Origin of the sequence: Dethiosulfatarculus sandiegensis, assembly GCF_000931935.2 — a bacterium.
Classification (GTDB): Bacteria; Desulfobacterota; Desulfarculia; order Desulfarculales; family Desulfarculaceae; genus Dethiosulfatarculus; species Dethiosulfatarculus sandiegensis.
Genome location: NZ_AZAC01000011.1, coordinates 346,030 through 401,623, shown reverse-complemented (window position 1 = coordinate 401,623; position 55,594 = coordinate 346,030). Strand labels below are relative to the sequence as shown.

The 55,594-nt window shown below is 51.0% G+C and carries 49 protein-coding genes, 5 pseudogenes and 1 riboswitch (1 of these 55 cut by a window edge); of the genes and pseudogenes, 33 read left to right on the top strand and 21 right to left on the bottom strand.

Features of this window, described 5'->3' with window-relative positions; genetic code table 11:
* Window positions 1-249 precede the first annotated feature (249 nt).
* From X474_RS27235 to X474_RS09330, 5 genes and pseudogenes are all read left to right on the top strand, one after another.
* Window positions 250-465, top strand: a pseudogene (locus X474_RS27235) (4Fe-4S binding protein); the annotation flags it as partial.
* 78 nt (window positions 466-543) lie between these two features.
* Entirely contained in the window at window positions 544-1,416 is an 873-nt protein-coding gene (locus tag X474_RS09345; protein ID WP_231688311.1) for a 4Fe-4S dicluster domain-containing protein, read from the top strand.
* Window positions 1,406-2,170 carry a TorD/DmsD family molecular chaperone gene (locus X474_RS09340; RefSeq protein ID WP_044348336.1) on the top strand — a complete coding sequence of 255 codons (765 nt, stop codon included), beginning with the start codon at window positions 1,406-1,408 and terminating at the stop codon, window positions 2,168-2,170. Before X474_RS09345 ends, X474_RS09340 begins: the two co-directional genes overlap by 11 nt.
* A 46-nt stretch (window positions 2,171-2,216) precedes the next feature.
* Window positions 2,217-4,415: a molybdopterin-containing oxidoreductase family protein gene (locus X474_RS09335; RefSeq protein WP_044348335.1), complete on the top strand. Its 2,199-nt coding sequence runs from the start codon at window positions 2,217-2,219 to the stop codon at window positions 4,413-4,415.
* A 31-nt stretch (window positions 4,416-4,446) separates the two neighbouring features.
* On the top strand, window positions 4,447-5,103 hold the full coding sequence (locus X474_RS09330; RefSeq protein WP_197282041.1) for a 4Fe-4S dicluster domain-containing protein: 657 nt from the start codon (window positions 4,447-4,449) through the stop codon (window positions 5,101-5,103).
* 623 nt (window positions 5,104-5,726) lie between these two features.
* Here X474_RS09330 and X474_RS09325 read toward each other — a convergent pair.
* From X474_RS09325 to X474_RS09300, 6 genes and pseudogenes are all read right to left on the bottom strand, one after another.
* Window positions 5,727-6,026, bottom strand: a complete 300-nt coding sequence (locus X474_RS09325) for a transposase (RefSeq protein ID WP_044348334.1) — start codon at window positions 6,024-6,026, stop codon at window positions 5,727-5,729.
* A gap of 292 nt (window positions 6,027-6,318) precedes the next feature.
* Window positions 6,319-6,642: a transposase gene (locus X474_RS27230; RefSeq protein ID WP_082464261.1), complete on the bottom strand. Its 324-nt coding sequence runs from the start codon at window positions 6,640-6,642 to the stop codon at window positions 6,319-6,321.
* 3 nt (window positions 6,643-6,645) lie between these two features.
* Entirely contained in the window at window positions 6,646-6,927 is a 282-nt protein-coding gene (locus tag X474_RS09315; RefSeq protein ID WP_156360699.1) for a hypothetical protein, read from the bottom strand.
* Window positions 6,893-7,354 (bottom strand): IS110 family transposase, encoded by a 462-nt coding sequence (locus X474_RS09310; RefSeq protein WP_056009599.1) that lies wholly within the window; start codon window positions 7,352-7,354, stop codon window positions 6,893-6,895. The genes X474_RS09315 and X474_RS09310 overlap by 35 nt, the downstream gene beginning before the upstream one ends.
* Window positions 7,355-7,505: 151 nt before the next feature.
* Window positions 7,506-8,072, bottom strand: coding sequence for a hypothetical protein (locus tag X474_RS09305; protein WP_044348326.1), 567 nt, complete (start codon window positions 8,070-8,072; stop codon window positions 7,506-7,508).
* A gap of 253 nt (window positions 8,073-8,325) precedes the next feature.
* Window positions 8,326-8,466, bottom strand: a pseudogene (locus tag X474_RS09300) (tryptophan synthase subunit beta); the annotation flags it as partial.
* Window positions 8,467-8,499: 33 nt separating this feature from the next.
* On the opposite strand from X474_RS09300, the pseudogene X474_RS09290 reads away from it, so the two are divergent.
* From X474_RS09290 to X474_RS09280, 3 genes and pseudogenes are all read left to right on the top strand, one after another.
* Window positions 8,500-9,505 (top strand): annotated as a pseudogene (locus X474_RS09290) (IS3 family transposase).
* A gap of 993 nt (window positions 9,506-10,498) precedes the next feature.
* Window positions 10,499-12,223: an FAD-dependent oxidoreductase gene (locus tag X474_RS09285; RefSeq protein WP_044348320.1), complete on the top strand. Its 1,725-nt coding sequence runs from the start codon at window positions 10,499-10,501 to the stop codon at window positions 12,221-12,223.
* A gap of 84 nt (window positions 12,224-12,307) precedes the next feature.
* Complete coding sequence (locus tag X474_RS09280) at window positions 12,308-12,658, top strand: cytochrome c3 family protein (protein WP_052515044.1); 351 nt, start codon at window positions 12,308-12,310, stop codon at window positions 12,656-12,658.
* A 161-nt stretch (window positions 12,659-12,819) separates the two neighbouring features.
* Here X474_RS09280 and X474_RS09275 read toward each other — a convergent pair whose 3' ends face one another.
* A complete protein-coding gene (locus tag X474_RS09275; protein WP_044348318.1) occupies window positions 12,820-13,287 on the bottom strand; it encodes a hypothetical protein in 468 nt (155 codons plus the stop codon).
* A 230-nt stretch (window positions 13,288-13,517) separates the two neighbouring features.
* Between X474_RS09275 and X474_RS09270 the strand changes: the two are divergent.
* A pseudogene (locus tag X474_RS09270) lies at window positions 13,518-15,045 on the top strand (arylsulfatase).
* A 111-nt stretch (window positions 15,046-15,156) separates the two neighbouring features.
* Window positions 15,157-16,161: an HAD family hydrolase gene (locus X474_RS09265; RefSeq protein WP_044348316.1), complete on the top strand. Its 1,005-nt coding sequence runs from the start codon at window positions 15,157-15,159 to the stop codon at window positions 16,159-16,161.
* Between the two features lie 93 nt (window positions 16,162-16,254).
* Here the strand turns inward: X474_RS09265 and X474_RS09260 are convergent, their stop codons facing one another.
* The 3 genes from X474_RS09260 to X474_RS09250 form a co-directional block, all read right to left on the bottom strand.
* A complete protein-coding gene (locus tag X474_RS09260) occupies window positions 16,255-16,734 on the bottom strand; it encodes a DUF6530 family protein (RefSeq protein ID WP_044348315.1) in 480 nt (159 codons plus the stop codon).
* Window positions 16,735-17,088: 354 nt separating this feature from the next.
* Complete coding sequence (locus X474_RS09255) at window positions 17,089-18,465, bottom strand: sensor histidine kinase (protein ID WP_044348313.1); 1,377 nt, start codon at window positions 18,463-18,465, stop codon at window positions 17,089-17,091.
* Window positions 18,462-19,157: a response regulator gene (locus tag X474_RS09250; protein ID WP_044348312.1), complete on the bottom strand. Its 696-nt coding sequence runs from the start codon at window positions 19,155-19,157 to the stop codon at window positions 18,462-18,464. The genes X474_RS09255 and X474_RS09250 overlap by 4 nt, the downstream gene beginning before the upstream one ends.
* Window positions 19,158-19,338: 181 nt before the next feature.
* Here X474_RS09250 and X474_RS09245 point away from each other — a divergent pair, with 181 nt between their 5' ends.
* The 4 genes from X474_RS09245 to X474_RS09230 all read left to right on the top strand — a co-directional run bounded on the left by X474_RS09245 (window position 19,339) and on the right by X474_RS09230 (window position 22,926).
* A complete protein-coding gene (locus X474_RS09245; protein ID WP_044348311.1) occupies window positions 19,339-19,965 on the top strand; it encodes a tyrosine-type recombinase/integrase in 627 nt (208 codons plus the stop codon).
* 282 nt (window positions 19,966-20,247) lie between these two features.
* On the top strand, window positions 20,248-21,036 hold the full coding sequence (locus X474_RS09240; RefSeq protein WP_044348309.1) for an EF-hand domain-containing protein: 789 nt from the start codon (window positions 20,248-20,250) through the stop codon (window positions 21,034-21,036).
* 419 nt (window positions 21,037-21,455) lie between these two features.
* Complete coding sequence (locus tag X474_RS09235) at window positions 21,456-21,764, top strand: UxaA family hydrolase (protein WP_082464258.1); 309 nt, start codon at window positions 21,456-21,458, stop codon at window positions 21,762-21,764.
* Window position 21,765: 1 nt separating this feature from the next.
* On the top strand, window positions 21,766-22,926 hold the full coding sequence (locus X474_RS09230) for a UxaA family hydrolase (protein WP_044348307.1): 1,161 nt from the start codon (window positions 21,766-21,768) through the stop codon (window positions 22,924-22,926).
* A 116-nt stretch (window positions 22,927-23,042) separates the two neighbouring features.
* On the opposite strand, the gene X474_RS09225 is transcribed toward X474_RS09230, so the two are convergent.
* The 3 genes from X474_RS09225 to X474_RS25570 form a co-directional block, all read right to left on the bottom strand.
* Window positions 23,043-23,228: a hypothetical protein gene (locus tag X474_RS09225; RefSeq protein WP_044348306.1), complete on the bottom strand. Its 186-nt coding sequence runs from the start codon at window positions 23,226-23,228 to the stop codon at window positions 23,043-23,045.
* Between the two features lie 59 nt (window positions 23,229-23,287).
* The gene (locus X474_RS09220) at window positions 23,288-25,675 is read right to left on the bottom strand and encodes a molybdopterin-containing oxidoreductase family protein (RefSeq protein ID WP_044348304.1); all 2,388 of its coding nucleotides are present in this window, start codon (window positions 25,673-25,675) and stop codon (window positions 23,288-23,290) included.
* Between the two features lie 189 nt (window positions 25,676-25,864).
* Window positions 25,865-26,230, bottom strand: coding sequence for a MarR family winged helix-turn-helix transcriptional regulator (locus X474_RS25570; RefSeq protein ID WP_052515043.1), 366 nt, complete (start codon window positions 26,228-26,230; stop codon window positions 25,865-25,867).
* Between the two features lie 263 nt (window positions 26,231-26,493).
* Here X474_RS25570 and X474_RS09210 point away from each other — a divergent pair, with 263 nt between their 5' ends.
* The 11 genes and pseudogenes from X474_RS09210 to X474_RS27035 all read left to right on the top strand — a co-directional run bounded on the left by X474_RS09210 (window position 26,494) and on the right by X474_RS27035 (window position 37,006).
* Window positions 26,494-27,294: an EFR1 family ferrodoxin gene (locus X474_RS09210; protein ID WP_044348300.1), complete on the top strand. Its 801-nt coding sequence runs from the start codon at window positions 26,494-26,496 to the stop codon at window positions 27,292-27,294.
* A 625-nt stretch (window positions 27,295-27,919) separates the two neighbouring features.
* A complete protein-coding gene (locus tag X474_RS09200; protein WP_044348296.1) occupies window positions 27,920-29,545 on the top strand; it encodes a TonB-dependent receptor in 1,626 nt (541 codons plus the stop codon).
* Entirely contained in the window at window positions 29,514-30,005 is a 492-nt protein-coding gene (locus X474_RS27045; RefSeq protein ID WP_044348294.1) for a TonB-dependent receptor domain-containing protein, read from the top strand. Before X474_RS09200 ends, X474_RS27045 begins: the two co-directional genes overlap by 32 nt.
* 101 nt (window positions 30,006-30,106) lie before the next feature.
* The gene (locus tag X474_RS09190) at window positions 30,107-30,988 is read left to right on the top strand and encodes a DUF4198 domain-containing protein (RefSeq protein WP_044348293.1); all 882 of its coding nucleotides are present in this window, start codon (window positions 30,107-30,109) and stop codon (window positions 30,986-30,988) included.
* A 110-nt stretch (window positions 30,989-31,098) separates the two neighbouring features.
* Window positions 31,099-31,698, top strand: a complete 600-nt coding sequence (locus tag X474_RS09185; RefSeq protein ID WP_044348292.1) for a flavodoxin domain-containing protein — start codon at window positions 31,099-31,101, stop codon at window positions 31,696-31,698.
* An 18-nt stretch (window positions 31,699-31,716) separates the two neighbouring features.
* Window positions 31,717-32,169 (top strand): MarR family winged helix-turn-helix transcriptional regulator, encoded by a 453-nt coding sequence (locus X474_RS09180; RefSeq protein WP_052515042.1) that lies wholly within the window; start codon window positions 31,717-31,719, stop codon window positions 32,167-32,169.
* A gap of 421 nt (window positions 32,170-32,590) precedes the next feature.
* Window positions 32,591-33,511: pseudogene (locus X474_RS27225) on the top strand (ABC transporter substrate-binding protein); the annotation flags it as partial.
* Window positions 33,512-33,661: 150 nt separating this feature from the next.
* Window positions 33,662-35,020: a GAF domain-containing sensor histidine kinase gene (locus tag X474_RS26775; RefSeq protein WP_231688310.1), complete on the top strand. Its 1,359-nt coding sequence runs from the start codon at window positions 33,662-33,664 to the stop codon at window positions 35,018-35,020.
* Entirely contained in the window at window positions 35,013-35,675 is a 663-nt protein-coding gene (locus X474_RS09170; RefSeq protein ID WP_044348289.1) for a response regulator, read from the top strand. Before X474_RS26775 ends, X474_RS09170 begins: the two co-directional genes overlap by 8 nt.
* Window positions 35,676-35,931: 256 nt before the next feature.
* On the top strand, window positions 35,932-36,702 hold the full coding sequence (locus tag X474_RS27040; protein WP_044348287.1) for a TRAP transporter substrate-binding protein: 771 nt from the start codon (window positions 35,932-35,934) through the stop codon (window positions 36,700-36,702).
* A complete protein-coding gene (locus tag X474_RS27035) occupies window positions 36,683-37,006 on the top strand; it encodes a type 2 periplasmic-binding domain-containing protein (RefSeq protein WP_044348285.1) in 324 nt (107 codons plus the stop codon). The genes X474_RS27040 and X474_RS27035 overlap by 20 nt, the downstream gene beginning before the upstream one ends.
* A gap of 7 nt (window positions 37,007-37,013) precedes the next feature.
* On the opposite strand, the gene X474_RS26475 is transcribed toward X474_RS27035, so the two are convergent.
* Window positions 37,014-37,241, bottom strand: coding sequence for a hypothetical protein (locus X474_RS26475; protein ID WP_044348283.1), 228 nt, complete (start codon window positions 37,239-37,241; stop codon window positions 37,014-37,016).
* Between the two features lie 46 nt (window positions 37,242-37,287).
* Here X474_RS26475 and X474_RS09150 point away from each other — a divergent pair, with 46 nt between their 5' ends.
* From X474_RS09150 to X474_RS09140, 3 genes are all read left to right on the top strand, one after another.
* A complete protein-coding gene (locus tag X474_RS09150; protein ID WP_044348281.1) occupies window positions 37,288-37,764 on the top strand; it encodes a TRAP transporter small permease subunit in 477 nt (158 codons plus the stop codon).
* A gap of 71 nt (window positions 37,765-37,835) precedes the next feature.
* Window positions 37,836-39,158 carry a TRAP transporter large permease gene (locus X474_RS09145; RefSeq protein ID WP_044348280.1) on the top strand — a complete coding sequence of 441 codons (1,323 nt, stop codon included), beginning with the start codon at window positions 37,836-37,838 and terminating at the stop codon, window positions 39,156-39,158.
* A 103-nt stretch (window positions 39,159-39,261) separates the two neighbouring features.
* Entirely contained in the window at window positions 39,262-40,680 is a 1,419-nt protein-coding gene (locus X474_RS09140) for an amidohydrolase family protein (protein WP_044348444.1), read from the top strand.
* A 199-nt stretch (window positions 40,681-40,879) separates the two neighbouring features.
* Here X474_RS09140 and X474_RS09135 read toward each other — a convergent pair whose 3' ends face one another.
* The 7 genes from X474_RS09135 to X474_RS09105 all read right to left on the bottom strand — a co-directional run bounded on the left by X474_RS09135 (window position 40,880) and on the right by X474_RS09105 (window position 50,147).
* Entirely contained in the window at window positions 40,880-41,899 is a 1,020-nt protein-coding gene (locus tag X474_RS09135) for a class I SAM-dependent methyltransferase (protein ID WP_044348443.1), read from the bottom strand.
* A 61-nt stretch (window positions 41,900-41,960) separates the two neighbouring features.
* A complete protein-coding gene (locus X474_RS09130) occupies window positions 41,961-44,045 on the bottom strand; it encodes a TonB-dependent receptor (protein WP_044348278.1) in 2,085 nt (694 codons plus the stop codon).
* A complete protein-coding gene (locus X474_RS09125) occupies window positions 44,030-45,364 on the bottom strand; it encodes an MFS transporter (RefSeq protein WP_044348276.1) in 1,335 nt (444 codons plus the stop codon). Before X474_RS09125 ends, X474_RS09130 begins: the two co-directional genes overlap by 16 nt.
* A 331-nt stretch (window positions 45,365-45,695) precedes the next feature.
* Window positions 45,696-46,706 (bottom strand): helix-turn-helix domain-containing protein, encoded by a 1,011-nt coding sequence (locus X474_RS09120; protein WP_197282037.1) that lies wholly within the window; start codon window positions 46,704-46,706, stop codon window positions 45,696-45,698.
* A gap of 121 nt (window positions 46,707-46,827) precedes the next feature.
* Window positions 46,828-47,021, bottom strand: a riboswitch (cobalamin riboswitch).
* A gap of 281 nt (window positions 47,022-47,302) precedes the next feature.
* The gene (locus X474_RS09115) at window positions 47,303-48,478 is read right to left on the bottom strand and encodes a M20 metallopeptidase family protein (protein WP_044348274.1); all 1,176 of its coding nucleotides are present in this window, start codon (window positions 48,476-48,478) and stop codon (window positions 47,303-47,305) included.
* A 36-nt stretch (window positions 48,479-48,514) separates the two neighbouring features.
* Complete coding sequence (locus tag X474_RS09110) at window positions 48,515-49,591, bottom strand: S-methyl thiohydantoin desulfurase family protein (RefSeq protein WP_044348272.1); 1,077 nt, start codon at window positions 49,589-49,591, stop codon at window positions 48,515-48,517.
* An 85-nt stretch (window positions 49,592-49,676) separates the two neighbouring features.
* Entirely contained in the window at window positions 49,677-50,147 is a 471-nt protein-coding gene (locus X474_RS09105) for an Lrp/AsnC family transcriptional regulator (protein WP_052515039.1), read from the bottom strand.
* A gap of 440 nt (window positions 50,148-50,587) precedes the next feature.
* Between X474_RS09105 and X474_RS09100 the strand changes: the two genes are divergently transcribed.
* The 5 genes from X474_RS09100 to X474_RS09080 form a co-directional block, all read left to right on the top strand.
* Entirely contained in the window at window positions 50,588-51,523 is a 936-nt protein-coding gene (locus tag X474_RS09100) for a DUF1177 domain-containing protein (protein WP_044348270.1), read from the top strand.
* Window positions 51,523-52,209, top strand: a complete 687-nt coding sequence (locus X474_RS09095) for an AroM family protein (protein WP_044348268.1) — start codon at window positions 51,523-51,525, stop codon at window positions 52,207-52,209. The genes X474_RS09100 and X474_RS09095 overlap by 1 nt, the downstream gene beginning before the upstream one ends.
* Window positions 52,210-52,322: 113 nt before the next feature.
* Window positions 52,323-53,903, top strand: a complete 1,581-nt coding sequence (locus X474_RS09090) for an ABC transporter substrate-binding protein (RefSeq protein WP_044348266.1) — start codon at window positions 52,323-52,325, stop codon at window positions 53,901-53,903.
* A gap of 79 nt (window positions 53,904-53,982) precedes the next feature.
* Window positions 53,983-54,990 (top strand): ABC transporter permease, encoded by a 1,008-nt coding sequence (locus X474_RS09085; RefSeq protein WP_044348264.1) that lies wholly within the window; start codon window positions 53,983-53,985, stop codon window positions 54,988-54,990.
* 13 nt (window positions 54,991-55,003) lie between these two features.
* A protein-coding gene (locus X474_RS09080; protein ID WP_082464269.1) for an ABC transporter permease crosses the window boundary here: on the top strand, window positions 55,004-55,594 show its 5' portion. The gene runs 351 nt beyond the window's last position; only the first 591 of its 942 coding nucleotides appear in the window; it begins with the start codon at window positions 55,004-55,006; the stop codon falls past the right edge of the window.

Genomic DNA, 55,594 nt, shown 5'->3' with positions numbered 1-55,594 from the left:
CTTTCCGGCGTTAAGGTGTTTAAGGCTGATTAGCGCAAACCTCGTTGCAAGGGGGGAGAGCACCCCTCGCGATTATTCTATGTCCACAATTGCAGGGGAACTTTATACATTGGATCATCAATTATTGTTGTCTGATGCATTGAATAAATTGGAAGTGACGGTATATTTTTTTTACATATGTGAAAAAAATCACCTACTTTTGATCTATGAAATATCGTGCTCGTTCTGAATCTGTGCTGAGCTGGTAGTATGAACGAATTGAGAGCAGATAAAAAGCCCGTTGTGCTAATCCGCCGCGATTTCCACCTTCATCGGTGTGCCAGGCTCAAGCGTAATTCATTTAGCTGCCATATATGTCAGGATATTTGTCCAGCCAAAGCCATTGAATTCAATGAAACGGGTCCTGTGCTCTCCACCGGCTGCTTGGGTTGCGGGCTGTGTATTTCGGCCTGTCCCAACGGCGCCTTTGGGGACCCTTTCAGAATCGCCGTCACGCCTCCGCGCGATTATTATTTCTGTTCCGGATTGTGGCCGGAGGGCCCTGTGGGTTCAGCCCGTCTGAGTGAGCCATTCATTCCCTGTGCGGGTTCCGTAACCCTTTCCACATTGTTTCAGCGCTGGTTTGAAGGCACAGCTGCCCTGAGGATCATCACCGGAGACTGTGCGTCCTGTTCCTTCCAGGCTGGACGGGGCTTGTTTGAAAAAGAACGCGCCATTATTTCCCAAATGCAAGGATGTATCGACGGGCCTGAATTCAAATTGGAAATCAACCGGGCCACCGAATCCGAATTGGCCGAGGCGAAGGCCCTCCGCGCTGGCCTGATGCGAAAAAGACAAAAAGATGCCGAATTTTCAAGACGGGATTTGGTGTTCGGCTTCCGCAAAGTGTTCCAAGCCGCCAAAGGTGATGCGGCTCCTGTGCTAACCCCTCCCAGAACCATGCCCAAATGCGGCGAAGCCCTGCCTGGCAGGGAATTGATCCGGCAATATATCCGCAATAATCCTGAGAAGAAGCTGCCAGGGGTCAAATCTGACTATTTCCATAAAATAGAAGTGGGCGACCAGTGCCGGCTATGCGGGGTGTGCACCCGGGTCTGCCCTTCCGGAGCCCTTCGGCTACAAAGGGAAAATGACAGGTTATCGTTATGGAAAGAACAGGCTCTTTGCAGCGGCTGCGGCCTGTGCCAGCAGTTATGCCCATGTTCCGCCTTGACCGTAACCTCGGGGCTAGATATGTGCGAGGTCGCTGCCGAGCCTGTCCGGGCCCAATCCCTGCCCCTGATCACCTGCATCTCGTGTAACAGACAATTCATAGACCATAACGCTGGACCGGTTTGCCCGGCCTGCCAAAAAAACGAACATCTAATGAACGACGCGTTCCGTCTGATATGGGGAGAAAACACCGATGCCAGCTAAGCCTGACCTAACTGACCGACTTGGAGAATGCAGCCTGGATTCTCCCGGCTTTCACAGTCTGCGCGAGGCATTATACACCCTGCTCGCGCATTGCTTCGGATTTGAGATAGATCAGAACGCCTGGGCGGCTTTGGGCCAGCTCAAGGATATGACTGAAGCATATCTGGACTGCCTGGGCGGACCGGACCACCAACTGCAGCAGGAGGCCGCGGACCTCGGCCAGCTCATAGAGGAACTCACGGCTGGCGGCGGCGAAAAGCACCTCCTGTATCTGGCCCGGGAATATGCCTCCAGCTTCCTGGGGGTGGGCCCGAATACGATCCCGTTATGCGAGTCGCACTATACGGACAGCAATCACGCCGGCCAGGACAGTCCGGCCCTGAGGGTTAGAAGACAGTATCAAAGGGCGGGATTGACCAGGAGCGAAAGCTTTAATGAACTGGAAGACCATTTGAGCATGGAGCTTTCCCTTATGGCCCATCTCAGCGCACGCAGCAAGCAAGCCGCTGAAAACAGCCCGTACGAGGCCAGGAAACTGCTTGAATGGCAATCGGATTTTATACAGGGGCATCTTTTGAACTGGATTCCCGCATTCAGGAGCAAGGCTGCGCAGATGTCACCTGCAGGGTTCTATGCCAAAATTGCTTGTTTTACCGACCGTTTTCTGGAGCTGGAGGACGCCTGGATCGTTCAAGAGCAGCAGTCGATTCTACATGGAAACACAGAGGCACCCCAAAAGTTGACAATTGATTGACCCAACCTAGGGCTTTATTGCCCATCGGGCAAGAGGAGGTTACTTAATGTTTAACAAGGCGATACCCAGACGCACCTTCATGAAGGCTGGCGGCAGTGGCTTGCTCGCGCTTTCCCTGGGGCCAAAATTCCTAGTGCCGGAAGCGAAAGCCCAGACCTCCGCCGAGCCCAAGGCAGAAGTGGGCTACACCTTTTGCGATGGCTGTAACCACGTGCCATTCTGCGGCATTCAATTTCAGCATCAAGATGGTCTGATAACCAACGTTGAACCTTGGCAGGGGTATCCCGCCACGCCAATCTGTTCCAAGGGCTATGCCACCATGCAGCGGCTCTATAACCCAAAACGGCTGAAATACCCCATGAAGCGGACCAATCCCAAGGGGTCCTCCGACCCCGGATTCGTCCGCATCAGCTGGGATGAGGCCTATGATTCCATCATCAAGCAGATCAACCGCATCAAGGAACAGTATGGCCCCCACTCGGTGTTTTTCTATGCAGGCGACCCCAAGGAGCCCAGAGCCGCGATCCAGCGCCTGGCTGCGGTCTATGGTTCGGTCAACTACGGGTGTGAGAGCTCGACCACCTGCCGCAGGTCCGCCATGCTGGCCGAGTTCCTGACCTATGGCTTCGGCACCATGGGCAATTTGCCCAGCGAGGAAACCAAGGTCATGCTGGTCTGGGGAACTAACCCAGCCTATTCGGGCCAGCCTCATATGTGCCATGGCAAGCTTATGGATGCCAAGGAGCGCGGAGTCAAGTTCATTGTGGTCGACCCCAGGATCACCCCTACGGTGAGCACCTTGGCCGACATTCATCTTCAGGTCCGGCCCGGCACCACCGCCGCCCTGGCAGCGGGGCTTATGCACGTAATTTTCAAGGAGAACCTGGAAGACAAGGACTTTTGCGCAAACTACATTCACGGCATAGAAGAGTTGAAGGCTTATGTGGCTGATTTCGACCCCAAAAGGGTGGAAAAAATCACAGACGTGCCTGCCCAGCTCATAATAAACGCCGCCCGCTTGTACGCCTCAAACGCTCCGGGCGGGCTGATGACCAACGCCCAAGCCACCACCCACGATCTTAACGCTTGCAACAACCATCGCGGGCTGCTTATGGTTCCGGCCGTCTGCGGTTACATTGATGTGCCCGGCGGTATCACAAAACCCACCAACCCATTGGAAGGCATGGCCGGCCCCTGGGCCAATGGACCGCCTAAATTCTCCATGCGCAAACAGAGGCTGGCTTGGTCGGAGCATCGGTTGGATGCCAAGTATTACCCGGTCTGGGCCGAGAAGATTTGGGAGATCCAGGGCAACCACATCGTGGAATCCATCAACGAAGGTAAACTCAAGGCCTTTTTGGGCTGGGGGCTGAACCTCATGATCTGGCCGCAGTCCCATGAGTATATGGAGGCCTTTGACAAGCTGGAATTCACCATGGCCGTGGATTATTTCTACCGCCCCTGGACTCACAGCCATGTGGATGTGTTGCTGCCAGCCGCCATGAACTATGAACGCCTGGCGCCTTTTGCGGTGTTTGGCCGCACGCTTTACGCCCGCACCCCGCTCAAGCCCCAGGGCGAGTGCCGGGAGGACTGGCGGATCGCCTTGGAGTTGGGCACCCGCCTGGGCCACGGCAAGACCTGTTTCAATGGCGATCCGGAAGCTGCCTGCAATGAGATCCTCAAAATGTGGAACCTGACCTACGACGATCTGCGTAAGGCCCTGCCCAAGGGTGTAACCGTGCCGGCCAAGAAACCGGAAGCCTTTGAAAAGCACAAAAAGGGGGTCAAGTTCGGCACCTCCACCGGAAAGATAGAGGCGGTTTCCGAGGTGCTCAAAAAGCATGGCCACCCGGCTCTGCCCGAATACAAGGAGACCATGCCGACCAGTGAGGAATATCCCCTGATCCTGGTATCGGGATCCCGGATTCCCTACATCACCCACAGCAAGTGGCGCAAGGACTCCCCCTGGCTGCTTGAATTACAGACTGAACCGGTCCTGACTCTCCATCCCAAGGATGCCGCCAATCGCGGCATCAAGCAGGGCGATAAAATCAGCTTGAAAACCCAGTGGGGACAGATCGAGGTAGTGGCCAAACCGACCGTCCTGATGAAGGAGGGAGTGGTCGGCATGATGCATGGGTGGGCCAAAGCTAATATCAATGAGCTGATTCCCAGGCAGTTCGACCCGATTTCGGGCTATCCGCCCTTTAAAGACACTCCGTGCCAGGTGGTGAAAGCTTAGCCCCACTTGCTTAAAAAAAGGGATGATTGCAATGCCTAAATACGGAATTATTGTAGACTTGAACCGGTGCACGGGCTGTATGACCTGTGTCATAGCCTGTAAAAAGGAAAACTTGACCCGGCCTGGTGTGAGCTGGAACAAGATTCTGGAACTGGAAAACGAGCTTTCCGATTCTATAGTGTTCATAAGAAATTCCTGCATGCACTGTGAAGATCCGCTATGCGTGCCTGCTTGTCCGGTGGGGGCCATAAAGAAGCGGCCCGACGGGATAGTGATTATTGACCAGGATGAATGCGGCGGAGCAGGGGACTGTGTTGAGGCGTGCCCTTATGGCGCCATCACCATAGCCCCGGAGAAAAAATACTTCCCGGGCGACAAAACCCACCTGGATGATCTGGCCACGGGCCACCGTAACCACGAACCCGACCTAGGCTCCAAATGCACCATGTGCGCCCATCGGGTGGATAAAGGGCTCCAACCGGCCTGTGTGGCGTCATGCCCTTCCAAGGCCATGATTTTCGGTGACTTGGATGACCCTAACAGCGAAATCCGTAAAAAGCTGCCAGAAGCTGCTCCCCTGCTGGCCAATAAAGGGACCTATCCCAAGGTCAACTACATTCTGCCGCGCAATAGGGCCAAAGGGGTGAACCACAGGGTGCAGGAAAACCCCGCCATGATGCGCTTCTAGCCTGATACGTACACGTTCTGTGAATGTGGTTCCGGCTTTGGCCGGAACCACATTTTTTTATTCAGAGGAAAATGCATCCACCACTGATGATGTTATTTTATGTTGCCTGCTATGATTTAACCAAAGCAGGCAAAGCTTTGAATGTATATGGAGTTGATTGAGTATTATTTTTTACTGGAGGTTGTCGACCTGATTCCTAAATTGAGTCCTAATACTGGCGTAAATGGCGCTGGCGGGAATTGAGAGGGGCCATCACACTCCGTAGGTTTTCTAAATGAATAGGCACCATAACCGACGGAGGTGGCTGAGAGCCTCTTCCCCCGGATCGCCTAGCGGCCCCTGCGCTAGTATGAGCGCTTCTGTAAAGGAGGCGCCCTGGGGAAGCAGCTGAACAGCGAAGGCCTGTGGGACGACCTGCAACGCCTGAAACTGAACCGGTCCGCCGAAACATCAAAGGTCACAGCTGCCGGCCGCGGGACCAGTCCATCACCCAAACAGGCCCCAATTGCCAGGATTATCCCGCCGATGCCGCCAGGTGTAATAGCCGCTGCGTGACACCCCAAATGCCTCACATTGAGCAGCAATGCTGAATTTGCCTGTGTTGCCAGCCATGAATGCGTACTTCACTTCAGGCTTTTCGCAAAGTACGCGCTTGCCTTTTTAAATATTTCGATCTCCTCGGCCTGCTTGGCAAGCTGCCGCTTCAGCCTGCCATCTTCAATGGCCAGTTCCTTCTCAGTCTCACTGCGGCTGGCCTCATACCTGGCTTTCTTGCGCCAGGCGTAAAGCTGGGATTCATGAAGGCCTAGTTGCTTTGCTGCCCCTCTCACTTCAACCTGCTCAGCCAAGCCAAGTGCCTCTGTCTTGAACTCCGCCGAGAAACGACGGCGGGGACCTTGCTTCCGATTTTTCTGTGATGCCATGGAACACATCCGTAAAGCAAATTACTCGCTTCTCTGAGTGTGGTCCATTTGGTCAAGGAATAAATCTATTAATAGCCGTTTTCCTCTTTTAGATAAGGCATCAAACAATAAGCAATCACGCCTTCAAGCTTCTCTTCGCGCTCAGCAATTTTTGGCGCATGGATGTAGATCGAGAATCGGCGTTCCTAATCTTAACGAGGTAGTTTTTGCTACAAGCGAGTAGCCAGGTTCAACGCCAATCCCCGAAAAGCGTGGTTGCATTATTTGCAGTTCATAAAGGTTTATCTTTCCCTCAAACCACAGCAGGATATGCCGGATTATAAACCTCACCAGTTCTCAAAAATTTGTACGCAAAAACTAACAGCCTTCTGGCCAGGGCAACCGCCGCCACCTTCCAGCCCCGTTTTACGATCAGCCTTTTGGCCCATTTACGCAATGACGGTGTGAGACGTTTACTTCGCATTGCCACCCAGCCTGACTGAACCGAAAAGTGACGCATCAAGCTGCGGCCCTGTCTGGTTATCCCTCCCCGGCGCTGCATAGAACCGCTGTCGCGGGACGATGGAATCAAGCCCGCATAGCTGGACAGCTGATTTGCACGCTTAAATCGCTTCACATCTCAGATTCCGCTAAGAATACCCATGGTGACAATGGGGCCGAATCCAGGCATCTCATATAGCAGCTCTGCTTCCGGCCAATCACTCAGTTCCTGATTGATCATGGCATCAATATCTTGCCTTTGCTTTTCAAGGTGCTCCAAGATGCTGCGATGCGTGACCAAGAGCGGCTTCATCCACAAGGGGACTGCCGGATTGTCCAGAACTGTTTCCCAGTTTTTCTCTTTGGGCCACTGACTCTTTTTTAGCTCAACACCAACCGAACGCAGCATTGCCTTTGCCATGTTTATGCTCATGTTTTTTTTGTTTGAGAATGTGCTGCCTGGTCTGCATCAAAGCTCTGGCCCGGCGGGTCTTTTGGTCTGGAACGCTGACCGCAATCCGTTGTGCCAAACCACCACCCAGACCTTCGGCAAGCGCTCTGGCGTCATGGCGGTCACTCTTTTTCTTGCTGTCCGAGATCATCTTGAACTGACGGGCATTAACCACAACCGGCTCAATTCCGGCTACTCGAAGAACATCAACCGCCCACCAGGTCATGCATCCGGTCTCAAGCGTAACTTCTAAACCATCAGCAAGCCAATCTTGTACAGCTTCCAGCCAGCCGGCTTCACCACTGGGAACTGTAGCGCGGCGAATCACTTTGCCTTCTTCATTGATGGCGCAATAAGTGGTGGTCTTCTTGTGTACGTCCATGCCAACATAAATCATGGTCTTCCCTCCGGTTAATGGTCCATTCTTTCCCAAGACCATTATCCCAAACTGGGGGATGACCACATTCATCACATCTTAACTCGGTGTCCGGCAAAGATGCGCTGGATCAGTGCGGGCGGGGCATGATCCCCGCCCGTTTTCCTGCCGACTATGCCTCCAAGGACAGGCCGAAGTAAGCCATCAGCTTCATGGCCCTGGGATTATCGGCCAGGCGCTGTTTGACCGCCTGTTCCATTTGATCGCTTACCCCGTTCTGATTCTGCACGATCTCCCGGTAGTAATCGCTTGCGTCCTTTATGCCGTGGTTTTTAAGCTCCTGGCTGAAGTACTTATGCAAAGTTGAGTTGTATTCGGCCAGGTCCTTTTTCCCCTGGTTGCTGAGCGCGTCATAGGCGGCCTGGCGGGTTTCGGAATAATAACCCCCGATCTGGGTGTCCACCATGTTGAGTTCCGAGCAAAGGTCGGCGTACCAGCCGGGCAAAGAATAGGCCTCCACGGGAAGTATGGTTTCCTCCTCCTCCTGCGGATCCGATTCCGCTCGGGTCATGGCCTCTTCATGGCTTTTTTGGATCAGCGCCCGGGCCTCATCCGAAATTTGCACGGTGTCCTGGGTCATCACACCTTGTGCCGAGCCCTTTTCCCCCGCGCCCACAGCCATCCGGCCCCGGCTCACATTGTAGACATAGTCACTGGCTTGAGTGCTGGATACCTCCATGACAATCCCTCCCCGATTTCTGGCAGCTTGGCAATCCGGGTGTTAAAAAACGCAATAAACATGCCAAGTGCTTGAAATATTACATTTAGTATATACAGCTAGTTGGCGGGGCAGTGCTGTTGTCTGGTCCGCAGAAAGGGGAAAGAACTTCCCCTTTGGGCGCCAATTGGGAAGAAAGTGATGGCCATCGGCCGGGGGGCCGTTGGCAAAAGCCCCCCGGCTGGTAGCCCGATGGAGGAGAGAAAAAGTCTTATTTTGTTTTTAGCGCCTGGTTAAGGCCCAGGGCGTTGTTGATCTTGTGAGCCCCGGTGTGGGTCAGGTCCTCGCGTTTTAAAAATATGCGGGCCCCGCCCAGTTCTTTGGAGAAGAGGTGGTCCCCAAAAGTCGGACAGGTGGTTAAGGTAGAATTGGCCGAGAAAGATGGAGGATGCAAATGGCCAAACGTAAAACCCACAGCGCCTCTTTCAAGGCCAAGGCGGCATTTGAAGCGATTAAGGGCGAGATGACGATCGCCGAGTTGTCGTCACCGAGGTCCACCCCACCATGATCACCAAGTGGAAAAAGCAGGCCATGGACGATATGGCCGACACCTTTGCCAAGGGGGGCCGCAGCCCCCGGCAAGACGACCAGGAAGCCCGTATAAAGGAGTTGCACGCCAAAATCGGCGAACTGATCGTGGAGAGGGATTTTTTAGCCAAGGTCTTCGGACGTTGAGTCACGCTCGGAGGTTGGACATGATAACTCCCAAACACCGCCGGCTCAGCATCACCCGCCAGTGGGCCCTGATGCGGGTGTCCCGTTCATCGTTCTATTATCACGGCAAGGGGGAATCGCCGCTAAACCTGAAGCTGATGCGCTTGATAGACAAGCAGTGGCTAAAAGCCCCATTCTTCGGCAGCCGCCGGATGTCCAGCCACCTGCGTAGGAAGGGTTACGGCATTAATCGGAAAAAGGTGCGCCGCCTGATGAGGAAGATGGGTTTGGAGGCTGTGTATCCCCGGCCCAAAACCACCAGGCCACACCCGAAACACCTGGTCTATCCGCACCTGCCGAGAGGGCTCGCTATTGACCGACCCAACCAGGTCTGGGCCGCCGTGGAGGACGCCATCAGGGATTACGGAACGCCTGACATCTTCAACACAGATCAGGGAAGCCAATTCACCTCTCTTGCCTTCACGGGGCTTCTGAAAGAACACGACATCAAGATATCCATGGATGGCAAGGGGGCCTGGAGGGACAATGTTTTCATCGAGCGAGTGTGGTGGTCGCTCAAGTACGAGTGCGTATGCATCAACGAATATGCGGATCCCTGCTCGCTGAGAAAGGGGTTGGCGACATGGATTGGTTTCTATAATTCCGAAAGACCTCATTCCTCACTGGAAGACCACACCCCGGATGAGGCATACTTTCGGGCACTGCCAAAGGCGGCTTAAAAATGACTGGCCAATTCAACCTTATTTTCGCCGCCTACCTGTCCTAAAAATGAGGACCGCCGTTTATTGCTTAAGGCCAACCCCCGCGTTTGCCGAACTACATTTCACAAAGTGAACCATTCTACCAGGACCAGTGTCAGGGAAAGTAGATTCGGTGGTTTTGCGTGACAGGATTTTAAGGTGGTAAAAAATGATTTTTCAGGATCTGTTCAGGGGATGGAGATGCTAGAAAAAACAGTTAACTAGCAGCGGGGTAGTAACTTTTTAGGGGTGCTGTTTTGCTTTTTGCGATTGGTGATTTTGGATCGGCACCTTCAGCTCAAAGAGAATAACTTGTATCTTATCTTGCCGACTGCTTACATTATCCAGCAATATAGTTTAATGATTTGTTTAGCCAGCCTTAATGCTCAGAGATCTTATTTATTTTTTTAAATATCCTGAGAAATAAGCTTGCACAATATTAGGCCAATTGGGGTAATTAGCTGCTGCTTAAATAGGGTGCCTATGTTGTGAAAATAGGCTCATGAGCCTATTTATCTAACTCATGAGTTGCCTTAGATTTAAACTGACTGCCTTGGAAGCTTCTAAAGAATATCTGGCTGGCATATAGATTTTTGGAATGCCGACAAGTAGTTAAGCGCAGTGTTTTGGGGTCGGCTTTGTTTTGTCTCTCTTTTTGCCCCTGTTGAAAGTAGATGATTGACATAGCTTTAAGTGGAAAACAGTAGCTTAATATGTCTGTCTATTTAAAAACAAAGATTTTTATTTTATCCTTAGTTCATATCGTCATTTCCCTTAACAAAACAGTTAAGTACGGTTTTAGTTTGTTGAAATACGCTTATCGCTTGAGAAGCTTTTTCTGTTTGTCTGCCGGAATATACAATCGCAAAACTGTTTTTACTACAGAGGATAGCCGAAACTGCATTTTTGCAAAGGTTTTGGGGTCGGTTTTGACCCTCTAATCAGGACAAATATGTCCGAGGGAGTTTAAAAATGGATAAGAAAAATCATGAAAACACAAAGTCCAGGCGCGACTTTGTTAAAACATCTTTGGTCGGTGTCGGTTCCCTGGCCCTTGGCAATATGATAAGTGCCAAGGAAGCTTCGGCAGCCAAGGCGCCGACTCGCTGGGATGCCGAAGCGGATGTGGTCGTTTTAGGGTTTGGCGGCGCTGGGGCCTGCGCGGCTATTGAAGCGGCCAAAGCCGGCGCTCGGGTATTGATTTTGGAAAAACAACCGCAAAAAAGCCATTACTCCAACACCCGTATGTCCGGTGGCATTTTCCATAGCCCTGATCCCTCTGGAGACAAGGCTGCCTTAAAGGCGTATGCAGAAGCCATGTTCAGCGGGAACAACATCCCCTGGAAACTGGAAGGGGAGCAGGACCAGAAGCTGGCGGAAGGGCTGGCCGAGGCCTTTGCCGCTTATGTTCCGGATAATGCACCGTTTTTGAAAAGGATCGATCCGACTTATCAGACTGTGAGTTTTGGTGGTTTCAAGGGTGCCGCTTTCCCCAATTTCCCGGGCGCAAAAGACGCGAAATATAAGGTTTACGGCAGCACCTATACCGGCAAGGCCGATTTTAATGCCAAAACGAAGGATCTCCCCAAATCACAAAAAATGAATGGCGAGGCTTTTTTCCAGGTGCTCCTGGAAGGTGTGAAAAAAAGCGGCGCAAAAATCATGTATGAAACAGCTGGCAGGGAGCTTCTGCGGGATCATTCCGGCCAGATTATCGGGGTAAAGGCGGAAAGGGCCGGTAAGACGTTTAACTGCAAGGCGCGGCGTTCTGTTGTGGTCACAACCGGTGGCTACGAATATAACCTGCGCATGCGTAGGGCCTTTTTGGAAGGCCCGGGAGTTGAAGGCTGGGGATTTTACGGCTCACCTGCCAACACAGGTGACGGCATTGAAATGGTGGCCAAAATAGGGGGCGCCTTGGATAAGGTTGGTAAGGCGGCTTCCAGGATGATAGCTGTGTTGCCGGTCAGGCACCATGGGCTAAAGATGGGCATGATAACCCCGGCTGTAGGTAAGCCCAATTCCATTGTCGTTGACAGCTTTGGCCGACGCTATGCCGCCGAGCATTTAATCACCAAGGACCCGAGCCGCTACCTGTTCTATAAAGAAGCCGTTCATCTGGATATCTTAAAGCTGGTTTATCCCCGTGTGCCCAGTTGGCTGATCTTTGATGAAAACTTGAGATCAAAGAGGTGCCTGACCTACCAGGGTATTTCCACCCCAGGTTATGATTACATCTCTTGGTCCAAAGATAACATGGACGCGGTTAAACGAGGATGGATCATGCAGGCGGACAGCCTCGAAAAACTGGCGGACCGGATCAAGGCCCATCCGGAGAACCGGAAGCTGTTCGAATCGGCCAACCTCGTTGATGCAGTCAAAGATTACAATGCCGGATGCGAGTCCGGAAAAGACCGCTTCAAACGCCTTAAGAGAACCCTGGGACCGGTTGCCAAGCCGCCTTTCTATGCAATTGCCATCTACCCCGGTGGCCCCAACACAAAAGGCGGAATCGCCTGCAATGCCAGTCGGGAAGTGGTTGACTGGGATGGAAAGCCGATCCCCAGGCTGTTTACGGCCGGAGAAATATCCTCGGCATTCAAATTTGTTTATCAAGGTGGCGGCAACTTGAGTGAGTGTATCACATTCGGTCGTATTGCCGGTAAAAACGCGGCGGCTGTAAAGCCCTGGTGCTGATTTAGGCCTGACAGCTTCGGCCGGATTTTCTGAAATCCGGCCGAAGACAAAGTTAAGATTTATATAGTATCGAAAGTTACAACCATGAAATATGTGGTTTTGGCGTTTGCCGTTATTTTGATTTGCGCCGGGATTTCTTATTCAGAGGATAAACAGCCGGGGAAAAGGGTGTTGCTGGAGGAGAAGCACAAAAGCGCGGATGTATCTTGCGCGGACTGCCACAAAGAAGATCCGCCGGCCCAAAAGACGCCTTCCTCCAGCTGTATTGCCTGCCATGGAGATTATAGTAAATTGGCCGAGTTAACCCAGGAGATAGACCCTAATCCCCATGCTCACCACGAGGGTAAACTGGAGTGCTTGAGCTGCCACCACGTGCACAAAACTTCCGAGGATTATTGCCTGAAATGCCATAGCTGGGGATATCAGGTCCCATGATCAAGGGGACTAGAGATTACTTGGCTTGATTAACGGCCCGGGGCTGTATATTCCCGCCCCGGGCCGATTGGGATTGAAAACCATCGCGGTAAAATAGTGTGCTCTATGGTCGTAATTGTTCGGCTCAAATCATTTCAGAGTATCTAAGAGAAGGCCATTAATTACACAACTAATTTCGTTTGTTCCTTAAAGTAGTTTTCAAGAGCTTGCCGCGTTCCTTCCTTTAGGTAATAGTTACCTTCGTATTTTTCATCGTTTTCATTGTCTTCCCAATCAATGATATACGCATCTGGGTCGCTAAACAATTTTCGCATTCTACGTGTGATGCCGCCAAGAACTCCCCGAAAATCTTGAAGACTTTCGTAACCGGTGGCCTCGAGTAGCTCATCAACGCTTCCTTTTCCGTTTTTGGTGAAGCACTTCAGGAAATTTTTGGTCGTTTCCGAAACTCCCATCATAAAGGTTTTCAGCATTTGCTCATTAAGCTCATACATTGCTTCGTATCCGGAATCTGTTTCATTGCCCTCGTCTTCTGTCGCCTGGAATTGCTCTGTTATGTATCTCCTTAGTTCACGGCGAGTGTGTAAGGAAAATTTAACCCAGTCGTTTTGCGTTATCGTGATGTGCATTGTTCAGGCCCTTTAGGAGTTGGTAGCTTATTGAATACTTGTTTCTTTGTTTGAGTACCATATGGGATAGAAGTTGCTCAAGTGCTAAATTAGGTACTAGAATTTAAAATTTAATACTAAAATGACCAAGCGTATCTCCTCCGTTCATCTAAGATCCCTAAATCTTGAATAATATTTAACTGTTGGCTTCCCTTATCAAAAGAGTCGCCGTTATTTGCCTGCTTGGATTTTTGTTTATCAGCCTTCCTGCCGGTGGGGTTTGGGGGGCAAAGGCGGAAAAGCCTCATATTGTGATCATCTGGGGGGACGACATAGGGCAAAGCAATGTGAGCGCCTATTCAATGGGGCTTATGGGTTATCGCATGCCCAATATTGACCGGGTGGCCAAAGAGGGGATGATATTCACGGATTATTATGCCGAGCAGAGCTGCACGGCCGGGCGTTCCGCTTTTATCACAGGTCAAAGCGTATATCGCACCGGGCTCAGCAAGGTGGGGCTGCCGGGGGCGGATTTGGGCTTAAGGCCTGAGGACCCCACAATCGCCGCTCTTTTAAGGGCTCAAGGGTATGCCACCGGTCAGTTCGGCAAGAATCATCTTGGCGATAAAAACGAATTTTTGCCCACGGCCCATGGCTTTGACGAGTTCTACGGAAATCTCTATCACTTAAATGCCGAGGAAGAGCCGGAGCTGCCCGACTATCCCAAGGACCCGGCCTTTCGCAAGAAATATGGGCCGCGTGGGGTTATCCACAGCATAGCCAATCCGGACGGCAGCCAAAAAATCACCGACACCGGACCTCTTAGCAAAAAGCGCATGCAGATAATTGATGACGAGGTGGCAAAGCGGGCCTGCGCCTTCTTGGAGCAAAAGGTCAAGGCAGGCAAACCGGTGTTTCTGTGGGTCAACTTCACCCATATGCATTTTCGCACCCATGCCAAGCCGGGGAGCGTTGGCCAGGCCGGGCGCTGGCAAGGGATTTATCACGATGTGATGATCGACCATGATAAAAACGTGGGCGCGGTTTTGGACAAGATCGATGAGTTGGGCATTGCCGACAACACCGTAGTTTTCTACAGCACGGATAATGGACCCCATATGAACACCTGGCCGGATTCGGCCATGACTCCCTTCCGCAACGAGAAAAACTCCAACTGGGAAGGGGCCTACCGGGTTCCGGCCATGGTGCGTTGGCCAAATAAGATAAAGCCCGGCAGCGTCTCCAATCAGATTATGAGTCACCTGGATTGGATGCCCACCTTGCTGGCCATAGCCGGAGTGCCGGATATCAAGGATAAGCTTAAAAAGGGCTACAAGGCAGGCAGCCAAACCTACAAGGTCCATTTGGACGGCTATAATTTCGTGCCCTATTTCACCGGCAAACAGAAAAAAGCCCCAGGGAGGAGTTTTTTTACTTCTCAGACGACGGCGATTTGACCGGCCTGCGCTTTGACAACTGGAAGTTTGTATTTGCCGAGCAGCGCGCCCCGGGACCTTACGGATCTGGAGCGAGCCCTATGTGCTTTTGAGGTTGCCCAAGTTGTTCAACCTGCGGGCAGATCCCTATGAAAAGGCGGATGTGATCTCCAACACCTATTGGGACTGGTACTTGAACCACGCCTTTTTATTGATTCCGGCCCAGCAATATGTGGGCAATTTCTTGACCACGTTCAAGGATTTCCCGCCCCGTCAAAAGGCAGCCAGCTTTACCATTGATCAGGTAATGGAAAGGCTGAAAACCCCTGTTGGCGGCCATTAGAATTTTGACCCCTGTGAAATGTGAATGCGCCCGGCCCAGGCCGGGCGCCGCCTTTTAGGGGTAGGGCAGAGGAGCGGCAGCCCTTTGCTTCGGGCCCCTAGGAGCAGGCATATGAAAAATAAAAAGTATTTACGTTTTTGGGCGGCATTGGTGCTTGTGTTGGTCTGGTCTGCAGCCGGGTTTGCGGCCGGCCAAGATCCTTTGCCTTCCTGGCGGGACGGGGCTGTTAAAAAGTCTGTTATCGGGTTTGTGGAGAAAGTGACCCGGCAAGGCGGACCGGAGTACATGCCTCCCTTAAAACGCATTGCGGTTTTTGATAACGACGGCACCCTTTGGGCGGAAAAGCCTCTTTATTTTCCGTTGTTTTTTGCTCTTGACCGCTTAAACGAGACGGCTCCAAACCATCCGGAATGGAAGAATAACCCAACGGTTCAGGCCGCCCTTTCCGGCGACTCAAGCCGTTTGGCCAAGTTGGGAGAAAAGGGGATTTTGGAGTTGATCGGCCTCACCCGTGCCGGAATGACCAGCCGGGAGATGCGGGAAAAGGTCCGGGCTTGGCCTGAGACAACCCGGCATCCACAAAAGCGCCTGCGTTTTGTGGATATGGTCTATCAGCCCATGCTCGAGTTGCTGGCCTTTTTGCGGGCCAATGGCTTTAAAACCTACATAGTCTCCGGCGGAGGCGTGGATTTTATCCGGGCTTTTTCAAAAAAGGTTTACGGCATACCTTGCGAGCAGGTTATCGGCTCCAGCCTTAAGAACAAGTGGCGGAATAAAGACGGTGCGGCCGAGGTGGTCAAGCTTCCCCAGCTGAATATTATTAATGATAAGCAGATCAAGACGTTAAACATAGATTTGGTTATCGGGCAAAGGCCCCTCATGGCAGTGGGAAACTCTGACGGCGACCTGGCCATGCTCCAGTGGACCGCCGCTGGAGCCGGCCCGCGCTATATGATGCTTTTGCACCATGATGACGCCCAAAGGGAGTTTGCCTATGACCGCAAGTCTCATGTGGGGCGCCTTGATCTGGCCTTGGATCAGGCCAGGCAGAGAGGCTGGACCCTGGTGAGCATGCAAAGGGATTTTGCCCGTATATTTGAGGCGGATAAGGATTAAGAAACGAGCCGATGCGAAAAGGATGAAAGGGCTTAAGGGGGCGGATCACCGACTGGCGGACCGCCCCCTTTACCTGTGTAGTTTGTTAATCAATCAATACCCCATTTCCTTTAGAATGCGGGATAAAGTCTGAAGGCGTTCTCCGATCAATTCGTCATCATCGTGCAGGGCCTGATAAAAAAGTTGCATATCTTCATCTATCTTTTCATTGTCAACGCAAACCGAGACAGTCATGGCATCGCCTTGTAAGCCCACTCTGGCGATTTGGGGGTTGTTTTCATCGTAGAGTTTTTCATACCTGTAGGCCTCCCGGAAGTGCTGAAGCCCCTGGCTGATGAGAATCGCCAAGTCCAATACTCGATGCAGGGGAAGCTCCTCTGACTGGCGGGACCATTTTCCCCCAGTGTGCCGCCATACCTTGGCCGAGATCTCAACTTTGCCGCGATCGTTCCATTGGGCCAAACCCAAAGAAAGGCCCTTGGCATCGGTGTTGCGGGCTGTTCGGCCATCTATCTTCTCGTAATCTTCCACCGTAATAACCGGTTTATGCTTCAGGTTATGGGGAATTTTCATTTTGTTTTCCTTTAGTAATTTAATAAATTAGTAAATAAGTAATTTAGTGAATAATGACATGCTCTGCACCTTCTGTCAACAGACGACCCAAGTGACTGGAGATTACTGTTTGGATGCTTGCTCAAAAATAAAGGAGTGGCTTAAGAGGCTGTGGGGTTGGTTGGCCGCCCTTATTCCCTCTTGGCTTTCAGAAAAAAAGCCGGGAGCTAAATCACAAGCGAGGCGTTTGAAAAATAAGAAATATCGGCTACCGGAATGCTGCTTTCTACATGCGCATTGTGATTAGGAGGTGACCGCTTCCCATGTGGTTTTTGATAACTGCTGCTGGCAATTTGGGGGTGATTCTTGAGTTTGTCACAAGGCCGGCATTTCGGCTGTCACCATAAACTCTCCCTTTTCCCAGTTTGCCCTAAGACTTCCCCCGTGCTCCTCAAAAATGCGTTTGGCCAGGGCCAGGCCCAGGCCTGAGCCTGGTTGGCCCGTGTTTTCGCCCCGGAAAAAGGGTTCAAAAATACGCCCAAGCTCCTCAACAGAAAGCTCTTGCGTCGGATTTTTTATACTGAAAATTAAGTTATGGGACTTTCGTTTCAAGGAAACCCGCACTATCACCCCCGGTAGTGCGTGTTTGGCTGCATTATCCAAAAGGTTTGAAATGGCGGTGTTAATGGCGTCTTCATCCCCCAGTATGGGGGCCGACAGCGCCAGATCGCTTATCAGGCGCAATTCACGGCCCTTGAAAAATGTTTCATATTTGGCCAAAAGGGCTTCAAGCAAATGGGCCAATTCCAGGGGGCCCCGCTTAAAGGGGTCCTGCTGCAAATCCAGGCGGGAAAGCAGAAGAATGCTTGAGAGCAAATCTTCCATTTGGTGGATTTCGTCTTTAATACTTTGCAGATAACGAAGGCTGTTTTGGGTGTCCCCCTTATTCAGGGCATCTTCCAACATCTGTCCGGCCACGCCTATGCGGGCCAGGGGGCTTCTGAGTTCGTGGGATACATAAGCCAAAAGTTCTCTTCCGGCTATGATCATCTGTTCCAGCCGGTCTGTCATGTGGTTCAGGGCACGGGCCAGCTCTCCGATTTGATCCCTGGTCTCGATTTTCGCCCTGTGGGCCAGGTCGCCGTCTGCAATCATAAGGGCCGAGCGCCTCAGTTTGTTAATGGGGCTGGCAATAAAACGGGAAACAGGCACAGCCAGTATGGCCAGCAAGAGGCAGATAATGGCGAGCCGGATAAGAAAAGGCTTGTGCGGCGGCGGCAGAGGAGTGGGGCGTTTTCTTTGCAGAAGCAGCCGAGTATCGGGCCAGGGGGCCCCAGCCAGGGGAATGGATATGATCATGGCTTCGGGGGGCAGATGACAAATGCTGAATTCCCTGAAGTGCCGCCACTTGGGATCAGTAGACGATGGCAGGGGAGGCAGGGGGCCGAAAGTGTTTATTTTCTCCGGAATTCCCTGGCCTGTGAGCCAAACCTTGCCTTTGGTTATTTGCCCCAGTTTTTGGACCATCTTTGAGACGGCCCTGATTTCGTTTTCCTTTTTATCGTATTGACCGAAAGTGTTTTCTGCGAAGTTTTCAGCCAAAAGAGCCAGGGCTCTGAATTTTTTTTCATCCACCTCAGGCGGGGGAGGCCCCTTGAAAAGAATAAAACTGCCGATCATAAAGGCTTGAATAAGGACCAACATTATAAAGAAGGAAAGCAGGATCTTGTGGTACAGGCCCAGCGCTTTCATGGAATTTCCTGAAACAGATAGCCCGTACCCCATACTGTCTTGATAACGTTTTTTAATCCGGGAAAAGGCGTCAGTTTATTGCGCAGGTTGCTTATATGCACGTCTATGCTGCGGTCAAAGGCCATCATCTGCCGACCCCGGGCTATGTTAAGCAACTCATCGCGGCTGAAGACCTTGTTGGGGTTTTTCATCAGCACTGCCAGTAACTTGCTCTCGGTCTGGGAGAGCTCTACGTCCATCCCCTGAGCCTTTAGAATGCGAAGGTCCGTATCCAGCTCCATGCCGCCGGCCCTGAGAACTGTCTGGTTGACCGGGCTCGAAACAGGCCCGCGCGGCCGCCTTAGCACCGCCTTTATACGGGCCAAAAGTTCTCTGGGGTTGAAGGGCTTTGCCATGTAATCATCTGCGCCCAGCTCCAGGCCCACAATGCGGTCTGCTTCCTCTCCCTTGGCCGTGAGCATGATCACCGGCACCAGGGATGCACCGCGAATTTTTTTCAAAAGGTCCAACCCGTTTTCCTGGGGAAGCATTACATCAAGCACCACCAGGTCCGGCTTGGCCTGGGCCAGTATTTCCATGAGCTGGCCGCCGTTCGACAGGCAGGAAATCGAAAAGCCATAGCCCGAGAGGTATTCGCTCAGTAAAGAACGAAGCTTGGCATCATCGTCTATTATGAGGATTTTTTGTGCCACAATTCCATCCCAGGTTAATTCGATAACAAATATAAGGGTCCGGAAGAGGAAGTAATGGTGGTTTTACAAATATTTTACATTTTATTAACCGGCACTAAAACCTTTTGACTCAAGGTTCGCATATACTGAGTGCCATATAGTCACTCGACAACTATAGGTGTTAGGCGATACGGAGCAGGGTTTGACCGAGCAGATTTATCAGATCACCAACGATAAGCTTCCTCAGCCGGAGGAAGTTGAGGCCCTGCTCCGTTTTTGCCGTAAAAAGGCTGCCTCTGACTTGATCAGCGGCAGAAAAACCTGGATAAATCGCTATCTTTTGGTGCATCTGGCTTGCGGGGCCGGGCTCAGGGCAAGTGAGATTGCCTTGGCAAGGACAGGGGATCTGGATGAATTTGGCGAAGATGACCTGCTTTGGGTCAGGCGGTCCGAAGGCCTGCGGCATCATCAGGTGAACCTGGGCGCCGGTTTGGCTGCTCATATAAAGGAATACCTGCAATTAAGATCCACTGCCTGGGGGGAGTATTCCGCCCCGGATGATCTTTTGCTCCCCGGACGGAAATGCCGCCCTTACAGCTCCTCAGCCTTATCCATCAGTTTTCGCCGCGCAGTGGAGGAATCCGGCCTTTCCTGCCGTTTTTCGCTGCGCAATGCCCGGCATTTTTATGCCGCCTTTCTTTTGGCCAAGACCCGGGACCTGTGCTACGTGCAGAGGCAACTGGGGCACGCCAACCAAAGCATGACGGTCCTGTACCTGGATGTGGCCCCAAACCTGGACTATCACGAAGCCCAGGCCGCCATTTGGTGATCCGGTAATTCCTTATCTTATCTGATTTCTTTTCAGTTAATGACCAGTACCTCCCCCACTGGTCCGGTCGGGGGAAAAATTGCCCATTCTTTTTAGAATGGGCAATTCCCCGGCCACCTAACTTTAAAAATAAGCTACATACTTTCAAAAAAATAATCTACTTGAGGCATGTGGCTTGCAACTTGTCCGGGTGCCCCTAAAAACACGGCAGGAGGTGCCTATGGATGGATGAAAGCAAATGTGCAACCGTGAATGGCAATACACCAAGGAAGGGAATGAGCCATGAGTATAAGTGGCATAACGAGCGATGGTAATTACTACTATGATTACTCGCTTCAGAATAAGTCCACCGATCAGGCTGAGCATGAAGAGAGGGCCAAACAGATGGCCTCCAGGATGCTTGCCGATCTGGATGCCGATGAGGACGGGAACTTAAGCGTTTCCGAGATCGGCGTGGACGAGAGCCTGATTGCCGAAGCTGATAGCGACGGTGATGGGCTGCTCTCTGAATCCGAACTCATCGGCCTGTTGAGCAGCATGGGGCCGCCGTCCATGATGGGCGGCCCACAGGGCGGCCAGGGAGGGCCCCCTCCGGATGCTGAGGAACAATTCAGCCAAATGGACACTGACGGCGACGGGACCATAACCGAAGAGGAATTTCCGGCTGCGCGTCCGGATGACGTAACCGAGGAAATGGCTTCTGAGATGTGGGGCAGCCTTAACAGTGAAGGCGCGGAAAACCTTACTAAAGAAGAGTTTTCCGCCGCCATGCAGGCTCAAGGTCCGCCTCCGGGCGGCGGCCCAGGCCCCGCCGGTGCTGACAGTGCCGGGAATGCTTCTACAATTCTCGGGAATTCATCTGATGCTGAAGACGAAACCGAACTGGATATGAACGCCATTTTGGCCAAGATTTTGACTAATTATGGCCAGGATCAGTATCAACAGAGCATGGACAACACCCTCATCAACATGATGAGCACCGGCAGTGGATTGAACGCAAATGCCTGGCGTGTTGTCTTAAATCTAAAAGATCAGGGGGCCTCCTTAATGTTTGTTGGATATTCCGGATAACTCCTTTTACTTTTGTGAGCTATTTCGAGCCAGCCGTTTGATGCATCAATCAATAATCTGAGAATAATTCTTCTCGCGGCCCATTGGTCATGGGGCTATTTAGCCGCTTGTTTTTTGAAGTCTTTATGGCTGAAGCTGACAAAAAAGGCGCTGTTCTTTTGGGAAAACCGCTTGTTTTTGATTTAAGGTTTCAAGGAAGAGAGATGGCTGAGCCCTGTTCAGTCAGGTGATAAGCGGGTAAAGGCTCAGGGTGATAATTATATTGCCATGTATTTAAAAAATAGCTTTTCAGGGGTATCAGCCAAGGGTAAGGAACAATGGTTAGTTTTTGGGCACTTTTGAAGACCTCTCTCCAAAAGGCCCGGCCCATTTTGGAGTTGCAGAAGTCCGCATTATTTTAAGAGAGACAACCTGGAGCCATGGAATTGGAAATAGACGCCATTAAAATCAAGCAGGAAGACAATGTGGCGACCGCCCTGCGCGCTCTTAATAAGCAGGATACGGCCAAATACAGGGATGGAGAAGGTTTTAGCGAGACCCTGATTTTGGAGGATATCCCCTATGGTCATAAGTTCGCGACTCGGGATATTGCATCCGGCGAGGATATCGTTAAATACGGCGAGGTCATTGGCCGGGCGACCCGGGATATAAAAACCGGAAGCCATACTCATGTTCAAAATTTAGAGAGCCTGCGGGCGCGCGGCGATTTGGGGAAGGCGCGGGATTGATATGGAATTCTTAGGATACAGAAGAGAAAACGGTGCAGTGGGAACCCGTAATTATGTGGGTGTTTTTTCGATGGTTACCTGTGCCAATGAAGTCACCGCCGAGATTACGCGCCAAGTCAAGGGCTGCGCCTATTTTATGCACGGCCAGGGTTGCGCTCAGACTTCCGTGGATATTGACCGGGTAAACAGCACCTTGGCCGGGTTGGGAGCCAACCCGAATATTGCAAGTGTCTTACTGGTAAGCCTGGGGTGTGAATCATCCTCAGCGGAAAAAGTCGCCCGGGCCATTGCCAAAACCGGCAAGCAGGTGGAGACGATAGTGATCCAGGATATCGGCGGAGCCGCCCGGTCTGTGGCCCAGGGCTCTTTGATTACCCAGGAGATGGTTCGTAAAGCCTCGGCGCTCAAGCGCACCCCTTGCCCGATGAGTGAAATTGTCCTGGGCTTGAAGTGCGGCAGCTCAGACACCACCCAGGGCCTGGCGGCGAACCCCGCTCTGGGCATTGCCTCTGATATGTTGGTGACCCAAGGCGGCACTTCCATATTGGGTGAAGTCACTGAATTCATGGGGGCTGAACATATCCTGGCCCGGCGCGCCAAGGATAAAAAAGTAGCCGATCAGATTTTTCAATTAGTTGAACGCATGGAGAATCGGGCCATGTCCATGGGAGTGGACATGAGGGGTGGCCAGCCCACCAAGGGCAATATTGCAGGAGGGCTGAGCAGTATAGAAGAAAAATCCCTTGGCGCCATTGCCAAGTCGGGAAGCTCCGTTATTCAGGCTGTGTATGAATACGGCGAGGCTCCCAGGGAAAAGGGGCTGGTGGTTATGGATTCCCCCGGAAGGGAGCCTGAGATTCTAACCGGACTGGCAGCGGCCGGGTGTACCCTGATCGGTTTTGCCACCGGTTTAGGCGCTCCCCAGGGATTCCCCTTTGTACCGGTGGTTAAGATCACCGGCAACCCCAACACCTGGCGTAAAATGCGAGACCACATGGATGTGAACGTCAGCGGCGTAATAGACGGTTCCGAAAGTTTGCCTGCGGCCGGTGAGCGGTTGTTTGGGGAAATGGCAGAGGCAGCCTCAGGCAGGCTCACCAAGGCAGAGATAACCGGCTACTCAAAGTCAATGGATATATACATGCAAGGCCCGGTTATTTAAATTTTTAAGGGTTTTGGTTGGGCGGGCCTATTTAAAATAGATCAGGTGAGCCGCTTTTGGTCCAAAGCGGCTCACCTTTTACGCTTATGGGCCTCAACTTAGAAAAATAATTGGAATCATGCCGCTTGCCTCCCTCTTCTGACTATTTCCTCCGCCTTGCAGAGCCTGTCCGCTGAGTTGGCCACCCGGCCGCATTTCATGCAGACGTGAGTGGGGTTTTGCACAATATCAATAAAAAGCTGCAGGTTGTTCTGAATGTCTTTTTTCCTCCAAGAGCAGATCTTTTGTTTTTTATTGCCCATTTGGTTTCCTTTTCGGATGATTTTGCTTTAAAGCCGGAAAATTCCATTAAGCAAAGTTGTTAGTTTTTGGTGATGTTGCAGGGGAATCCCCGCATATGGATAGACCCGCTTATGGGGTCAAGATAATCTGATTTATACAAAAGGTTTACATTAGCCCCCTTGGCTGAATAGATGTCATGACCGGGCAGCCCAAGCTCCGGGCAGGACTGCCACCAGCCATGTTGGGTGCATACCACATTAGGGGCAACATCTTCTGTGAGTTTGGCGGTTGTGGTGATGCGTCCGTTCACTGTCTCAAGCGTTACGCTGTCTCCGTCTGCTATTCCCTGGGACAGGGCCTTTGCCTTATTGATTTCCACGTAGGGGTGAGGCTTTCTTTTTCTTAAAGAGGGCAGCCCCCGATGCTGGGATTGGCAATACTCACGCAGCTTGGCATTGATCAGCAAAAATGGATAGTTGTCCTGCGCTATTCCGGCTTGCCTGAAAATAACCTGGGGGTCGTTCCATTCAGGCAGGGGGGATTGATGTATATTTTTCAGGTGCTGGGAGAATAACTCCACTCGTCCGGTTAGATTTTTGAATCCGTTTTCCAAGTATTTTTGGTATGCCAAAGGCCTTTTCAGGAAGACGCCTCCATCTGCCCGGCGCAATTCGTCCAGCCGAATGCCGGTGGGCTCGAGCATGGACTCAAAGGCAGCCTCAATATCTCCGCCCCAAAATTGTTCTGTAAAACCAAGTCGCTCAGCCAGTTGAAAGATGATCCACAGCTCATCTTTGCTTTCACCCCGGGGATCAGCCACAGGCTCCCGCCATTGGAGACTCCACTGGTTGCCGGAAAAGTTCATGGTGTAGCCTATGCGGCCGCTTTCCCAAAAGCTGGCCGCAGGCAAGACAATATCGGCGAGCTGGGCGGTTGGGCTGAGAAAGTGCTCGACCTGCACATGGAATTCCAGCTTGGCCAGGGCATTGGCGGTGATTTTGCTGTGGGGGTTGGCTGAGACCGTGTTGGCCCCGAAAACCATGAGGCCTCTTATTTTATAAGGATCTCCTTTTTCAATTGCCCGGCATATGAGATAGGGTGGAACCGCCATTATGGTTCCGGCCGGGCCCAGGGGATGTTTTTTAAGGGCCAGGTTTTTGCCAAACATCTGTGGGGTGATGAATTCAAAGCCAAAGGGGAAGGCCAGGGGCGGGACCGGCGAACTCAGCACATTGCCGCCTTTTTTGTCGTAGTCTCCTGTGAGCGCATAAAAGGTGCAGATGCCCCGGTTGGTTTGGGTGGCGTTTAAGTTTTGCTCCACTCCGTTAAAGGAATACCAGCAGGCAGGGCTGTTTTCGGTGATCATGCGCACTGCCTGGTCAAGCATCTTGGCCGGAATTCCAGTGACCTGTTCCGTATACTCCGGGGAATAGGAGGCTACTGCCTCCTTAAGCAGCTTGAATACGGTTTTTACGGCAACTGTTTGCCCGTCTGCGAGCAAAACAGTTGTTTTGCCTTCCAGGATAAACTCCTTGTCTTTTGCTGAACCGGGTTTCAAGGAAATCGGCATTTGGGTCGTGGTATTGATCCCATAATACGAGTCATGTGCGTCACTGCCTGATTCAACCTGGGAAGAACTCAAGAGATCACCAGTGTCGCACCTCACCAGAAGCGGTGCGTTGGTCCAGTTTCTGACAAATTTTTCATCGTAAAGCCCTTTATTCAGCATGAGGTGAATCATGCCCAGGGCCAGGGCTCCGTCTGCCCCGGGTTTCACCTGGAGCCAGAGGTCGGCCTTTTTAGCTATCTCTGTTCGCCTGGGATCGACCACTATGAGTTTGGCTTTGTTTTTGCGGGCCTGGTTGATTTGCCGGTTAAAGACATTAAAGGTGTTTTTAGGGTTATGCCCCCAGATCAGGATGGATTTTGTGTTCTTGAAATCCGGCCACCCGGCGGCAAAGTCATCACCCGGCTTGCCAAAAGTTAGGGCCGAGCCGTTGTCCCGATGCCAATTGCATATGTGGGTGGTGGTCATGTGGTTCGGTGTGCCGAAGAGGTTTGCCAACCGCCGTACAAAGGAAGTGATCTCCCAGATGGGCGAAGAGACATTGGTTTGGGAAAAGGCAAAGGCCTCGGGACCGCTTTGCTCTTTGATCTCCTTCATTTTTTGGGAAATGGTTTGCAGAGCCTCTTGCCAGGAAATGCGCACCCATCCCGGATCGTTTGAGCCTTTAGGCCTGGTCCGCTTAAGCGGGTGTAAAATCCGCTGGCTGCTTGAAACCATTTCCGGCCCTGCATGGCCCTTTGGGCAAAGCGGCCGGAAAAAAGGATGGTCTTTATCCGGAAGCACCTTTTGGAATTCACCGTTTTGGCATACAGCCACCACTGGGCAATTGTTATAGCATTGCGCGCAATAAGTCCTGATCTTGTGAGCGCCTTGGTTTTGCATATGGTTCTTGGACCTCATTTCAGAGTTTCCTGTTTTGTGATGTTTAGTATCTAAACAGTATTAGCGAAAAAAACGCCGAACTTTATTCGGCCAGAGGCCGCCGCCCTTCCTGATTCAATAGTGAAGGGCATGACTGTTAAAAGTGCCGCTTAATTCCGGATCCGGCTTGTTGTAGTGTTTAGTATCTAAACTCTATAAATAAAAAAATTACTTCTCAACCGCCAGCAAACCGGCCAGTAACTTTTCCAACTTGCCTAGGAATTCTTCGATTGTTTCGGTTTTTTCTTTAGTTAACGTGTTGTAATATCGATTAAAACCGCCATCCATCGTCTCATGCCAATGCTTATGGGCAAAATAGGCTACCTTGCCTTTTGAGGTCAGCGAGACCAATGAGCGTGACAGGTTTTCCGGGTCTTCAGCTTTTGCAATTATGCCTTTTTTCTCAAGCTGCTTAAGTTTTTGGGATACCGCTCCCTTGGTGACGCCTGCCAATTTGGCTATGCCCGTAACTCCAGCATTTGTATTATCGCCAATTAATTCGATTAGATGTATGTCTGTGCCGGTTAGCTTCACATCTGTTCCGAATGTTTTGGGCCTGGCATCCAGTTGATTGACTAGTGAGACTATAGAGTTTAATTTTTGGTTTATTTGATTCATGATTGAAGAGTATAGTATCTAAACTGTATTGTCAAGCGCTACAGTGAAAGATGACCAAAGGTTTTTAGGGGTCTTTCTTTGAAGGAAATCTGCATGGTATTGAATTCCGATCAGGGGTAATACTATTAATGCTAAAAATTAGGTCGCCCCGAATAATGCTCCCAATCAGGAGAAGTCTCATGAATATTGAAGTTGTAAAGCTGGCTTGTTTTTCTCCCACCGGCACCACAAAGGCCATTGCCAAGGCCATTGCCAAGGGAATCGGTGAAACTACGGTTGAGATGGTGGATATCACCAGGCCCGAGGTGCGGGAAAAGCCCTTTAGCACAAGCGCAGACGAGTTGCTGGTAATGGCTGTGCCGGTCTATGCGGGCAGAGTGCCTGTGGTTTTAAGTGCCTGGCTGGATGCCTTTAAAGCCGATAACACGCCCGTGGTCTGTGTGGTGGTTTACGGCAACCGTGATTATGACGACGCCTTGCTTGAGCTGAAGGATATTATGAAGCAAAAGGGCGCTGTACCCTTGGCCGGTGCTGCCTTTATTGGAGAACATTCTTTTTCCAGCGAGGACACGCCTGTGGCAGTGGGGCGGCCGGATGAGGCTGATTTGAGCCTGGCCGAGGAGTTTGGCCGGAAACTGGCCGATAAGCTGAAATCATTTGAATCTATTGATGAAATTCCCGAGCTTACTGTTTCCGGCAAATACCCCTATAAAGAGTTTTCGCCTCCGATCTCCGCTGACTTTATGATCGTAAGCGATGAATGCACCCAATGCGGCCTTTGCGCTGAAGCCTGTCCCACCGGGGCCATCAACCCGGAGGAAAGTTCTGATGTTGTCCAGGAAAAATGCATTCGCTGTTGCGCCTGTATCAAGATCTGCCCTGAAGGGGCCAGGGTGATGAAACCGTCTCCCCTCAAGGATATTGCAGTTAAATTGTTTAATAATTGCAAAGAAAGAAAAGAACCGGTTTTGTTCTTTTAATAGGTTACCTGGATTTTTACACCTTTGTGTGCTGGAACGGCATGGCAAAAGTCCGCTTTTGCCATGCCAAGACTTTTTATTAGGAAGCCCATACCACCTGAAAGCTGCCTGAAAGCAAAAACACTCCAGTAAAAGCCTCTGTTTCAAATCCGGCCGGGCCGACTGTCGCCTTCAAGATAAATATATCCGCCTTCTTTTTTGCTTATGAAAGTGACCCTTAATTAGATAAAGGTATAAAAATAATTTAGGTTGCACAAATTTTATGTATAGTGTATAGCAGCTATGCACATTCAAAAGGTCACGAAGCATTATTTATGTGATTTTTGATTGTTATGCTAATTCACTGGTTTTGTTTTTATTTCAAGGGGGATAACCCCTTTTAAGGCAAAGTAAGGGATCTGCGGCTTAAAAGCCAAACAGGCCTGGTGATGTACTCGGAGACTGTCTACTCGAACCGCGGGGGTGGGGGCTGTTTTTTCCTGCGGAAAGTCTGTTGGTTTTTTTGCCCAGAAAGAGTGCAAATTAAAGACCTCAGCCTGAATGTGTTCGGTCCTTGGCTGCTTCATTGGCCAGGTTGAACCTGGATTTTGTATTCCCTATGGGTGCAAATGGAAAGAAATGCAATATGATCCGGTTTAGATGCCGTAACGCCGCTTTGGCCGGGCTGTTGTTCAGCCTGGCTTTTTACGCGGCTCCTGCCCGGGCCCAAGAAAAAGACCTGACGGATCATCAGTTGGACCCGGTTGCGGTCACCGCTCAAAAAAAGGTAGAAAAATCGAAAGACATTCCCATAAGCATGGATGCTTTCTCCGGTGTGCAGATTGAAGACGCCGGGATTACCGATATGAAAGAGCTTGTCACCTACACCCCCAATGTTTTCACCACCCCGGCTGTGGATAATTGCTCAATCGTCATCAGGGGTATTTCCACTCACAACGTGGCCTTGACTCCAGCCGCAGGGCTTTTTGTCAATGACATCAGCTACCCCTTGAACAGAATGCAGAACCAGGACTTAATTGATATAGAGCGTATCGAGGTTTTGAGAGGACCTCAGGGTACGCTTTACGGTAAGAATACCGAGTCAGGCGCCATCAACATCATAACCAGACAGCCGGGTAATGATCTGAGGGCAAAAGTCTACGGAGACTTTGGTTATTATGATGCGCCGCATTCAAGTGTTCCCATATACAGGTTGGGCGGCAGTGTCAGCGGCCCTATTTTGGAAGACAAGCTTTTTGTGGGGCTTGCCTTTCAAGGCAAGGGCTCCGACGGCTTCATGAAAAATATTTACGACGGAGATGAGGAAGTAGCCAAGATAGACCGTAAAATCGGCCGCCTGAATCTTCGCTACAAGCCTTCAGAGCTCTGGGAAATATCTTTTTCAACCGACTTTGGTGAGAATAGAGACGGCTACGGTTATTTGAGATATGACAACGGCATGGGCAAGAGTGATCCCTATGAACTTAGTTGGAATCTGGGCAACACCTGGAAAGAAGACAACAACAAGCAGGTGATCAAGGCCGGATACACAGTCCGGGCCTTTAATCTGCTCTCCATCACCACCAGAAGCGCCTTTGACACTCAGTTTAAACATGACGCTGATTACGGCCCATTCCTCCTGCAGTATCAGGACTGGGATTTCGACATTACTTCCTGGACCCGGGAATTCATATTTTCCTCCCCCAAAGAAGCCCAAAAATTATCCTGGGTTGCCGGAGTTTACGGGGCCAGGGACGAGACCTCTGTAAAGGCGCATATCCCGGCCTTGTTTGCCATGCGTGATACTGATACGGAAGGCGAAACTCTGGCTGTGTTTGGTCAGGGAACCTACACCCTCTATGAAAGGCTGCACCTTACCCTGGGGCTTCGTTATGAACATCAGGATATGGAGGCGGGTCAGACCAACTTTTACGCCTTAAGACAGCACTACAAAACAAATGACACCAACAGCGAATTCTTGCCCAAGGTATCGGCCGCCTATGATCTGACTGAAAACATCATGGCTTATGCCTCCTTTGCCAAGGGCTTTTTATCCGGCGGTTATGATTTCAACTTTGCCGCCAGTGCCGATGATCTTTATTACAAACCCGAGCACACCCAAAGTTATGAGGCGGGGCTGAAAACCAACTTCTGGGACAACAGGCTCACGGTAAGCGCCTCTGTCTTTAATCTTGATATAGAAGGACAAGCAGGTTGTGGAATGGCCTGTGGGTCAGCCCGTGACCAAAAGGCGGGTGCTCAACGCGGCTGAGGCCGCCTCAAATGGCTTTGAGCTGGAATTGGCTGCCAAGCCTTTACCCGGATTCAATGTTTTTGCCGGTTTTGGCTACACCGAGGGCAAGTTCGGCAATTGGGTTGCCAAGCGTCCGGACGGCGGTTCCTTTGATTATGACGGTAAATACCTGCCCAACGCCCCAAAATACACCTTTCATGTGGGCGCTCAATACCGCCTGCAAAACGGCATTTTCATGCGGGTCGATCTTTTGGGCACCGGCGATTACTACTACGACTCCGAGAACCTGAAAGAGATCGAAGGCTATGCGACCTTCAATCTGAGGTTTGGTTATGAACAGGAGGATTATGACATCATCCTGTGGGCCAATAACCTATTTGACGAAAGATACCTGGTCAGCAAAGTCGAGTTCATGGGAGAGCTGGTTCAGGATGGTCTGCCCCGCACCGTTGGCCTCGCCTTGAGGTATCGCTTCTGATCTTTAGTTCTTAACTTTGATCTCAAGCTGCGGGGAGCTCCTGAAACCTGATCTGTTGGTTTGGACTCTCCCCGCGCCTTGCAAAAGACAAGGAGGAAAAAGTGAAAAATCTGTTAAAGGCAACCTTGGTTGTGCTTTTGTTCGCCGCCCAGGCAGACGCCCATTCTCTTTGGGTGAATTCATTTGAATCTTTTGCCCATGCACCAGGCCATACCACTGTGGCTTTGGGATGGGGGCACGCATTGCCTCTTGATGATATGCCGAACAGCACCTATGCCAGGGTTGTTGTTGAGGAATTCAACCTGGTTAATCCGGACGGCAACAAGACGCATTTGTATAAGCCCAAGCCGGAATTAGCCAAGCCCTTTATCTCCACCGCGGATTTTGACCTGTTTAACGCAGATGTAGCCTGCCAGAAAGCGGCTCTTAAGAAAGAGACACAAAAAGGGAACTACCTGATAGAGGCTGCATCGAAAAAGACCTTTTATACAAGTTATGTTGACAAAAAAGGGCGCACGCGCCTGGCCCTTAAACCGCAGAACCAGGTAACGGATCGTAAAAAAGTTTTATTTTCAGTCCAACACCAGCCCTTTGCCAAGTCTAATCTCACAGTTGGAAAATGGAGCCAACCCAAACCTGTGGGCCACGGCCTGGAGATTACGCCTTTGACGGATCTTTCCAAGGTAAGGGTGGGGGATATGGTTCTGTTTGATGCCAGGTTCCATGGCAAGCCCCCTTCTTACGGACCTAAAAGCATTGAATACATAACCGCCTACAGTTCAGGCTTTGGCCTGCCCGACGGCTTTGCCTTGTTCTCTTATCTTAAGGGAGGAAAGGCCGGGTTCAGGGTGCAGAGCGCGGGGCAGTGGCTGGTTAATGTTTTTCATAATGAAAATGTGACCAAAGACGGCCCGCTCAAGGATCTTTTCGGCAAGGTCACTTCGGCCAACTATGGGGCAACCCAGACTTTTACGGTTAAATGATTTAAGGCGTTCAAACAGTCCGGTGCATCGGATCGGTCTGATGCACCAATTATCAGACGGATTCAGGGGAAATCGGGCCCGAATTTTCTAAATATAAGAAAGGAAGCTCCATGCAAAGGAAAACCCTTCTCTGCTTTGCCGGAAAGACAGGGACCACTGAAACAGCAGCCCGGATTATTACAGATCACCTGCGCCAGGACGGGGAGTGCTGTGTTTGCCTACCTGCTTCTGAAGTAAAAAGCCTGACTGAATTTCAAAGGGTGATCATCGCAAGCCCCTTGTACTACGGCAAATGCCCTGAAGAGATCACCGAGTTTATGCAAAAAAATAAAGAGCCCTTGGCCGGGCTTGAGGTGATGGTTTTCTTTATCTGCCTCAGATTGGCCCAAAGTGAAGAAGTGTTGCCTTATGACCTTTATGTTGACCCGCAATTAAAGGAACCGCTAAAACCGCTCTCCAAAATGGGTATGATGGAGAAGAGCCATTCTCTTTCTTACTACCTGGAGCCTTTGAAAGATCTCCTGTTCGTAATTAATCCCCAAAGTTTAGCTTTTTTTAAAGGGAATCTGCTTTTCAAGGCTTTGGATTTCAAAAGCCGCATGGTTATGCGGCTTATGTGTTTTTTAATGAAGCAAGTCTCTGAAGGTGAATTTCTAAATAAGGCGGAATTGCATCGCTGGAGCAGTTCGCAATTGAAAGATGAAAAATAAATTTGTATATAGGGCTCTATGGCAAATTTTGAACTGCAACAAAAGACTCAAAATTCCCTGGCCTCATTTTTAGCCAAATATGAAAGGGTCGGCAAGGAACCCTATGTGTTCGCCGGGGTCAGGCTTTATCCGGCAGAGGTGCATGCCCTGGAATTTATCTGGCAGAAAAAGGTCTCTTTTGTCTCTGAGCTTGCCAAAGAGACGAACATCACCCGTGGGGCCGCCTCCCAGGTAACCATAAAGCTTTTTAAAAAAGGCCTGCTCAGGCAAACAACCGACCCCAAGAACAAAAGCCGTAAGCTGCTGAAAACCACTCCCAAAGGTGAACAGGTCTGCCTGGCCCACGCAGCTCACCATCAGGAAAGGGACGCGGATTTTTACCATTTCGTAGATTCCGTAAGCGACCGGGAGCTGGAATCAGTGAAACTCTTTATGCAAAAGCTGAATGAATGGATTGAAGGGTATATGTGACCCTGAAACCGGTTTATATGTTGTAGACTCTATTCCTAATTAATACAGCTAGTTGCATCTTTAAGACCTCACGATTGCATTGAGGCCGCCTTTAATTGCCAACTCTAAAGTTTTCCTTCTTTATTACTCTTGATGTTATATTTCAGATGTTGATGCAGGTTCCGGTTTAATTCTGAAATATGTAATAAATAGTCGGTACTTATCCATGGTTTTAATGGGGTTTGACCTGACTTCAAATGAATGCTTCAATTGCAGGCCGGTAATCGCACTCATTTAAGCTGCCGGACTGGCTATTTTTTAAAGAGAATCCTTGAATATCGCTTTGCCTGGCATCCGGGGAAGAATTAATTTGTTTTGTGCGATAGGTTATTTTTTTACTAAATATAAGGCTATTGCTATAGTCTTCCTGTCGGTTTTTATAATGCTAGCAGCTGGTGACTTGTTGGCTGCTGCCGAAAACAGTGTGGATGTTATAGCGAAGCAGAAGATACTTGTTATTCAATCTTTTCATCGCGGTCAAAAATGGAGCGATGATATATCCAATAGCATTATCAAGGAGGTTAATAGCTGGGAAAGACCGGTTGAATTGTTTTTTGAATATATGGATACAAAAAACAATTATGATCATGAACATTTGGAAAATCTGTACCGATTATATAAATATAAGTACGCAAAGCGCAAAATAGACGTGATTATAGCGACAGATGATAATGCCTTACGTTTTCTGATCGACTATGGCTTTGATCTGTTCAGTGATATACCGGTGGTCTTTTGCGGGATTAAATATTTTGATGATTCTTTACTGTATGGGCATAAACGCTTTACTGGTATTGTAGAATCGGTCGATATCTATAAAACATTAGATGTAGCTGTAAAATTTCATCCATCCAGAAAGAAAATGCTGATAGTTGTGGATAATACAACTACCAGTGTTTCAATAATTCAGTCTTTTATTCCTGTATTAAAGAAAATGAACGGGAAAGTGGCTTTTAAGTTTACCGAGGCCTTAACTGTAAAAGATCTTTCAAAAAAGTTGCGTTCCCTGGGTAAAGATACAATAGTGATGCTGGCCAACTTTACTCAGGATAAGAATGGTGTGTTGCTTTCCATTCAGGAAAGTGCCAGGCTGGTTGCGAATAACTGTTCGGTTCCTGTTTACTGTCTTTGGGACAGTTACCTGGGCTCTGGAGTTGTGGGCGGGTGTCTGGTGAGCGCGGGAGAACAGGGTGGAAAGGCGGCTAAAATAGCGCACAAGATACTGAACGGCCTCCAGGTTTCTCAAATACCCGTAAATGTAAATAATCCCAATAAGTATTTCTTTGATTATGCAAAACTTAAGCAGTTTGGTATAAAAGAAAACCGCTTACCACCAGACTCAATAATAATCAATGAGCCTGTGTCGGTATATCATAAATATAAAAAGATAATATGGAGTATTGCCGCAAGTATTTTTGGCCTTACCTTAATTATTTTTATACTTAGCATTAATCTTTTGGCGCGAAGAAGAGCGGAAAAATCCTTAAAAAACTATTCGGAAAAACTTCAGTTTTTGCACTCCATCGACAGGATAATCCTGGAACTTAGGGATATCCAGACAACGGCTAAATCTGTGTTGAAACCCCTGCGGGCCTTGTTTGGCTGCCAGAGGTCCAGTGTAATATTATTTGATTTTAAAAAAGGCAGGGCAAAGGTCCTGGCTTTGGATACCGCCTTTGGCACCTCCCTTAAGACAGGCACTGAATATAACCTGGGCGATTATGATATCGCCAGGCTGAAACAGGGCAAGATTCAGATTGCAAACGACTTGAGCCGTAAATCCAATATCACCCGGACTGATAGAATTTTGGCTGATGTTGGCTATAAATCTTTTTATAGAATACCCATGTTGGCCGGCGGCGGGTTGATGGGCATAATAAGTCTGGTCTATACCTCGCCCCGGGAGCTTGAGAGCCGCTCCATTGATAACTCTTCAGGGTCAGATAAGCATGCTGACATTTTGCACGATAAGCCGCCGAATAATATTATTGAAATCCTGCGCAATAAGAAAACATGGCCTGTTTTCTGGCATAAATTCCAGGATCAGGAGAACCTGAAAGTGGGTAAGGATATTGCCGACACCCTGGCCATATCCATTCAAAACTATAAGCTTTGGCAGCAGGTTAAGAAACATGAGCTGGAGCTGCAGGGTATGTCGGCCAGGATAATGGAGGCCCAGGAAGCGGAGCGGAAAAGGATAGCCTTGGAACTGCATGATGAAATGGGCCAGGCCCTGACCGCGATCAATATTAATCTTTCCGTGATGCAGAACAAGATCAGTGGTTTTCCTGCGGAAGGCCTGCCTCGGAGGCTGACCGAAACCATTGAGCAGGTTGAAAATTTGGCCGAACAGCTCCATGACCTGTCATTGGATTTGAGGCCGCCCATGTTGGACGATTTGGGCCTGGTTCCCACTTTGCGCTGGTATGCCAAGGTCTTTTCCAAAAGACTTAACCTTAATATAGAGTTCACCGCTGATGAATGCCGGGAGATTCCTTCGGAATATGTCATTGTTCTGTATCGGCTCACCCAAGAGGCCCTGAACAATATAGCCAAGCACGCCTCCGCCACCAGGGTCTGGATCAGGCTGAAATGCCTTTCAGGCAAGTTGCGGTTGATTGTTCAAGACAATGGGAGCGGCTTTGATCTTGCCGAGGCTTTGTCGGCTTTTGGCCCTTCAACAGGTGTGGGGCTCTTGGGCATGCGGGAGAGACTTGATTTTTTGGGCGGAGATCTGGATATTTCATCCAAGCCGGGCAGCGGCACTCAAATTTCGGCTTTCCTGCCCATGAAAGGCCGGGTAAAGGATGTCTGATAATATCAGGGTCATTTTGGCTGATGATCATACTTTGGTCCGCAAGGGGTTGATTGCCCTGCTTGACGACACTGATATACAGGTTGTCGGCGATGCGGAAGATGGCCGGGAGGTTCTGGAAAAAGCGGCTCAATTGGAGCCGGATGTAGTGGTGATGGATATCAGCATGCCGTCGTTAAACGGCCTGGAGGCAACGCGTCAGCTCAAAAAAAGCCTGCCCAAGACAAAAGTTTTGATCCTTACCATGCACTCCAACGAAGAATACGTCTATGAGACCTTACGGGCCGGTGCCTCCGGTTATTTAATCAAGCGAAGCGCTCCCAGGGAATTGATAGCCGCCATAAAGGCGGCCCACCGGGGTGAGTATTTTCTCAGCCCCAGCATTTCAGCCACGGTGATTCAAAAATATCTGCAACAGGCGGCCGGTGACTCAGAGCCCGCCCCTCCCGGTTTTACGGCCTTGACCCCCCGGGAGCGGGAGGTCATTCAGCTCATAGCAGAGGGGCTTTCCAATCCCCAGATAGCGGACCAGCTGTGTGTCAGCCTTAAAACAGTGAAAACCCACCGTTCCAATTTAATGGAGAAACTGGACCTGCATAACACCGCTGAGATCACCCGTTATGCCATTCACACCGGACTCATTTCTGTTGATTGATAATTTTTTAAAATAATTGGTAAATCGCAGAAGAGTATGGGCAAATCACCCATGTGCAGCGGTTTTTACCCGGCCGGTTTTCTCATCCAAACCCTAGGGCATTTCAGGCCTTGGCGATCAATAAATACTGCCGAGACCCGATTCTTTTCAGCATATTTTTGCGGGATTGTAGCATATGACCACCACGAATTTGTAATTGGCGGTTCTGCACTTCTTTTAAGTAGATTACATCGCACCTTACGGACTGGAGGGACATATGTCCGGCTTTAAGAAATCCCCGGCAATGGGATCCCGTTTTACTCTTTTTCTTGCAGCTTTTTTGGTCTTTTGTTTTCTGGGCGCTGCAACTCAGGCCAAAGCCCTAACCCTGACCTACGCCACCAACACCACGCCGACCGGTTTGCGGGGCGAGGCCGAGAAGATGTTTTTGGATGAGATCGAAAAACAGACTAACGGAAAGGTCAAGGTCCGGCCCTACTGGGGGCAGTCTCTGCTTAAAGGCAAGGAAATATTAAAGGGGATCAAAGATGGCGTGGTTGATATGGGTCATATCAATGTCAACTACTACCCCAAACGCCTCACCTTGAACAGCGCTGTGATCCTGGTCCAGCAGGGGCCTGTTAAATATGAAAACAAAATGTGGGTCTATGACAACATCTTCCGGGAAGTGCCCGCCCTGACCCAGGAGTACGCCAAGTTCAAGCAACAGATTATCTATAATTATTCTGTCCTGCCGGTCGGCGTTTGTTTTACCCAGCCGGTTAAATCCCTGGCCGACTTCAAGGGCAAGAGGGTGCGCGCTGCCAGCCGTTGGTCCTTGGCCATGCTCAAAGGGCCCGGGGCCACTCCGGTTTCAATCCCCTGGGGCGACTGCTACATGGCGCTTCAAACCAACGCGGTTGAGGGCGTTTACACAAACTACGACAGCATCAACCGCTCCAAACTGGATGAGGTTGCGCCCAATGTCTTTGTGATGCGTGAAATCTGGGTAAGCACTCCCCTACCTTGTGACCATAAACAGCCGTAAATGGAAATCCCTTCCCGACGATGTCAAGGCCGGTATTAAGAAAGCGGCTGAGGTTGCCCGGGCCAAATTCTCTAAAATCTATTCCTCCTGGTTTGACAAGATTGTCAAAGATCAGGAAAAAATGGGTTGTTTGGTGACCTTTGCCTCGCCTGAGGACATTAAGACCTGGGTGAGCCTTCCCCAGGTCCAGGAAATCGAGCAGCAGTGGGTTAAAGAGGCCAAGGCTCTTGGCATTAAAGACGCCAATGCCGTTTTGGAAAAGGTCAAGAACATCGTGGCTCAGGGCATTGCCCGAGACAAATAGATTCTAACTAGCAAACATCCGGCTTAAGTGAGGCCGCAAGGCCTCGCTCAATGCCATTGCCGGGCAGCCTGAAAGTGGGGCAAAGACGGCTTAGCAAAAGTTTTCGTTTGGCCAGAAATCCCTTGATAGCCGCCCCGTCGCTTGACCGCAGGCAAAGTTCCAAAAGGGTTTTGCCGGCAAGCTTTCGGATGCCCCGGCATAAGGACACATCTATTGAATCCGGTCGGACAATCATTTTCCGGCCGAGTTCCAGCCACCTTTTTTTATCAAGGTGAATTTAAATGCAAAAACAAATTACCAAGCTGAATCGTCTCTTTGCCGAGATCTGTGGCTGGCTTCTGATTGTGGTCATGCTGCTTTTGACCAGTGATTTCATATCAAGGGGGCTTTCCTGCCCCATAGTGGGTGTGGCCGAATCCGCGGTTTTCGCCATGGTCGCGGTTGTCTTCATGGGCCTGGGACATTGCGAGGAGCAAAAGGGCCATGTCCGGGTTGAAGCCGTTTTGGTCAGGCTGCCTGCCAAAGTTAGGGGCGTGTTCAATCTGTTTTGCTATTTACTGGGTTGTTTTGCCATTGGTGCGACCCTCTATGCCGTAACCGGCAATGCCATAGAAGCTTTTCTGGAAAAAGAGGCCATCGCAGGTCCCACTCCGCTGCTTACCTATCCGGTCAAGTTTGTGATGGTGGTTTCCCTGGTGCTCTATTTTATTCAGTTGTGCCTGAATGCCTATGCCCAGGCGCGGAACCTAACCAAATAACCAAAACGGAAGCATAAACGGTTTTTGGGGCGGAAACCCCTTCCCCCTGAAAAACCGATGAGGATTAGACCATGGATTTTACCCTTATAGGAACTCTCGGCATAATTTGCCTTTTGGCCTTGCTTGGGATGGGTGTGCATATTGTTATTGACTTCATCCTGGTGGGGCTGATCGGCACGGCGATTTTGGTTGGCTGGTCTTCGGGGCTCTCCCTTTTGGGCGAGACTATGTATTATTCCATAGCCTCTCCGACCTTCTGCGTTTTGCCTTTATTCATATTAATGGGAGCCTTTGCCACCAGGGGGGGATTTGCCGAACGGGCCTTTGAGAGCGTTCACATCCTGGCGGCCCGCATACCCGCCTCACTGGCGATCGCGACTTCTTTTGGCAGCGCCGTTTTTGCAGCTATCTGCGGTTCTTCCCTGGCCACGGCCACTATTTTCGGCAAACTGGCCTATCCGGAGATGCGGCGTCATAACTATGATAAATCCTTTTCCCTTGGCAGCATCGCCTCTGCCGGCACCTTTGCCTGCATGATCCCCCCCTCGGGGATGTTCATCTTGTTCGCCATCTTTACCGAGCAATCGGTGGGGCGGCTCTTTATGGCGGGTATTGTTCCCGGCCTGCTTACGGCCACCGTCTATGCCTTGTCCATGTTTATCCGGGCCAAGCTTAAGCCTGAACTGGCCCCCAGGGTGCCGGAGGAATGGAATGTAACCATTAAGGACAGGGCCAAAGCCCTAAAAAATATGTGGCCCATTTTGTTTTTGGCTTTCCTGGTTATCGGCGGAATCTATACCGGCATTTTCACCTCCACCGAAGCCGGGGCCGTGGGCGCTTTGGGAACTTTGATTTTCGGCCTGGTGGAAGGCAAGTTGCGTGAAAAGGGGCAGATCCGGGCGGCCTTGCGCGAATCGGCCCACACCGCCACCATGCTGATGTTTATTATCGTAACCGCTCTTTTCTTTAGCCGTTTCCTGGCTATCACCCGCATTCCCTTTGAATTGGCCGATTTTCTGCAACAGTGGGATGTGCATCGGTTGGTGATTTTGGCCAGTGTGCTGCTTCTTTGGCTGATATTGGGCATGCTGGTGGTGCAGGCCGCTGTTTTTGCCCTTACCTTGCCGATTCTTTTCCCGGTGGTTATCGCCCTGGGCTACGACCCCATCTGGTTCTGCGTTGTGGCCATGAAGCTCAACGAAATAGCGGGAGTCACCCCACCGGTGGGACTGAACGCCTTTGGCCTGGCCGGAGCCGCGGGAGACGGCACCAAGGTTGAAGAGGTATTCAAGGGGGTTTGGCCTTTTGTATTGTGCGATATCTTTATTTTGATTCTGCTCTTTTCTTTCCCCGACCTGGTGCTTTTCTTACCTAACGCCATGTTGGGTGGGTAGGTCTATCCGAGCCAGGTGCTGTTGCCTGATTTACGGTGTGACAGCGCCTGGTTTTCAAAAGAGCCGCGAACCGCTAGAGCTTTAAAAAAAGGCAAGTATGGCCATGAATGAATCATATGACATTGTTTTAAAAAACGGGCGGTTGATCGACCCGGTCAATCAAATCAACGGTAACTTCGACCTGGCTGTAAAAAACGGTAAGATAGCTGAAATCGCAGTGGATATTCCCGAGTCAAAAGCTCTGCGCAGCCTGAATCTCAAGGGGGCCTCCGCCATTCCCGGAATAGTGGATCTGCATATCCACGCCTCAAAATGGCTGGGAGGAAAACATTCCCATTATATGATGGCCAGGGCCGGGGTGACCACGGCCCTGGATATGGCGGGCCCCATCGAGGATTTTTTGGAGATTGCCCGGGATTACGGCGCAGGGCTGAACCTGGCTTGCCTGAATTACGTCAGGCCGGGTTACACTGTATCTTGCCATGATCCCTCCAGGGACGAACTTAAGGAGATGATGCTTAATTGCATGTCCCAGGGCGCCTTGGGCGTGAAGCTTCTGGGCGGTCATTATCCGGTTACACCAGAGGCCATAGACAGGACTATCGGCGTGGCTGGGGAATTAAACGCCTATGTGGCCTTTCACGCAGGATCAACCAACAAAAAATCAGATATCCTGGGAATGCTCGAGGCCATTGAGCTGGCCCAGGGGCGTCCCTTGCATATGGCCCATATCAACAGCTATTGTCGAGGCCAGGTTACTGATCTTTTGGATGAAACCCAAAAAGCACTTTTGGCTTTAAAGGAAAACCCCAATATTGTCTCAGAATCCTATTTGTCTCCCATAAACGGGACCAGCGCCAAATGCACAGATGGAGTTCCAGAGAGCCAGGTCACCATTAAGTGCCTTAAGGTCGGTGGTTTTGAAGGCACAGAGCAAGGCCTGGCCCAGGCCATAAAAAAAGGTTGGGCCCAGATAAACATGGAAAGCGACCGGAAGGTTGCCTTGGCTGTGGGTGAAGAGGCCCTGGCCTATTGGCGCAGCCATGAAACAAACACATTGGTCTGCTTCAAGGTGAACCCGCCTGAGCCCCGACTGGTTCTGGCCTCTGCCAAACGGGACGACAAAAGCTTTGCCGTTGACTGCCTCAGCACAGACGGCGGCGGCATCCCCAGGAACACCACCGTGGCCATGGGCCTGGCCCTGGTCAAGCTGGGGGCCTTGAGCCTGGAAGAGTTTGTCACCAAAACCAGCACCAACCCGGCTTCGATCTTGGGATTGCCCCAAAAAGGGCATCTGGGTCAAGGTTCCGATGCTGATATCACAGTGGTTGACCTTGAAAAATGCAGCTGCGTCATGTCCATTGCCGGTGGTGAATTGATCATGAAACACGGCGAGTTGACCGGTTCGGGAACCACCATCATAACCAGCCCGCTCGGGGAAGAGGCTCTTAAGGCCCAGGGATTCAAGACCCAAAAGACCGGCTCGGTTTTAATGAAACTACCGAGGAATTCGGCGGCTTAAGGCGGGGGAAACAAGCATGTTGTTAATGGTATCGGGTTTGATGATGGTTTAGAATAAATACCCGCCGTTTGTTTTTAAATTTACCGCAGATGAACCCCACCGGGGAGCCGAAAGGCTTCCCGGTGGTTTGTACCGATTCAGCTTGTTTTTCATTTCCCGGCAGCCGATTGCGCTACCAGCCGCCTGGTCAGTCTGGTTTCTATTTTCGCGCTATATCCAGATCCATGGGGCCCCAGCCGGTATCCACTGTTTGGGACCTCACGCTGCGGAAACCGGCTTTTATCATTTCTTCGGCAATTTCGCCCTGGTTGAATGCCCGCAAAGGATGGTTTTGTATGGACCAGGCCATGGTGCAGAGCACGAAGAAGTGGGGCTGGGTGGCTTCGTGGGTCAGGCCCTCGGAGAGGTTTATAAAGACTCCGTTTGGGTTCAAGGCGTTATAGATTTTTTTCACCACCGGCTGGAGGTTTTGCTGGGCGAAATTCAAGGTGGAGCTGGCCCAGATCAGGTCATAGCCTTTGCCGATGGGGTCTTGATTATAATCACCGGCCAGCACCTCCATGCGATCCTGCATCTGGTATTCGTCAATGAATTTGGCCGCAACCTTGGTCGAAGGCTTTCGATCAAATATCACCCCCCTCATGTCGGGGTGACTGCTCACTATGGCCAGGCCAAATATTCCCGGCCCGCCGCCAAGGTCCAGCATTTTTTTAAACTCGGGGAATTCTGGCATTTTTGACACCACTTCCGCCATCTGCTGGGCTGTTCCGGCCCTTGCACAATTGGCCATGGCGGAGGCGAAACGGCCCCACTTTTCCTCTGACTGATCGGAGGTGTCTTTAGGGGTGGAATCCGGCCCTTTTTTAACCATGTTGTACAGATCGGAGATCATCATATCCCGCATGCCGCTTTGCATGAGAAAAGCCTCGCCCAGAGAGGTGGGTTGGTTTTTCAGCAAAAAAGTCCGAGATGTGATGGTGTTTTTGAAGTATCCGTTTTCTTTTTCCAATAAAGCGCAGGATACAAGGGCGTTTAGCAAGTAGTTGGTGCTTACCGGGTCGGTTTCAATGGCTTCGGCCAACTGCTCCGCTGTCTTGGGAGTGACGAGATAATCAAAAACTTCCAGGCGGATACTGGTTATAAGTAATGTTGATTCAACCGAGGAATACAACATGTTAAACAATCCGGCGGCGCTTGTTTCTACTTCTGGCAAAATCATTTTCCCCATCTCCTTGGCGGTTTGTTGGGAAAGGCCGAAACGGCCTTTCCCAACCACGTGCTTAGAACCTGTAACCCACTGTGACGCCAAAGGTAAGGGGAGGGCCGTCCATGGCGTAAAGGTTGGAGCCATTGGGCTGGAACCAGGTCAGGTATTCCTGGTCAAACAGGTTTTTGCTCCATACATAGGCCTCCCAGTTTTCTTTTTCATAGCCCACGCGCAGGTTCACGAGTTGGTAGGCTTCCTGCTCGCAACTGTTGGCCGCATCGCCATAAAACTGGCCGGTCCCGAACAGGTCGACCCGTCCCATAAAGCCGTTTTCCGCCCGGTACTGGATGCCTGCATTGTAGGTGTACTTGGGGGCGTAGGGCAGGTAATTGCCTTCCAGATCCTGGGTGACTACATCTGTATAAGAGGAGTTCCAGGCTGAAGAAAGGAAATTATCGAATTTGGCTTGGGTATAGCCCAGGTTGGCAAAGACCTCCAACCCCTCTGTGGGTTTGGCCGTCACCTGGATCTCAAAACCATAAGAAGATGCCTCGGCAGCGTTGGCTATAGTGTTCAAATGGGTGACCGGTTCAATATTGGAAACCTGCTTATCCTCGGTGGTTATGTAAAATAAGGCCAGGTTGACGCCCAAGCGGTTCTCCAGCCAATTGGTTTTAAGGCCAATCTCATAGTTCCAGCTATACTCGGGATCAAAATTAAAGGTATTTTCAGTGGGATTCATGCACCAGTTATAGCCACCGGCCAAGTACCCCTTGGCAACTGTGGCATAGGCTGTGGCATCAGGGGTTGCGTCATAGGAAATGGAAATTTTTGGCAGCAGCTCCGTAAAGTCAAGATCCTCTTGTAAAGATACGTTGGTGACTGGATTTTTATAATCTCCTTCCAGGTTTTGATTATCCAGTCGCAGCCCAAAGGTGAGGCGCAACTCCGGGATTATGGCGTAGGTTGCCTGACCAAAGGCCGCATAACCCTGGGATTGGATTTCGGCTATGTGATGGCTGAGCACCCGGTTTGCAGTAATGGATTTATTTTCATGATTTGTATTGGTTTCTTCAAAAGAAGCAAACAAGCCGCCGAGCCATTGCAATCTGCCGTTGCCGGTTGAATTGATGCGGATTTCCTGACTGTACTGACTGTCGTCATAGGTGTAGTCATTGGTCATCCTTCTGGCGGAGTTGTCCCAGAGGTCAGAGTCGTTGAATTTTGAATAAGTTCTGTATGTAACACCGGTAACTGAGGTCAGTTTCCAGTTGTCCGCTTGGTAGTTGATGTTCAGAACCTGGCTATTGCCGTTTTCCTTGAAGTGTTCATCAACCTCATCATGCCTGGTTTCAAAAGGGCTGGTGATGTTGGAGCCTTTGGCATACCGGAATACGCCAACCGTGTCGTCGGTGTTCACCAGATCTGCAATCAGGGATATGTCCCAGGCCTCGGAAGGGGTCCAGCGAAGGGTGGCGCGGCCGTTAAAGCGGTTAACTGAGGCTACATCGTCATCCCCATAGTGGATATTTTCTATGTAACCGTCTGAATACTTGTATTGGGCGGCAGCTCCCAAAAAGAGTTTGTCTTTTATTACGGGTCCGCTGACCTTGGCGACACCCCGGTAGGAATTATAGTTTCCGTATTCTCCCAAAATTTTGCCGCGCAGAGTGTTGTCCGGTTGTTTGGTGATGATGTTGATAACTCCGGATTCAGAGTTCCTTCCATATAAAGTGCCTTGGGGCCCCTTCAGAATTTCAATGCGTTCAACATCAAAAAGTTCATTGTCATGCATGTAGTGCAGAGCGTAACCCACGCCGTTGACATAATAGGCCGCAGGTGAATTAAGAGATGAGCCAAAAGAAGATATACCGCGAATAACGATTACGTTTTCAAATGGTGAATCCTTCATGAACACGTTGGGGCTGAACCTGGTCAGATCCATAGTGTTTTGCATTATGGCATCTTCAATAAAGATGTCTGACATTACATCCATTGCTATGGGGACTTTTTGGGGGTCTTCTGCGCGTTTTTGGGCAGTTACGGTCAATTTTTCTATTTGATGTGTTTTTTGGGTCTTTTCCTGCTTTGCAAAAGCCGTCAGGCTGAAAACAAGTACAAGGTAGAGGGTGAGAGCTGTGGTTAGTTTTTTCTGCATGGTTTAACTCCAGGCCGGTTTAATTGATTGGAAGTTCCATCTGTTTGTTTTTTGATGTTTATGGGGGGGCGGTTTTCCGAATATGCCAGTTTTTTTCGGAGTAGCCTCTCGCCGATGAATATCGCCAAAATGCCGCTAAGGGCTAAAAACGAGAATATGTTGAAGTAGCCGATTTGATCGCAGACCCAACCTGACAAAGGCATAAAGGCAAAGCCTATGAGATGGCCTGCGCTGCTTAATACGGCGTAGTTAGTGGCGGATTGTTGCCCAGCGCTCATGGTCATGGTCATGCTGTAGGTGAGTACGCTGAGTATGCCCATAACCAGTCTGTCTATGCCGATAATCGCACCGAACTGCCAGATGGCCGGTGAGCTGTGCTGAGATAAGAGGGCTGATAAAAGGCTCACAGCGGCTGCTCCCAGGCAGCCCGTGATAAAGACCCGTTTGGCCCCCAGACGGCGTAAAAGTGTGCCTCCGGCCAGGGAGCCAAGGATAGCAATGGGGGTTCCGATCCATATGTTGATCCGGCCCAGTTGGGCGGGATTTATCCCCAAATCAACCAGCAAAGGCAGACGCAACTGATTGCCCACCTGGTCGAAGATGGTTACCAGGGCGAGAAACACCAGAAACCAAAGCGCCTTTGGCTGACGCAGAACATAGAGGGCGCTGGGGTGCCGCGGTTGTTCAGCGGATTTTGAAAGCAGGCCCAACGATGAAGAAACGGGTTTTATTTCCCGGTGAAAGATAATTGGAAGCATGAGGAAAAGTTGTAGCAGGGTGATGATGAAAACAGTCTGCTTCCAGCCCAGGGTTTGATAAACAATTATGAAGACCCCGGCCCCCAGCATATAACCAAGCAGGTACCCCACCATCTGGATAGTATTGCCCCAGGGTCTTTGTTCCGGCTTGAGGATATCTGTGGCATATCCATCCACCGCGATATCGATCGTTGCATAGAGAAAATTTAAGACAAAAACCAGGCCCAGGAACGGGGCCAAGTCACCGGATGGCGGTGTGACGGCAAGTATGGGAAGAATGATCCAGGAAAGACCCAATAAAGGTGTAATCCAGGACTTTCTTTTCCCCAGACGGCTATTGAAGTATCTATCCACCAAAGGAGCATGGATAAATTTAAGCGCCCATGGGCTGTAAACCAGGGCGGTGAATCCTATTGTCCCCAGACTCACGCCCTGCTTGCGCAAAATCAAGGGCAGCAAAGTCCAGGTAAAGGTCAGGAAAACCTTTTGAGATATGTACATAAGAAACAAAAGGGTTAATTTGCCGGCGGTGCTTGGACTGCTTTTTTGTTTGATTTTCATGGTTTGCCTGAAATGATCCGGATTATTTTTATGTCGCCGAATTAACCGCTGATCAATTTTGTTATCGGGCAGGTCTAGTCCATGGGGGCCTTCAATCCGTCCCCTCTCGGCGCAGACTCAAAATAAAACCGACCCATGCATATTTTTTGCCTGATGTGGCGGCAATATGATTGTGCGATTTGCATACTTTGTTGTGATATATGCATTTTTTTAGAAAAGGCCTATTTTGGCAGAAAAACGGCTTCAAAACTGAATTGAGAAAGGCGGTATTCAGCCTGGAAGCTTTGAATACAGGCAATGGGTGCTACTGTGAATTAGCGGCTGTTTGTGGTCAGTGTACAGAAATTCCAGCCAGCCCCTTTCTGCGGACAAGGTTAGGCGTCTGCCCGAAATGCCTGCGAAAGGCGTTGCAGAAATTGGCTTGATCGCTGTAGCCCACGCTCAAGGCTATTTCCGAGAGGCTGGAATCTGTTTCATGAAGCAGTGACAATGCCTTGGAAAGCCTGGCCTGGCGCAGAACGTTAAAGACCGTGCCCCCGTAGAGCTGCTTGAAACAGTGGTTCAGTTTGTTGCGGTTCATACCGACCATCAGGCTCAGGTCCTGCAGACTGGGCGGCCTTTCTATACGCTTGAGTAGAATATGATAGGCTTCTCTGGCTCGTTCCAGATCCTTGGGATAAAAGTCGGTGCAGGCTTCATGATGCATACTGCCCAATTTATGCAGCTGACGGGCAATCAGCTCCAGGACCTTGCCTTCCAAATAAATATTTCCAAGATCACCCTGAAAAGGACAGTTCATGATTTGCTTCAGAATCAAAAGGGTTTCCCCCTCAATCGGGCTTTGATATTGGAAGGTTTTTTCGGAGGAATTGCCAAAGGAAGGCCGGTCCAGGTCTGCGAGAGGCTCCGGCAACTTGGCGAACAGCCCTCGGAATAAGGATTTGGAAATATAGACAGACAGACCGGTCAGGCGGCCTGATGGGGATTGGGTGCCTCCTTTGGTTTTAGGCAAAAATGCCAAAAGGCTTTCTCCCGCGGCTCTTTCCATGACTGTTTTCCCGCCGTTGTCATGCTTCATTGAGCAGCGGATCGGTAAATTCAGGTTATAGGAAAGGCTGACCGGCGACTCATATATATCAAAGTCTACATTCAGGCCTTTGGAGTGATATTGGTCGCAGATGGTTATTTCCAGGCCCGGTTTGATATGGATGACTTGTAAAGCGCCGGTCTCTTTTTTTTCTTTGAGCCTGGCTTTAGGGGGAGGTCCTGATTCTGGCTGATTGACATAACGGTTTATCAGGTAATTACTTTTTTGAGGCGAGCTGATTACTTTCGACCGCATCTTCATCTGACTTTCGTTTTAAGCCCGTGGTTTCAAAAAAAAACCGAAATCGATATGCATCGATCCCGGGATTTCCCTTTTATCCACAGGCTTGTGTAGGCACCTAACACCCGTAGGCCTTTATCCTACTTAGACCCAGGCAGGTCTTCTGGCTTCCACCAACCGCTGTCGGCCTTCCCGTTTCCTTGGAAACAGTGGCGCTTAAAGACAGTGGTTTCCGGTTGATTCTCCGGCGGTGGTTACAGCGACGGGCTCGCCCCCGATTTCCACGGGATTCCCTATTGAGCTGAGAGCACCTGAGTCTTTCATATAAGAGTCACTTTGGATTACATGAGGCTTCCCTTTTCTTTGTTAATCACTTGGTGGCAATGCGTATTATCACCAATTTTCAGGAAAAAGCAAAAGTAAAGTGTGGGGGATGGGCAGGTGTAATTTCGGATGAAAAAATGGTCGGCCTTTTAATGACAAGTGGTATCCGCATGGGTGCGAGGTTGAAGCACCCACGCCTTAACAAGAGGCGTATGCGGGCATTTTTTAAAAAAACCGGGAAGCCCCGAAGACTTCCCGGCTTGATTAAAATAGTATAAGTCTTTCCCTTACATTTTGAAATAATCCAGCACGCAACGGTGGAAGAATTCCACGCCGTGTGCCAGCATTTCCTCGTCCAGGTCAAAGTAGGGGGAGTGCAGGGGGTGGATCATGCCTTTTTCTTCGTTGCGGCAGCCAATGCGGCAGATGGAGCCTTTCACCACCTGGGCGTAAAAGGCAAAGTCTTCGCCGCCTGTGGTGGGCGGGAACCAGGCAACGTTATCCTCACCCAGGACTTTGGCCGCGGTGTTGTACATGAACTCGCTGACCTCTTCAGTGCCCACGCAAGGGGGATATCCGTCCAGGATTTCAAACTCGCACTTAACGCCATAGGAAAGCTCGAGGCCCTGGCAGATCTCGGTGAGGCGTTTGCGCACCAGGGTGCGGATTTCCGGTTTCAGGGTGCGGATGGTTCCTTCCATCTCCACCTTGTCCGGCAGCACGTTTGCTGTTGAGCCCGCCCTTAATTTGCCTACAGTGACAACCGCCGTCTCCAAGGCGTCAACGTTTCTGGCTACCATGGCGTTGACTGAATTGATAAACTGGGCAGCCGGAACCAGGGGGTCGTTGCCCTGATGGGGACGGGCCCCATGGGCGCCGGTCCCCGTAATGACCAGGGTGAAGCGGTCGGAAGATGCGTGGCTCTGCTTGTGGTAGAAGCCCGCGGTTCCAGTGTCCAGGTCGGGAGAGGCATGGCCCGCAATGATCCAGTCCACATCCGGGTCTTTTAACACACCCCGGTCTATGAGTCTTTGAGCACCGGCCCCGCCTTCCTCGGCGGGCTGGAAGATGAATTTAAGATTGCCGGGAATCTTGGCCAGTTCGCCGTTGTCGAAAAGGAGTTTGGCCACGCCGAGCATGATGGTGATATTGGCGTCATGACCGCAGGCATGCATTTTACCAGGTGTCTGAGACTTATACGTCGCGCCTGTTTTTTCTTCCATCGGCAAGGCGTCGATATCGGCGCGCAGGGCCAGGGTGGGGCCTTTATCCTGATTCGCCACCAGGCCGAGCACACCGGTGACATCTTCAAAGGTTTTGTTTTGGATGCTCAAGTCATCCAAGATGCCCTTGATTTTACCTGTGGTGCGCACCTCTTCATATGCGGTTTCAGGATGCTGGTGAATGTCGCGCCTGATCTCGCTCAGCCAGGCTTTCAATTCTGCTTTTTTGTTTTGGTCCATTTTATATATCGATCCTTTTTTGGTTGGATAGTTGGCTCAGTCCTGCCACAGGGCTTTACCCACTGCGTTTTCCGCTTCCTTGATTGCTTCCGGAATCAGCACGCCGCGGCCCAGGATGAGGTTTTCCCTGGGCGTATAGAGCACCGCAACTTCCTGGCCTTTTCCGGCTTCGGCCGAAGAGATCGGGATGCCGGTTTCAAGGGAGAGCAGGGTGATCAAATCCGGGAAGGTGGCCCTGCGTTCGCCCTGGCATTCGAGGGTCATGAATTCGTTCCAGAAGGTGAGTTCCATCCTGTTGTCACCGGCAACCGTTATCTCGCCCACGTCATAACCGCCTTGGGTGGTGATGTTTAAGCTTTCAATGCGGCCCCGGCAGACGACCTCACCGGGAAGGCTTTCGACAATAGCTTTGATAATTGCGTCTGCCCCTTGATCCCTGACGGCCATCATTTCCCGGCCAATCTTCATGGCATGCTGCATGGCCCCCACTGCGGCGTTTTCCTTGAGATAGGTTGCGGTCACCGGGTCGCGCATAACCGCCACCACACCGCCGGCCTCCACAGCGGCCTTTCTGATCATATTGGCCGTGTGGGTCAGGGAACCCCGGGCCGTCACCTCCAGATAGCGTCCAATCTCCGGATTGCCGCCTGCTGCGGTCTGGCGGGAGAGATAGCCTTTAACCCGGTTCAACCCCATGGCCCCCATAAGGCCGGTGGGATGGGCCCGGCCGTTTGCCGGAGCATCGACCACCGGCAGGCCGCTGGCCGCTGATTCAATCCAGCCGTTAACCCCGCTGCAAGAGCCGTTTTCATTGCAGATTATACCGGCGATTTCACCTCCACCCATCTGGCGGAAGAGTTCCAGTGCCCTGATGTGGTCCACGGGGCGGACCATTTTTTCCTTGGCTGCCGGGGCGCCGACCCCGGAGGAGGTTATGACCAGATCCTTTTCAGCAAGTTCGTCCAGGGTTGCCAGGGTCGGGGTCCCCAGATCCACGGCGACCTGGGCGTTATGCATGCCCGCCTTAATGGAGCCGCCTCCGCCTCCGCCCAAAACAGCCCCGCCTAAGACTGCGGCCTCTCCCGAGGCCATATCAAGCTTTGTGATGCCCATGATGCTTGCTCCTAGAGAACGTCTGTACGGCGCCCGGTGAAAAAAGGCCCCGGCCCGTCAGACGGAGAAAATCCTTCAAGCCGCCTTATAAAATGTAGCGGCAGCGATGGTTATAGCTTTTATAGATCTGGAACTGTTCCACCTTGTTGATGCCGTGGATTTTAGGCAGTTCCTCAAACATGAATTCATCCATTGTATAGTCTTCGTTAAACAGGATGAAGCACATCACATCGAATCGTCCGGTCACGCACACTGCCGCGATTACGCCTTTAAGCTCAGACAGTTCCCTGGCAATGCGAGCGGCCTGGTCCGGCACGGTGTTCATGCCGAGATAGGCGGTGTAGTGCCCCGGCATGGCCGCCGGGCTCACCATGGCCGCAATACGCAAAATGCCGGTGTCTATGAGCTTGGTGACCCTGCTGCGTACAGTGTTTTCGGCCACGCCCAGGCTCTGGGCGATCTCCTTAAAAGTTTTTCTTCCATCTGAGAGGTGACGAATAATTTCAATATTGATTTCATCCATCAAGGAGGTGCGGGAGTGCTTTGAGCCGGCCATATTACCTTACCTTTGACGTGTATTTTTAAATAAATTGGTAGATAATTATATGATATTATTAAAGAATATTTAACTGACCGCAACGATGGCCCAATAATATCATTTCGTTACGCTATTTTAAATAATTGGCTGCCAATGAATTATTTTTCATAAATTGCTGATTTATTCAAAAAATGGAAAAAAAACTGCATAAATCTCAATATATCGCAACAGCTTTGCGTTTTTTTTGCATAAACCAGCTCATTACCTGCAAATAGAATGATTTAAAAAGAAATATATGTCAATTATTTAATGAAATATTGCCGATTATTATTTTTTTTCATTAATAATTGACATAAACTGCTGAATATGTCTAAATAGTACAAAAGACCTATTCCCGCTTCATTAGGTGGAGCATCTTCTAGTGGGCATTTTGCCAATTCAAGACCGGTAGGAAATACATGCTACTAAAGGAAATCATCGAAATTTGTGACTTAATGGACGACCCCAAAGCCAGTGGCGCATCGCTTCACGAGCTGTTTGCTGGCTTGGATGTCCCGGATATTAAAATTCAGACCTTAAGTGGTGAGAAGGGGCAGACCGATGTGGTGAGCATCTGCATCCCCGGTTCCAAGGGCAAGACCGCCCAGGGCCAGGCTCCCACTTTGGGCATTTTGGGCACCTTGGGCGGGCTTGGCGCCAGGCCCGAGCTATTGGGGCTGGTCTCAGACGGAGACGGCGCTTTTGTCACCCTGGCCGCCGCCCTGAAGTTGGCCCGCATGCGCACCAGGGGCGACGTGCTGGAAGGCGATGTCATAGCCTCCACCCATATCTGCCCCAACGCTCCCACCCAGCCCCACGATCCCGCGCCTTTCATGGGCAGCCCGGTGGGCATCTTCGAACAGATGAGGGCCGAGCTTGATCCCGATATGGACGCCATCTTGAGCGTGGACACCACCAAGGGCAACCGGGTGATCAACCATACCGGTTTCGCCATCAGCCCCACTGTGTACAAGGGTTATATCCTGCGCACCAGTGAAGACCTGCTGCGGGTTCAGCAAACAGTGACTGGCGACTATCCCCAGGTCTTCCCCTTAACCACTCAGGACATAACGCCTTACGGCAATGGGGTGTATCACTTGAACAGCATCTTGCAGCCCTCTGTGCTGGCCGAATGCCCGGTGGTGGGTGTGGCCATAACCACCAAGGCCCCTGTGGCGGGATCAGCCACCGGCGCTGCCAGGCCCCAGAGCCTGGAAGAAGCGGCCCGTTTTTGTGTCGAGGTGGCCAAGAGTTTCGCTGTGGGTGATATATCTTTCTATGATGCCGAGCAGTTCGAACTTATGCAAAAACTTTACGGCTCCATGGATCACCTGCGCAAAGGCGGAAATGAATAATGCCGCGCCTTGGTGTGGTGACGGTGGGCCAGGCCCCCAGAAGCGATATCACCCCCCACATGGCATCCATGATCGGAGAGTCGGTTGAGCTTTTGGAGGCAGGCGCCCTGGATAATATGACCAAGGCCGAGTTGGCCGCCATGGCCCCGGTCGATGATGAAGTGCGTCTGGCCACGCGCCTGGCCGACGGCTCCCAGATAGTAATCTCCCATAACAAGACAGTGCCTTTGGTGCAAAAGCGTATAGCAGAGCTGAATCAAAAGGGCGTGGACCTGATTTTGATTATGTGCACCGGGCATTTCCCAACCTTTGAATCCAAGGTCCTGGTGCTTGAGGCCCAGAAGATAGTGGATCATGCCCTGGAGGCGGTGCTGGGGCCGGAACGCACCTTGGGTGTTTTTGTACCCTTGGCCGAGCAGGCAAAGGGAATTGCCGCTAACCTGAAACATATAACCCCCAATGTGGTGACGGTCAGCGCAAGCCCTTACCAGGATGTTGAGGGTCTCAACCGGGCTGCCGTTGAAATGGCGAACTTAAAGCCCGACCTGGTGGTCCTGCACTGTATGGGGTACCGGGAAGAACATCGCAGGATCATGTCTCGTGCCTTAAATATCCCGAGCATGGTGGCCAATTCCATGGTCGCCCGCACGATACGGGAGTTGCTCACAGGCATGGAAGCTGAATGACAGCAATAAACCCGGGCGGAAAGGGTCGGAGCGCGACCTTCCCCCGGGTTCATTTAACACCGGGGAAAGCCGGTAATAGATGTTCAACATAATCTCGTAAAGGAAGCTGCCTTATGAAAAAGAAAATGTTGATAATAGGGCTGGCGGCCCTGGTTTGCGCCTCCCTGGGTTTTGGCGACGCGGCCAATGCCCTGCAAAGGGTGGATGGAAAAATGGTGATGGTGATCGGCGGGCGTCAGCCTGCGCCGGATATTGACCCCAGCCATAAAACCGACTACTCCCGCCGCATGATCCAGCAGGCCTTTTACGATGGCCTGTTCAAGTACGTGGGTAACCCGGCCAAGGTGGAACCCTGGCTGGCCACTGGTTATGAAGCCAGCCCGGACGCCAGAATTTGGACCATCAAGATGGTCAAGAACGCCAAGTTCCACAATGGCGACCCGGTGACCGCCGAAGCGGTGAAATGGTCCATCGAGCGCACCCTGAAGCTGAACAAGGGCCCCTCCTGGATGCTCAGCGATGTTCTGGACCCCAAAAACATCACCGTGGTGGATGACTACACCATCAAGTTTGAGCTTAAAACCCCTTACGCCCCCTTTATTTCCGTTTTGCCCTGGTTCTATGTCATGAACCCCAAGCAGGTCATGGCCCACGCCAAAGACGGCGATTATGGTCAGGCCTGGCTCAAGGAGAACGAGGCGGGCAGCGGTCCCTTTACCAAGGGACGCTGGCAGCACGGCGTGCTTTACGAGATGAAGGCCGTGGCCGACTACTGGAAGGGCTGGCCGTCTCCCAAGCATCCGGATAGTGTCATCTTCAAGTTGATCCGTGAGACCAACTCTCTTAAGATCGGCCTGCAGAAAGGCCAGCTGGATATCGCCCTGGCCCTTTCCGCCGATGACTTCGACCTGCTCAAAAGTTACAAGGGCGTAAAAGTCACCAGCGACCCCGGCGTGACCACCCTGGGCCTTAAGATGAACACCCAAAAGGGCTACACCAAGGACATCAACATCCGTAAGGCCATCTGTTACGCGGTTGACTATGAGTCCATGTTGAAAACCGTAAACGGCAAGGCCGTCTTGGAAGACAGCCCCTTCCCCATCGGCCTCAAAGGCCATGTGGCCACCAAAGCCTATCGCCAGGATTTGGCCAAGGCCAAGGAATACATGAAAAAAGCCGGTTATCCTGATGGCGGCTTTGAGCTGGAATACGTCTATGTGCAGGGCCTGGATTCTGAAAAGAACATCGGCCTTTTGCTCATAGACAACCTGGCCAAGATCGGCATCAAGGTCAAGATGGTGCCTTTGACCTGGCCCAGTATGACCGCCCGCGGCTCCAAGGTTGAGACCAGCCCGGCCCTGATGGCCATTTTCGCCACTCCCAAGTTCAACGACCCCGACGCGGTTGCCTACCAGTACTACAAGAAATCCTGGGGCCGCTACTATGGCTCTTCCTTCTACGAGAATAAAGAGGTGTGGAAGCTGATCGAAGAGGCCCGCAGCATCTCCGACTGGGGAAAACGCGCTCCGATGTACAAAAAAATCCAGGAGATGATCATGGCCGACGCGCCCGAGGTCTTCTGCATGCAGCTTGATCGCCAGTTCGCTCTGCGCGATTACGTAAAGGGCTTTACCTTCTGCCCCGTGCGTTTCACCGCTGAAGTGGATATTTATCCTCTTTACGTCGGTAAGTAATTTAATCCACCAACAAACTTGAACGCCGGGCCAGATCGTCACGCCCGGCGTTCAAGTAAACGAGAGACCGCGCCTTGTCATGAAACAATATATTATAAAAAGGCTGCTGCTCATTTTCCTCACCATGCTGGGGCTGGTGACCATTACCTTCATGGTGGCCCGGGTTGCTCCGGGAGATCCGGCCCGGGCCGCGGCCGGTGAAGACGCCACCCAGGAGATGGTGGAGACCCTGCGGGAGGAATTCGGCCTTAACGAGCCGCTTTATGTGCAGTATGGCCAATACATGAAAGGCCTGTTCACAGGCGATCTGGGCAAATCCATCCGGACCCAGCACCTGGTGTCCAAGGATCTGGGCCGTTATTTCCCGGCCACTTTAGAGCTGACAGTTTTTTCTCTGATCATGGCGATTATATTCGCCATACCCCTGGGGGTTATATGCGCAGTGAAAAAGGACAGCCTAATAGACCACCTGGCCCGTGTCATGTCGGTCTCGGGCCTGGCGGTTCCCATGTTCTGGCTGGGGCTGATGCTTCAGCTTGTCTTTGCCCTTAACCTGGACCTATTCCCCACCGGCGGCAGGCTGGGCATGCTTACTGAACCGCCGCCGGCCGTCACCCATTTTTATCTTATAGACAGCCTTTTGGCCGGGCAGTGGGACACTTTCAAGGACGCGCTCAGCCATATCATCCTTCCTGCGGTGGTGCTTTCCTTCCCCGCCCTGGCCAGCATCATCAGGGTCAACCGGGCGGACATGCTGGAAGTGCTTAAGCGGGACTATATCACCAGCGCCAGGGCCCACGGCATCAGCCGGGCCCGCATTGTAGGTCAGTACGCCCTTAAAAACGCAATGATCCCCACCACCACCATGATCGGCCTCAGGTTCGGTTGGATGCTCGGCGGCACCATTTTGGTGGAAACGGTCTTTGACTGGCCGGGGCTGGGCCAGTATGCGGTGCAGTCGGCCGTGTATTCGGATTTCCAGCCCATCATGGGGGCCACCCTGGCCATTGGCATCAGTTTTATGGTGACCAACCTGATCATTGACCTACTTTACGGCTTCCTGGATCCCAGGGTCCGTTATGAATAAGAAGACTCAACAAATGACAGGCAAAAACACTCAAAATACCGAGGCCCAACCCCAAGAGAATCCCCAGAGTTCCTGGGCAAGATGGAAAGAGGAAAAGGAAAGTTCCATCCGCAATATGAAGCTTTCCTGGTACCTTTTCCGCAAAAGCCCCACTTCCATGCTCGGTGCTGTTATTGTGGGCATTTTTTTGATCATGGCGATGATCGGCCCCATGATCGTGCCATTTCCGGAAGACGCCACCGGCACCGTACATATAGAAAGAAAGCTCACCGCGCCCAATTCCACCCATCTCTTTGGCACAGATGAATTGGGCCGGGATATCTATACCAGGGTGGTTTTAGGCACCCGGATTTCCCTTCAGATAGGCCTTATCATCATTTTGGTGGCCATGGGCATCGGCGTTCCCCTAGGCGTAACCGCCGGTTATTTAGGCGGCCCCTTCGGGGAGCTGATAATGCGAATAACGGATATGTTCCTATCCATACCGGGGAGAATTTTTGCCTTGGCCGTGGTCGGGGCCATGGGGCCGGGCATGACCAACTGTATGATTGCCCTTTCCATTGTCTGGTGGCCGGGCTATGTGCGCCTGGTCCAGGGCCGCACC

Bases quoted from the DNA above. Each gene is read 5' to 3' on its own strand.
- X474_RS09340 (WP_044348336.1), top strand. From the start codon at position 1,406: ATGCCAGCTAAGCCTGACCTAACTGACCGACTTGGAGAATGCAGCCTG.
- X474_RS09335 (WP_044348335.1), top strand. From the start codon at position 2,217: ATGTTTAACAAGGCGATACCCAGACGCACCTTCATGAAGGCTGGCGGC.
- X474_RS09330 (WP_197282041.1), top strand. From the start codon at position 4,447: ATGCCTAAATACGGAATTATTGTAGACTTGAACCGGTGCACGGGCTGT.
- X474_RS09325 (WP_044348334.1), bottom strand. From the start codon at position 6,026: ATGGCATCACAGAAAAATCGGAAGCAAGGTCCCCGCCGTCGTTTCTCG.
- X474_RS09315 (WP_156360699.1), bottom strand. From the start codon at position 6,927: ATGGCAAAGGCAATGCTGCGTTCGGTTGGTGTTGAGCTAAAAAAGAGT.
- X474_RS09310 (WP_056009599.1), bottom strand. From the start codon at position 7,354: ATGATTTATGTTGGCATGGACGTACACAAGAAGACCACCACTTATTGC.
- X474_RS09305 (WP_044348326.1), bottom strand. From the start codon at position 8,072: ATGGAGGTATCCAGCACTCAAGCCAGTGACTATGTCTACAATGTGAGC.
- X474_RS09285 (WP_044348320.1), top strand. From the start codon at position 10,499: ATGGATAAGAAAAATCATGAAAACACAAAGTCCAGGCGCGACTTTGTT.
- X474_RS09280 (WP_052515044.1), top strand. From the start codon at position 12,308: ATGAAATATGTGGTTTTGGCGTTTGCCGTTATTTTGATTTGCGCCGGG.
- X474_RS09275 (WP_044348318.1), bottom strand. From the start codon at position 13,287: ATGCACATCACGATAACGCAAAACGACTGGGTTAAATTTTCCTTACAC.
- X474_RS09265 (WP_044348316.1), top strand. From the start codon at position 15,157: ATGAAAAATAAAAAGTATTTACGTTTTTGGGCGGCATTGGTGCTTGTG.
- X474_RS09260 (WP_044348315.1), bottom strand. From the start codon at position 16,734: ATGAAAATTCCCCATAACCTGAAGCATAAACCGGTTATTACGGTGGAA.
- X474_RS09255 (WP_044348313.1), bottom strand. From the start codon at position 18,465: ATGAAAGCGCTGGGCCTGTACCACAAGATCCTGCTTTCCTTCTTTATA.
- X474_RS09240 (WP_044348309.1), top strand. From the start codon at position 20,248: ATGAGTATAAGTGGCATAACGAGCGATGGTAATTACTACTATGATTAC.
- X474_RS09235 (WP_082464258.1), top strand. From the start codon at position 21,456: ATGGAATTGGAAATAGACGCCATTAAAATCAAGCAGGAAGACAATGTG.
- X474_RS09230 (WP_044348307.1), top strand. From the start codon at position 21,766: ATGGAATTCTTAGGATACAGAAGAGAAAACGGTGCAGTGGGAACCCGT.
- X474_RS09225 (WP_044348306.1), bottom strand. From the start codon at position 23,228: ATGGGCAATAAAAAACAAAAGATCTGCTCTTGGAGGAAAAAAGACATT.
- X474_RS09220 (WP_044348304.1), bottom strand. From the start codon at position 25,675: ATGAGGTCCAAGAACCATATGCAAAACCAAGGCGCTCACAAGATCAGG.
- X474_RS09210 (WP_044348300.1), top strand. From the start codon at position 26,494: ATGAATATTGAAGTTGTAAAGCTGGCTTGTTTTTCTCCCACCGGCACC.
- X474_RS09200 (WP_044348296.1), top strand. From the start codon at position 27,920: ATGATCCGGTTTAGATGCCGTAACGCCGCTTTGGCCGGGCTGTTGTTC.
- X474_RS09185 (WP_044348292.1), top strand. From the start codon at position 31,099: ATGCAAAGGAAAACCCTTCTCTGCTTTGCCGGAAAGACAGGGACCACT.
- X474_RS09180 (WP_052515042.1), top strand. From the start codon at position 31,717: ATGGCAAATTTTGAACTGCAACAAAAGACTCAAAATTCCCTGGCCTCA.
- X474_RS09170 (WP_044348289.1), top strand. From the start codon at position 35,013: ATGTCTGATAATATCAGGGTCATTTTGGCTGATGATCATACTTTGGTC.
- X474_RS27040 (WP_044348287.1), top strand. From the start codon at position 35,932: ATGTCCGGCTTTAAGAAATCCCCGGCAATGGGATCCCGTTTTACTCTT.
- X474_RS26475 (WP_044348283.1), bottom strand. From the start codon at position 37,241: ATGATTGTCCGACCGGATTCAATAGATGTGTCCTTATGCCGGGGCATC.
- X474_RS09150 (WP_044348281.1), top strand. From the start codon at position 37,288: ATGCAAAAACAAATTACCAAGCTGAATCGTCTCTTTGCCGAGATCTGT.
- X474_RS09145 (WP_044348280.1), top strand. From the start codon at position 37,836: ATGGATTTTACCCTTATAGGAACTCTCGGCATAATTTGCCTTTTGGCC.
- X474_RS09140 (WP_044348444.1), top strand. From the start codon at position 39,262: ATGAATGAATCATATGACATTGTTTTAAAAAACGGGCGGTTGATCGAC.
- X474_RS09135 (WP_044348443.1), bottom strand. From the start codon at position 41,899: ATGATTTTGCCAGAAGTAGAAACAAGCGCCGCCGGATTGTTTAACATG.
- X474_RS09130 (WP_044348278.1), bottom strand. From the start codon at position 44,045: ATGCAGAAAAAACTAACCACAGCTCTCACCCTCTACCTTGTACTTGTT.
- X474_RS09125 (WP_044348276.1), bottom strand. From the start codon at position 45,364: ATGAAAATCAAACAAAAAAGCAGTCCAAGCACCGCCGGCAAATTAACC.
- X474_RS09120 (WP_197282037.1), bottom strand. From the start codon at position 46,706: ATGCGGTCGAAAGTAATCAGCTCGCCTCAAAAAAGTAATTACCTGATA.
- X474_RS09115 (WP_044348274.1), bottom strand. From the start codon at position 48,478: ATGGACCAAAACAAAAAAGCAGAATTGAAAGCCTGGCTGAGCGAGATC.
- X474_RS09110 (WP_044348272.1), bottom strand. From the start codon at position 49,591: ATGGGCATCACAAAGCTTGATATGGCCTCGGGAGAGGCCGCAGTCTTA.
- X474_RS09105 (WP_052515039.1), bottom strand. From the start codon at position 50,147: ATGGCCGGCTCAAAGCACTCCCGCACCTCCTTGATGGATGAAATCAAT.
- X474_RS09100 (WP_044348270.1), top strand. From the start codon at position 50,588: ATGCTACTAAAGGAAATCATCGAAATTTGTGACTTAATGGACGACCCC.
- X474_RS09095 (WP_044348268.1), top strand. From the start codon at position 51,523: ATGCCGCGCCTTGGTGTGGTGACGGTGGGCCAGGCCCCCAGAAGCGAT.
- X474_RS09090 (WP_044348266.1), top strand. From the start codon at position 52,323: ATGAAAAAGAAAATGTTGATAATAGGGCTGGCGGCCCTGGTTTGCGCC.
- X474_RS09085 (WP_044348264.1), top strand. From the start codon at position 53,983: ATGAAACAATATATTATAAAAAGGCTGCTGCTCATTTTCCTCACCATG.